Annotated in this window: 42 protein-coding genes (1 of these 42 running past the window's edge); 35 read left to right on the top strand and 7 right to left on the bottom strand. The window is 69.5% G+C overall.

Translation table 11 applies throughout. From position 1 onward, the window contains the following. From ABB33_RS06415 to hglS, 9 genes are all read left to right on the top strand, one after another. On the top strand, window positions 1-1,533 hold the 3' portion of the coding sequence (locus ABB33_RS06415; RefSeq protein WP_056931550.1) for a TonB-dependent receptor domain-containing protein. 1,356 nt of this gene lie to the left of the window's left edge; only the last 1,533 of its 2,889 coding nucleotides appear in the window; its start codon lies off the left edge, out of view; the stop codon is at window positions 1,531-1,533. A gap of 143 nt (window positions 1,534-1,676) precedes the next feature. Beyond that, window positions 1,677-2,435, top strand: coding sequence for an N-acetylmuramoyl-L-alanine amidase (locus ABB33_RS06410; protein ID WP_082595013.1), 759 nt, complete (start codon window positions 1,677-1,679; stop codon window positions 2,433-2,435). A gap of 58 nt (window positions 2,436-2,493) precedes the next feature. Next, window positions 2,494-4,533 carry an N-acetylmuramic acid 6-phosphate etherase family protein gene (locus ABB33_RS06405; protein WP_056931549.1) on the top strand — a complete coding sequence of 680 codons (2,040 nt, stop codon included), beginning with the start codon at window positions 2,494-2,496 and terminating at the stop codon, window positions 4,531-4,533. Between the two features lie 21 nt (window positions 4,534-4,554). Then, the gene (locus ABB33_RS06400; RefSeq protein WP_056931548.1) at window positions 4,555-5,259 is read left to right on the top strand and encodes a M15 family metallopeptidase; all 705 of its coding nucleotides are present in this window, start codon (window positions 4,555-4,557) and stop codon (window positions 5,257-5,259) included. Between the two features lie 123 nt (window positions 5,260-5,382). Beyond that, window positions 5,383-5,763 carry a hypothetical protein gene (locus ABB33_RS06395; protein ID WP_056931547.1) on the top strand — a complete coding sequence of 127 codons (381 nt, stop codon included), beginning with the start codon at window positions 5,383-5,385 and terminating at the stop codon, window positions 5,761-5,763. Window positions 5,764-5,986: 223 nt separating this feature from the next. Beyond that, a complete protein-coding gene (locus tag ABB33_RS06390; protein WP_056931546.1) occupies window positions 5,987-6,325 on the top strand; it encodes a hypothetical protein in 339 nt (112 codons plus the stop codon). Window positions 6,326-6,410: 85 nt separating this feature from the next. After that, window positions 6,411-7,160, top strand: coding sequence for an HAD family hydrolase (locus tag ABB33_RS06385; protein ID WP_056931545.1), 750 nt, complete (start codon window positions 6,411-6,413; stop codon window positions 7,158-7,160). After that, window positions 7,157-7,750, top strand: a complete 594-nt coding sequence (locus tag ABB33_RS06380) for a hypothetical protein (RefSeq protein ID WP_225546671.1) — start codon at window positions 7,157-7,159, stop codon at window positions 7,748-7,750. Before ABB33_RS06385 ends, ABB33_RS06380 begins: the two co-directional genes overlap by 4 nt. Before the next feature lie 124 nt (window positions 7,751-7,874). After that, window positions 7,875-9,239, top strand: coding sequence for a 2-oxoadipate dioxygenase/decarboxylase HglS (gene hglS / locus ABB33_RS06375; protein WP_056931544.1), 1,365 nt, complete (start codon window positions 7,875-7,877; stop codon window positions 9,237-9,239). 248 nt (window positions 9,240-9,487) lie between these two features. Here hglS and ABB33_RS06370 read toward each other — a convergent pair whose 3' ends face one another. The 3 genes from ABB33_RS06370 to ABB33_RS06360 all read right to left on the bottom strand — a co-directional run bounded on the left by ABB33_RS06370 (window position 9,488) and on the right by ABB33_RS06360 (window position 17,252). Next, window positions 9,488-12,607: an efflux RND transporter permease subunit gene (locus tag ABB33_RS06370; RefSeq protein WP_056931572.1), complete on the bottom strand. Its 3,120-nt coding sequence runs from the start codon at window positions 12,605-12,607 to the stop codon at window positions 9,488-9,490. Continuing rightward, window positions 12,604-15,840 (bottom strand): efflux RND transporter permease subunit, encoded by a 3,237-nt coding sequence (locus ABB33_RS06365; RefSeq protein WP_056931543.1) that lies wholly within the window; start codon window positions 15,838-15,840, stop codon window positions 12,604-12,606. Before ABB33_RS06365 ends, ABB33_RS06370 begins: the two co-directional genes overlap by 4 nt. Before the next feature lie 164 nt (window positions 15,841-16,004). Beyond that, the gene (locus tag ABB33_RS06360; RefSeq protein ID WP_056931542.1) at window positions 16,005-17,252 is read right to left on the bottom strand and encodes an efflux RND transporter periplasmic adaptor subunit; all 1,248 of its coding nucleotides are present in this window, start codon (window positions 17,250-17,252) and stop codon (window positions 16,005-16,007) included. Between the two features lie 212 nt (window positions 17,253-17,464). On the opposite strand from ABB33_RS06360, the gene ABB33_RS06355 reads away from it, so the two are divergent. The 7 genes from ABB33_RS06355 (at window position 17,465) to ABB33_RS06325 (ending at window position 26,086) form a co-directional block, all read left to right on the top strand. After that, a complete protein-coding gene (locus tag ABB33_RS06355) occupies window positions 17,465-18,778 on the top strand; it encodes an amidohydrolase (protein WP_152984986.1) in 1,314 nt (437 codons plus the stop codon). A gap of 209 nt (window positions 18,779-18,987) precedes the next feature. Next, on the top strand, window positions 18,988-19,800 hold the full coding sequence (queF, locus tag ABB33_RS06350; protein WP_056931540.1) for an NADPH-dependent 7-cyano-7-deazaguanine reductase QueF: 813 nt from the start codon (window positions 18,988-18,990) through the stop codon (window positions 19,798-19,800). A gap of 104 nt (window positions 19,801-19,904) precedes the next feature. Further along, window positions 19,905-20,204 (top strand): LysM peptidoglycan-binding domain-containing protein, encoded by a 300-nt coding sequence (locus ABB33_RS06345; RefSeq protein WP_054661482.1) that lies wholly within the window; start codon window positions 19,905-19,907, stop codon window positions 20,202-20,204. 43 nt (window positions 20,205-20,247) lie between these two features. Next, complete coding sequence (locus ABB33_RS06340) at window positions 20,248-20,736, top strand: hypothetical protein (RefSeq protein ID WP_054661485.1); 489 nt, start codon at window positions 20,248-20,250, stop codon at window positions 20,734-20,736. Window positions 20,737-21,062: 326 nt separating this feature from the next. Beyond that, window positions 21,063-23,288 carry an NADP-dependent isocitrate dehydrogenase gene (locus ABB33_RS06335; RefSeq protein WP_056931539.1) on the top strand — a complete coding sequence of 742 codons (2,226 nt, stop codon included), beginning with the start codon at window positions 21,063-21,065 and terminating at the stop codon, window positions 23,286-23,288. A gap of 150 nt (window positions 23,289-23,438) precedes the next feature. Next, on the top strand, window positions 23,439-25,157 hold the full coding sequence (gene aceK, locus ABB33_RS06330; protein WP_054661491.1) for a bifunctional isocitrate dehydrogenase kinase/phosphatase: 1,719 nt from the start codon (window positions 23,439-23,441) through the stop codon (window positions 25,155-25,157). 59 nt (window positions 25,158-25,216) lie between these two features. Further along, complete coding sequence (locus ABB33_RS06325) at window positions 25,217-26,086, top strand: energy transducer TonB (RefSeq protein WP_056931538.1); 870 nt, start codon at window positions 25,217-25,219, stop codon at window positions 26,084-26,086. 75 nt (window positions 26,087-26,161) lie between these two features. Here ABB33_RS06325 and rho read toward each other — a convergent pair whose 3' ends face one another. Further along, the gene (gene rho / locus ABB33_RS06320; RefSeq protein ID WP_056931537.1) at window positions 26,162-27,886 is read right to left on the bottom strand and encodes a transcription termination factor Rho; all 1,725 of its coding nucleotides are present in this window, start codon (window positions 27,884-27,886) and stop codon (window positions 26,162-26,164) included. A gap of 221 nt (window positions 27,887-28,107) precedes the next feature. After that, a complete protein-coding gene (trxA, locus tag ABB33_RS06315; protein ID WP_054661500.1) occupies window positions 28,108-28,437 on the bottom strand; it encodes a thioredoxin TrxA in 330 nt (109 codons plus the stop codon). A gap of 197 nt (window positions 28,438-28,634) precedes the next feature. On the opposite strand from trxA, the gene rhlB reads away from it, so the two are divergent. The 7 genes from rhlB to ABB33_RS06280 all read left to right on the top strand — a co-directional run bounded on the left by rhlB (window position 28,635) and on the right by ABB33_RS06280 (window position 35,299). Further along, on the top strand, window positions 28,635-30,320 hold the full coding sequence (gene rhlB / locus ABB33_RS06310) for an ATP-dependent RNA helicase RhlB (RefSeq protein ID WP_056931536.1): 1,686 nt from the start codon (window positions 28,635-28,637) through the stop codon (window positions 30,318-30,320). 100 nt (window positions 30,321-30,420) lie between these two features. Further along, complete coding sequence (locus ABB33_RS06305; RefSeq protein ID WP_054661506.1) at window positions 30,421-31,107, top strand: cell division ATP-binding protein FtsE; 687 nt, start codon at window positions 30,421-30,423, stop codon at window positions 31,105-31,107. After that, a complete protein-coding gene (gene ftsX, locus ABB33_RS06300; protein WP_056931535.1) occupies window positions 31,104-32,081 on the top strand; it encodes a permease-like cell division protein FtsX in 978 nt (325 codons plus the stop codon). Before ABB33_RS06305 ends, ftsX begins: the two co-directional genes overlap by 4 nt. 7 nt (window positions 32,082-32,088) lie before the next feature. Beyond that, window positions 32,089-32,931 carry a response regulator gene (locus ABB33_RS06295; protein WP_054661512.1) on the top strand — a complete coding sequence of 281 codons (843 nt, stop codon included), beginning with the start codon at window positions 32,089-32,091 and terminating at the stop codon, window positions 32,929-32,931. Continuing rightward, entirely contained in the window at window positions 32,928-33,662 is a 735-nt protein-coding gene (gene ung / locus ABB33_RS06290) for a uracil-DNA glycosylase (protein WP_054661515.1), read from the top strand. Before ABB33_RS06295 ends, ung begins: the two co-directional genes overlap by 4 nt. A gap of 181 nt (window positions 33,663-33,843) precedes the next feature. Continuing rightward, window positions 33,844-34,719, top strand: a complete 876-nt coding sequence (gene rpoH / locus ABB33_RS06285) for an RNA polymerase sigma factor RpoH (RefSeq protein ID WP_054661518.1) — start codon at window positions 33,844-33,846, stop codon at window positions 34,717-34,719. Window positions 34,720-34,897: 178 nt separating this feature from the next. Beyond that, window positions 34,898-35,299 (top strand): GFA family protein, encoded by a 402-nt coding sequence (locus tag ABB33_RS06280; RefSeq protein WP_056931534.1) that lies wholly within the window; start codon window positions 34,898-34,900, stop codon window positions 35,297-35,299. 12 nt (window positions 35,300-35,311) lie between these two features. On the opposite strand, the gene ABB33_RS06275 is transcribed toward ABB33_RS06280, so the two are convergent. Further along, window positions 35,312-36,607, bottom strand: a complete 1,296-nt coding sequence (locus ABB33_RS06275; protein WP_054661524.1) for an NAD(P)/FAD-dependent oxidoreductase — start codon at window positions 36,605-36,607, stop codon at window positions 35,312-35,314. Window positions 36,608-36,728: 121 nt separating this feature from the next. Here ABB33_RS06275 and ABB33_RS06270 point away from each other — a divergent pair, with 121 nt between their 5' ends. Both ABB33_RS06270 and ABB33_RS06265 read left to right on the top strand, forming a co-directional pair. Further along, window positions 36,729-37,505: an NYN domain-containing protein gene (locus ABB33_RS06270; protein ID WP_056931533.1), complete on the top strand. Its 777-nt coding sequence runs from the start codon at window positions 36,729-36,731 to the stop codon at window positions 37,503-37,505. 79 nt (window positions 37,506-37,584) lie between these two features. After that, window positions 37,585-38,205: a glutathione S-transferase family protein gene (locus tag ABB33_RS06265; RefSeq protein ID WP_056931532.1), complete on the top strand. Its 621-nt coding sequence runs from the start codon at window positions 37,585-37,587 to the stop codon at window positions 38,203-38,205. 193 nt (window positions 38,206-38,398) lie between these two features. On the opposite strand, the gene ABB33_RS06260 is transcribed toward ABB33_RS06265, so the two are convergent. Beyond that, complete coding sequence (locus ABB33_RS06260; protein WP_056931531.1) at window positions 38,399-41,533, bottom strand: TonB-dependent receptor; 3,135 nt, start codon at window positions 41,531-41,533, stop codon at window positions 38,399-38,401. A 756-nt stretch (window positions 41,534-42,289) separates the two neighbouring features. Here ABB33_RS06260 and ABB33_RS06255 point away from each other — a divergent pair. The 10 genes from ABB33_RS06255 to ABB33_RS06210 all read left to right on the top strand — a co-directional run bounded on the left by ABB33_RS06255 (window position 42,290) and on the right by ABB33_RS06210 (window position 57,614). Next, entirely contained in the window at window positions 42,290-44,740 is a 2,451-nt protein-coding gene (locus ABB33_RS06255) for a GH92 family glycosyl hydrolase (RefSeq protein ID WP_056931530.1), read from the top strand. A gap of 127 nt (window positions 44,741-44,867) precedes the next feature. Then, window positions 44,868-45,929: a LacI family DNA-binding transcriptional regulator gene (locus ABB33_RS06250; RefSeq protein ID WP_054661539.1), complete on the top strand. Its 1,062-nt coding sequence runs from the start codon at window positions 44,868-44,870 to the stop codon at window positions 45,927-45,929. Window positions 45,930-45,960: 31 nt separating this feature from the next. Then, on the top strand, window positions 45,961-47,268 hold the full coding sequence (gene fucP / locus ABB33_RS06245; RefSeq protein WP_056931529.1) for an L-fucose:H+ symporter permease: 1,308 nt from the start codon (window positions 45,961-45,963) through the stop codon (window positions 47,266-47,268). A gap of 6 nt (window positions 47,269-47,274) precedes the next feature. Next, window positions 47,275-48,270, top strand: coding sequence for a carbohydrate kinase family protein (locus tag ABB33_RS06240; RefSeq protein ID WP_056931528.1), 996 nt, complete (start codon window positions 47,275-47,277; stop codon window positions 48,268-48,270). Further along, a complete protein-coding gene (locus tag ABB33_RS06235) occupies window positions 48,267-49,544 on the top strand; it encodes an AGE family epimerase/isomerase (protein WP_056931527.1) in 1,278 nt (425 codons plus the stop codon). Before ABB33_RS06240 ends, ABB33_RS06235 begins: the two co-directional genes overlap by 4 nt. A gap of 68 nt (window positions 49,545-49,612) precedes the next feature. Then, window positions 49,613-52,297 (top strand): beta-mannosidase, encoded by a 2,685-nt coding sequence (locus ABB33_RS06230; protein ID WP_056931526.1) that lies wholly within the window; start codon window positions 49,613-49,615, stop codon window positions 52,295-52,297. Continuing rightward, window positions 52,297-53,733, top strand: a complete 1,437-nt coding sequence (locus tag ABB33_RS06225) for a glycoside hydrolase family 47 protein (protein WP_056931525.1) — start codon at window positions 52,297-52,299, stop codon at window positions 53,731-53,733. The genes ABB33_RS06230 and ABB33_RS06225 overlap by 1 nt, the downstream gene beginning before the upstream one ends. Before the next feature lie 142 nt (window positions 53,734-53,875). Beyond that, the gene (locus ABB33_RS06220; protein WP_056931524.1) at window positions 53,876-55,057 is read left to right on the top strand and encodes a serine hydrolase domain-containing protein; all 1,182 of its coding nucleotides are present in this window, start codon (window positions 53,876-53,878) and stop codon (window positions 55,055-55,057) included. Between the two features lie 62 nt (window positions 55,058-55,119). Next, window positions 55,120-55,773: a response regulator gene (locus ABB33_RS06215; protein ID WP_056931523.1), complete on the top strand. Its 654-nt coding sequence runs from the start codon at window positions 55,120-55,122 to the stop codon at window positions 55,771-55,773. A gap of 65 nt (window positions 55,774-55,838) precedes the next feature. Next, the gene (locus ABB33_RS06210) at window positions 55,839-57,614 is read left to right on the top strand and encodes a sensor histidine kinase (RefSeq protein WP_161809410.1); all 1,776 of its coding nucleotides are present in this window, start codon (window positions 55,839-55,841) and stop codon (window positions 57,612-57,614) included. Window positions 57,615-57,671 lie beyond the last annotated feature (57 nt).

Genomic DNA, 57,671 nt, shown 5'->3' with positions numbered 1-57,671 from the left:
GGCATGACCGGCAGCCTCGGCAGCTGGGATTACAACATCGGCCTGTCGCGCGCGCAGAGCAAGGCCGAGTCGATGACCGCCGGTGGCTACTACTACACCCCGCAGCTGAAGGCGGCATTGAAGAACGGCGTGCTCAACCCGTTCCTGATGCCGGGCCAGAGCCAGTCGCAGGCGGCCTACGACGCGCTGGCCGCGGCCGACGCAAGCGGCCTGCAGATCTACGAAGGCACCTCGACCATGACCACCTTCGACGCCAGCTTCAGCGGCAGCCTCGGCTTCCGCCTGTGGAGCGACAACGACGTGCAGGCGGCGGCGGGCGTGGACGTGCGCCGCGAGGAATACGAGTTCGGCGGCCCGGCCGAATGGGTGGCGGGCAACGCCTACGTGTTCGGTGTTCCCGGCGATGCCTCCAACTACATGTCGCCCAAGCAGCGCAACGTCAAGGCGGTGTTCGCCGAGGTCAACCTGCCGGTGGTCGACAGCCTGGAGGTCAACCTGGCCGTGCGCCACGACCGTTACGACGGCTTCGGCGGCACCACCAATCCGAAGTACTCGTTCAAGTGGCAGCCGATGGACTGGCTGGTGTTCCGCGGCTCCTACAGCACCGGCTTCAAGGTGCCTGATTTCGCCAAGCTGTTCCGCGGCGTCACCGAGACCCAGTACACCGGCCTGGACCTGGCCGACCCGGCGACCTGCCCGAAGGGCCAGTACAACCCGGACGTGGCCAACTGCAGCGAGCAGATCCGCCCGGACATCATCACCGGCGGCAATCCGAACCTGAAGCCGGAAGAGGCCGAACAGCGCAGCATCGGCTTCGTGATCGCGCCCAACGGCAACTTCAACGTCAGCGTCGACTGGTGGGAGATCGAGCGTACCAACACGATCCGCAGCGGCTTCAACCTGTCGACGATGACGGCCAACTACCCGCTGTACGCCTCCAACTTCATCCGCGACTCGGGCGGCAAGATCATTGCCATCGACCAGCGCTACATCAACACCGGCGGCACCCTGACCCGTGGCATCGAGCTGGACTCCAACGTGCGCGGCGACCTGGCCGGCGGTACCTGGAACATCCACCTCAACGGCAATTACCTGGACACGTTCAGGACCAAGACCTTCGACAGCCTGCCCTACAGCGACAACCTGGTCGGCGAGTACGAGCGCTACTACAACCTGCCGATCAGGTGGAAGCACACCGTCAGCGCCGGCTGGGCCAGGGGCGACTGGGCGCACACGCTGACCCAGGTGTACCGTGGCGGCTACAAGGACTGGAAGCCGGGCGGCGTCGTCAACGGCTACAACCCGCCGGCGTGGGACGGCAACGTCGATGCCTACATCACCTACAACTACAGCCTGACCTGGACCGGCATGGAGAACCTGAAGGCGACGTTCGGCATCCGCAACCTGCTCAACACCGATCCGCCGTTCACCGTCCGCTACCTGGACGACGGCGACGGCGCGGGCTGGGAAGCGCGCGTGGCCGACCCGCGCGGCCGTTCCTTCAACCTGCTGCTGGAGTACCGCTTCCAGTGACGCAACCGCGGGCCCGGTCTCCGGGCCCCTTTCGCCGCCGCCCGGCAACCGGCGGCGGCGAAGGCGCTTTCTTCGTGTTGTCGGCAGGCCGCACGCCGGCCCTGCCTTGATTCACGCACCACCGTCGTGCAAGCGAGGCGTTGATGAAGATGTCCACCAAGCTGTTGCTCCCGGCCGCGTTGCTGGCCCTGCTCACCGCCTGCGGCCACGCGCCGCCGCGCAACCCGCTGGCAGGCTGGGTGCCTTCGCCGAACCAGGACGTGCGCCGGCCCAACCTGATCGTCATCCACTTCACCGAGCAGGAATCGGTGCAGCAGAGCCTGGATACGCTGCGCGGCCGCAACAGTGGCGGCCCGGTCAGCGCGCATTACCTGATCGGCGCCGACGGCACGCGCTACCAGCTGGTCAGCGACGAGCGCCGCGCCTGGCATGCGGGTGCCGGCAGCTGGGGCCCGTTCACCGACCTCAACTCCGCCTCCATCGGCATCGAGCTGGACAACGACGGCAAGTCGCCGTTCGCCGAGGCGCAGGTGCAGAGCCTGCTGCTGCTGCTGGACGACCTGTGCACGCGCCTGCGCATCCCGCGCAGCCAGATCATCGGCCACCAGGACCTGGCGCCGACGCGCAAGCCCGACCCGGGCCCGCTGTTCCCGTGGAAGCGCCTGGCCGACGCCGGCTTCGGTCGTTGGCCGGCCGCCGATGCGCCGCCGGCACCGGACGGGTTCGACCCGTGGACCGCGCTGCGCCTGATCGGCTACCCGCTGGACGACCGCGCCGCCACCGTGCGCGCGTTCCGCAACCATTTCCGTGGCCAGGGCGGTACCGAGCTGGACGCCGAGGACCTGCGCATCCTGCATGCGCTGGCCACGCCCGCACCGGCCGCACCGGCCACCCACCGCTGAGGCCGGCCGCATGACTCGACCCAACCGTGCATCTTCCCCCCGTACCGGACGCATCGCCATGACGTTCGCCCTGAGCCTGGCCGCGATCAGCCCGGCTGCCCTCGCCGCCGATGGCACCGGTCGGCTGGGCCTGTCGCCGGCGCCGGCCTCCACCGAATTCGTGCAGCAGCGCACCCAGTTCCAGCTGCACACGCTGCTGACCGAACAGCGCCATCCCCGCACCTGGAACCTGAGCGAAGTGGCCGCGCACGATCCGGCGCAGGCACTGTCGCAGCTGTTCTCGGTCGACGAGGACGTGGCCCGCGCCTTCGCCGCGCTGGCCGATGATCCGCAGCGCATGGCCCGCCTGCATGCGGCCTCGGCGGCGGTGCAGCGCGCGCTGCGCGACGGCCACCGCATCTACTTCTATGGCACCGGCTCCACCGGGCGCCTGGCCGAAACGCTGGAGAGCGGCGTGTGGCGGCCGTTCTGGAAGCGCCTGCAGGCCGACCCGGCGTGGCCGCGCGTCGCCGCTGCGTTGCCGGCCGGCCTGGGCGAGCGCGTGCGCGGCGAGATCACCGGCGGCGACCGCGCGCTGATCAGCTCGCTGGAGGGCTTCGAGGACCTCCAGCTGATCGGTGCGCTGCAGATGCGCGATGACGGCATCAGCGCCGACGACGTGGTGTTCGCGGTGACCGAGGGAGGCGAGACCTCGGCGGTGATCGGCACCGCGCTGGCCGCCGCCGATGAGCGTGGCGCGGGTACCGACCGGGTCTGGTTCGTCTACAACAACCCGGACGAGGTGCTGCGCCCGTTCGAGCGCAGCCGTCGCGTGCTCGACGATGCGCGCATCCACAAGATCGCGCTGCCCACCGGCCCGCAGGCCATCACCGGGTCCACCCGCATGCAGGCCACCACCACCAGCCTGTACGCGCTGGGGCTGGTGCTGGAAGACGCGCTGCGCGCGCTGCTGCTGCCGCAGCTGGACGCGGCCGACGCACGGCGCCTGGGGCTGGATTCCAAGGACACCCTGGAGAGCCGCCTGCGCGGCTTCGCCGGCCTGCAGCGCAGCGTTGCGGCCAGCGCCCCGCAACTGGCGCAGTGGACCGTGCGCGAGGCCCAGGCCTATGCCGGTGGCCACCACGCCACCTACCTGGCCGGGCAGGCGCTGATGCCGGTGTTCGTGGACGTGACCGAACGCGCGCCGACGTTCCGGCTGGCGCCGCTGGACCGCACCGATACGACGCCGCCTGCGTCGTGGATCCGCGTCTGGGCGCCGGTGGCGACGCCGCAGGCGGCCTGGGACGCACTGCTGCACCGCCCGTTCCACGGGCTGGATGCCGCGCAGTACCGCCCGCAGTTCGAGCAGAAGGTGGACGACCCGGCGCTGCGTGCCACCGCGCTGCGCAGCCTGGAACGCGCCGGCGCCGAGCAGCAGGCCCTGTACGACCTGTCCTGGTCGCCGGCCAACCGCGAGCGGCTGCCGCCGCAGGCGGGCGACCTGGGCGTGCTGCTGCGCTATGCCGGCGAGCCGATGGATGCGCTGGCCCGGCAATGGTGGCAGGCGTTCGGCGACGCCGGCGCCGGCCGGCTGACCGTCACCGTGGGGCACGGCGCGGCCTCCGGCGATGCCGGCAAGGCGCTGGACGGCATGCCCCGCGACATCGCGCTGGAACTGCCGCAGGGCAACGATCCGCTCGGCCTGGACCGCACGCTGGCGCTGAAGATGCTGCTCAATGCGCATTCGACCGCGGTGATGGCGCGGCTCGGGCGCACCGTGGGCAACACCATGACCGCGGTGCAGCCGGGCAATCTCAAGCTGATCGGCCGTGCCACCTACCTGATCCAGTCGCACGTCAACGCCGTGCTCGATGGCAAGCGCTGGCGCGCGCAGCACGGTGCCACCGACCTGCTGGGCTATGCCGAGGCCAATGCCGTGCTGTACGAAGCGATCGACCAGCGCGCACGCCTGCCGGAGGCGGCGCAGCTGCCCGAGGTGGAACTGGCGATCGTCGCCGTGCTCGAACGCCTGGACAGCGGCAGGCCGCTGGACTGGGCCGGCGCCGCGCAGCTGCTGCGTGCCAAGGGCCTGAACGGCTATCTGCACGAGCGCACCTGAGCCATGCGCAGAGCCATTGCCATGAATCTCCGGTGTTGGATCGCGTTGCCTGCGCTGGCCGCCTGCGCCGCGGCGCAGGCGGCGGTGCCGGCGGTGTCCCCGGCCGCCACGCCGGCGCAGGCCGGCATGCTGGATGTCGCCACCCTGGCGCCCGGGTTCTCGCTGGACATGCGCTATGCCGGCAGCGACAACTTCACCGGCCGGCCGGTGCCCGGTTACGACGCGCCGCGCTGCTACCTGCTCGCGCCGGTCGCGCAGGCGCTGGCGCGCGTGCAGCGCACGCTGCAGGCGCAGGGCCACGCGCTGCGCCTGTACGACTGCTACCGCCCGGTACGCTCGGTGCAGTCGTTCGTCGCCTGGGCGCACGACCCGGCCGACCAGCAGGCCAAGGCCCGCTACTACCCGAACATCGACAAGAGCCGGTTGCTGGACGGCTACATCGCCGAGCATTCCGGCCACAGCCGCGGCGCCACCGTGGACCTGGGCCTGCTCGACTGCCGCCAGGGCGACTGCGTGGAACTGGACATGGGCACCGGCTTCGACCGGTTCGATCCGCTGGCGCATACCGACAGCCCGGACATCACTGCCCGGCAGCGCGACAATCGCCGGCTGCTGCTCGACGCGATGGGCGCCGAAGGCTTCGCCAACTACCCCATGGAATGGTGGCACTACACGTTCCGGCCCGAGCCGGCCCCCGATACCGCCTACGACTTCCCGGTGCGCTAGCGCGACCAGCGCCGCACCACGCGGCGCTGGTGTCGCCACGAAAGCCGCGTCGCGGCCGCCGCGCCTGCGGGCAGGATGCGGCCGGCTACACTGCGGTCTCCCCGTTGCCATGACCGGAAAACGATGAACCTGGAACTCCACTACGGCCTGCTGGGCTCGCTGGAAGCAGCCCTGATCGCGCTGGCGGTCGGTTTCGTGGTGTTCTTCCTGTGGTGGCAGGTGTGCCGTCGCACCGGCCTGTCGGCGGGCCATGCCATCGCCTGGCCGTGCCTGGCCGCGGTTGCCATCGGTGCCGGCGTGGACGGCTGGAACCTGTTCTACCTGGGCATGGTGCAGCTGGAGTCGCCGCTGTATGCGCGGCTGGCGCTGGCCGGTATCCACGATCCCGACCAGTTGGGGACGCGGGTGGTGCTGGAAGTCGCCGGTGCGCTGGTCGGCGTGGGGCTCGGATGGCGGGCGTTCAGCCCGCGCGTCGCCGCGGAAGGCGACACCCGCGGCGACTGACGCCGCCCGATCCACGCGGGCGTGCCGTGGATGGAACGCCCGAATGCATGGCTTACCTGCGGCTCACGCATCGCTAACCAGGGCGGTAGCGGCTTGCGCGCGTGCGTTGGTTAACACCGTGTCTGTGGCCGTTCCGCGGGGCGTGCGCGATTCAGGACGGGCCTGCGAGGGTGGCGGCGTGCGGAATCACCGCGCTTTCCAGAACCGCAGGAGGAACCCCCTGATGACCATTCGCAACCGCAACCCGCTGTTCGCCCTCGTCGCCGTCGCCGGTGCCGTGCTGGCCATGCCGGCCATGGCCCAGGACCCCAAGGCCGAGCAGGAACACCAGGCCCACGGGCAGGCGGCACAGACCGGGCAGGCCACCGCCGCCGACGCGGCGGCCGGCGGCACTGGCCAGTCGTGGGCCAGCCTGGACACCGACGGCGACGGCAGCATCAGCCGCGCCGAATCGCAGGCCCATGCCGGGCTGGCGCAGGTGTTCGACGCCGCCGATGCCGACAAGGACGGCAAGCTGACCCCGGACGAATACCGCACCTACAGCGCCTCGCAGCAGAAGTAACGCAGCGGCGGCGGTAACGCCATGTCCCCGGAGGAGCGGCCGCAGGCCGCTCCTTCCGCATGGGCCGGTTGCTATCCTGTGCGGCATGACATCCGCATCCCACGCTTCGGCACATTCCCCCGGCATCGGCCTGGTCGGCTTCGACGGTGACGACACGCTCTGGAAGAGCGAGGACTTCTACCGCCAGGCCGAACAGGAATTCGAGTCCATCCTCGGCCACTACGTCGACCTGCACGATGCCGGTACCGCGCAGCACCTGCTCAAGGTGGAGCGGCGCAACCTGGCGGTGTTCGGCTACGGCGCCAAGGGCATGACCCTGTCGATGATCGAAGCGGCCATCGAATTGACCGACGAGCGCATTTCCGCCGCGCACCTGCGCCAGATCGTCGAGATCGGCCGCCGCACCCTGCAGCACCCGGTGGAGGTGATCGACGGCGTGCGCGAGGCGGTGTCCGCCATCGCCGCACGCTGGCCGGTGGTACTCATCACCAAGGGCGACCTGTTCCACCAGGAACAGAAGATCGAACGTTCCGGGTTGCGCGACCTGTTCCCGCGCATCGAGATCGTCTCGGAAAAGGACCCGTCCACCTATGCCCGGGTGCTGGCCGAGTTCAACCTGCCGGCCGAGCGCTTCGTGATGGTCGGCAATTCGCTGCGCTCGGACATCGAGCCGGTGCTGGCGCTCGGCGGCTGGGGCGTGCACACCCCGTATGCGGTGACCTGGGCGCACGAGGCCGAGCACGGCGTGTCCAGCGACGAACCGCGCCTGCGCCTGGCCGATACCGCCTGGCAGTGGCCGCAGGCGGTGGCCGCGATCGAAGCGGCCGGGCGATGAACCGCAACGCGCGGCGCGCGCAGGCCGGGCCGCGGGTGGCGTGGCTGCGTGGTTGCCTGCCCGCGTTGCTCGCGTGTGTTTCCGCGGTGTCCGCCTTTCCCGGGGTGGCTGTGGCGCAGGAAGCCGCGGCGGCCCCGGCAGCGACCGCGCCTGCCTACGACCCGGGTACCGGCGACGCCTGGCTCGACCGCCAGCTGGCCGACGTCAACCGCTACGCCGAGCGCTACCCCGACGCCTTCATCGACGAGCTGGTGCGCTATGGCGGCGCGCGCCGCGGCTACGTCCAGGCGCTGATGCAGCAGCATGGCTGGGCGGCCGGCGACATCTGGTTCGCCTGCTTCTGGGGCCAGGCCATCGGTGCCAGCTGCCGCGAGCCGGTGCAGGCGCGCACCCGGCTCCCGGGCGAAGGCTGGAGAGCCGTGGTGGAAAGCCTGGCGGTGGCACCGGAGAACCTGCACTGGCGCGCGGTGCGCCACGCCCTGGTCGCCAGCTACGACCATTGGGACCGTCCGGTCCGGCTGGATGCGCTGCTGCAGCGCCAGCTCGGCGACCGCGCGCGGCGCGACGCGGCCGCCCGCGCACCGGACTGAGCGGCCGGGGCACCTCACGGCGGATGCGGCGACGGCACCGCGAAAGTAACCGATGCAATGGATGACCCCGCGGCCCCATCCGGGCGAAAATGGCGGTTTCCCCTGCCGCGCCGCGCGCCCCGCCATGACCGCCGACCGTTTCGTCTCGACCGACCACATCCGCAGCCTGTTCTCGCAGGCGATGTCGCACATGTACCGCACCGAGGTGCCGCTGTACGGCACCCTCGTGGAACTGGTCGGCGAGGTCAATGCCGGCGTGCTGGACGCGCAGCCGGAGCTGGCCGCGCAGATGCAGCGCAGCGGCGAGCGCGAGCGCCTGGACGTGGAGCGCCACGGCGCGATCCGGGTCGGTACCGCGCAGGAGCTGTCCACGCTGCGCCGCCTGTTCGCGGTGATGGGCATGCAGCCGGTGGGTTACTACGATCTGTCGGTGGCCGGCGTGCCGGTGCACTCCACCGCGTTCCGCCCGGTCGATGGCGAATCGCTCAACCGCAATCCGTTCCGCGTGTTCACCTCGCTGCTGCGGCTGGAGCTGATCGAGGACGAGGCACTGCGCGCGCAGGCGGCCGGGATCCTGTCGCGGCGCACGATCTTCACCCCGGGCGTGCTGCAGCTCATCGAGCAGTGCGAGCGCGATGGCGGCCTGTCCGGCGAGGACGCCTGGCGCTTCGTGGTCGAGGCGCTGGAAACCTTCCGCTGGCACAACGAGGCCACCGTGTCGCTGCAGACCTACCACGCCCTGCATGCCGCGCACCGGCTGGTGGCCGACGTGGTCAGCTTCCGCGGACCGCACATCAACCACCTGACCCCGCGCACCCTCGACATCGATGCCGCGCAGGCGGCGATGCAGGCGCGTGGCCTTGCCGCCAAGGCGGTCATCGAAGGCCCGCCGCGCCGCGCGTGCCCGATCCTGCTGCGCCAGACCAGCTTCAAGGCGCTGGAGGAACTGGTGCACTTCCCGTCGGGCGAGGACAACGCCGCCGGCACCCATACCGCGCGCTTCGGCGAGATCGAACAGCGCGGCCTGGCACTGACCCCCAAGGGCCGCGCGCTGTACGACGCGCTGCTGGCCCAGGCGCGCGACAACGGCGGCGCCGGCAGCACCGGTGGCGACTACATGCAGCGCCTGCAGGCGGCATTCGCCGGCTTCCCCGACGACCACGCCACCCTGCGCCGCGAGGGCCTGGGCTACTACCGCTACGTGCTGACCGATGCCGGCCGCGCGCTGCCGGCGGCCGAGCGCGGGCTGCCGGCCGAGGTACTGATCGAGCGTGGCCTGGCGGTCGCCGAACCCATCGTCTACGAGGACTTCCTGCCGGTCAGCGCCGCGGGCATCTTCCAGTCCAACCTGGGCGGCGAGGAGCAGCGCGCCTATGCGGCGCGCGCCAACCGCGAGGCGTTCGAGCAGGCGCTGGGGGCGACGGTAGCCGACGAGTTCGCGATCTACGAGCGCCTGCAGGCGGAATCGCTGGCGCAGTTGGTGGCCTGATCCATGGCGACGGGGCCGGCGCTGGACACGCCGGCTGCCGGCGCGGCTGTCCTTGCCCCTTCCGCTTGCGGCCTCCGTCCGCCGGCCACGTCGCTGCGGACGGGAACCCGCGCGTACAAACCGCACGCAGCCGTTGGCCGGGGTGACGGCTGCGCCGCAGCGATGGAGATTCCCGTCGTGCCGTGCAATGCCCGGCAGAGACCTTCCCGGCTACGCTCCAGCAGAACGTAGCCGCGTGCGGGAGACGATCAGGCCCGCGCGATCCGCCGCTGGCTTCTGCGCTCGCGGCGGCGCGCGCGCCAGCTGCGCCAGTGCTGCTGCAGGCAGGAGAAGATCACGTACAGCGCCGGTGTGCTGAGCAGGGTCAGGCTCTGCGAGATCAGCAGGCCGCCGATCATCGCGATGCCCAGCGGGCGGCGCAGTTCCGAGCCTTCGCCCAGGCCGATCGCCAGCGGCAGCGCCGCCAGGATCGCCACCATCGTGGTCATCATGATCGGGCGGAAGCGCACGATGCTGGCTTCGCGCACCGCTTCGGCCGGCGACATGCCGTGTTCGCGCTGCGCCACCAGGGCGAAGTCGATCATCATGATCGCGTTCTTCTTGACGATGCCGATCAGCAGCACCAGGGCGATGGTCGAGATCACCGACAGGTCGGTGCTGGTCACCCACAGCGCCAGCAGCGCGCCCATGCCGGCAGCCGGCAGGGTGGACAGGATCGTCACCGGGTGCACCAGGTTCTCGTACAGCATGCCCAGCACGATGTAGACCGTGGCGATGGCGGCGATGATCAGCATCAGCATCGCGGCCGGGTCCAGCGCCTGGCGGAAGCCACCGGGTTCGGCCTGGCGGATGTCTCCGGGCATGCGCAGGCCGTCGATGGCGGCCTTGACGATGGCATCGCCTTCGCCGCTGCTGACGCCGGGCGCCAGGTTGTAGCTCAGGTCCATCACCGTGTACTGGTTCTGGTGGGTCACCTGCGACGGCGCCAGCCCGGGTTCCTGGTGGGCGAAGGCGGTGAGCGGGATCATCTGGCCACTGCTGGAGGCCACGTACACGTCGTCGATCGCCGCCGGACTGCCGGTCTGTTCCGGCAGCGCGTTCACCACCACGCCGTACTGGTTGAGATCGGCATAGATGGTGGAGATCTGGCGTTGGCCGAAGGCGCCGTACAGCGCACCGTCGATGGCGCCGATGCTCACCCCCAGGCGCGAGGCCTTCTCGCGGTCGATGACGATCTTCTGCATCAGCCCGCCCTTGTCCACGTCCGAGCCGACGTCGCGCAGCTTCGGGTTCTGCTTCAGCACCTCGACCAGCTTCGGCAGCCATTCGGCCAGCTGCGCGGCATCGTTGCCCTGCAGGGTGACCCGGTTCTGCGCGCCCTGGCCACCCCCGCCGCCGCCGTCGGAAGGCAGGTCCTGGATGGCGCGCAGGCGCACGTCCAGGTCCGGGAACTGCGCCGCCTTGGCGCTGAGCCGGGCCACGACCAGGCTGGTCGGCTCGCGCCGCCCCTCGGCCATCGTCCTGAGCTCGATGTTGAACTGCGCGCTGCTGCCCTGGCGGCTGGAACCCAGCCGCGAGCCGACCATCTTCACCGCCGGGTCGGCCAGGAACATGTCGCTCAGGCGCCGCTGGCGCTGGCTCATCTCGTTGAAGGACACCGTGGCGCTGGAGCTGGCGCGGCCCCAGATCAGGCCGGTGTCCTGCTCGGGGAAGTTGCCCTTGCCGACCGCGCCGGCCAGGTAGAACGTGGCCACGATCAGCAGCAGCGGGGTGAGCGCCAGCAGCAGCGCATGGCGCAGCGAGAAATCCAGCGCCACCGTGTACACCTTCAGCATGCCGCCGTGCACGCGGTCGAGCAGGCGGTGGGTGCGCGACTCGCGCACGTGCGCCTCGTGCGGCTGCAGGAAGCGCGCGCACAGCGCCGGGGTCAGGGTCAGCGACACCAGTGCCGACACCATGATCGCCGCCACCAGGGTCAGGGTGAACTCGCGGAAGAACGCGCCGAGCATGCCCTGGGCGAAGATGATCGGCAGGAACACCGCCACCAGCGAGGCGGTGATGGAGACGATGGTGAAGCCGATCTCGCGCGCGCCGGCCATCGCCGCCTGCATGCGCGGTATGCCGGCGTCCAGGTGGCGCATGATGTTCTCGATCACCACGATGGCGTCGTCGACGACGAAGCCGATGGCGATGACCAGCGCCAGCAGGGTCAGGTTGTTGAGGGTGAAGCCCAGCGTCATCATCACCACCGCCGCGCCGGCCAGCGACAGCGGCACGGTGACCGCGGCGATCAGCGTCGGCGCCAGCCGGCGCAGGAACAGCGCCATGGTCAGCACCACCATCGCCAGGCTGATCATCAGGGTGATCTGCACCTCGGCCAGCGACGCGCGGATGGTCGGGGTGCGGTCGAAGTAGGGGGTGAGCGTGGTGCCGGCATCGAGATGGCTGGACAGTGCCGGCATCTCCGCCTTGACCCGGTCCACGGTCGCCACCAGGTTGGCGCCGCTGCGCAGGTACACGTACATCAGCACGCCGCGCCTGCCGTTGAACCAGGCCGCCTGGAACGCGTCCTGCTGGCCGTCGTAGACGGTGGCGATGTCCTTCAGCCGCACCACCGCGCCGTCGTGGCTGGCGATGGCGATGTTGGCGAAATCGGCCGCCTTGCGCACCTGGTCGTTGAGGACGATGGCGGTCTGGCTGCGGCCGTCGTCGAGGAAGCCCAGCGGCGAGGCCACGTTGGCCGCGCGCATGGCGTTGCGCAGGTCGTCCGGGCTCAGCCCCAGCGCGTTCATCGCGCGCAGGTTGAGGTCCACCCGCACCGCCGGGGTCGAGGCGCCGGCGATGTCCACCTGCGATACCCCGGGCAGCTGCCGCAGGCGTTGGGCCAGCAGCGAGTCGGCTAGGTTGTAGAGCTGCGCGACCGACTGCGTGTCCGAGGTCAGCGACAGCGCGATCACCGGGTCGTCGTTGGGGTTGGCCTTCTGGTAGGTGGGCGTGTTGATGCCGGCCGGCAGGTCGGCCATGGCGGCATTGATCGCCGCCTGCACGTCCTGCGCCGCCGCGTCGATGTCGCGGCTGGTGTCGAACATCAGGAACACCATGCTGCGGCCGTCGCTGCTGCTCGAGCGCATGGTGCTGATGCCGGGCACCTGGCCGAGGTGGCGCTCCAGCGGCGCGGTGACGGTGGCGGCCATGGTGTCGGCGTCGGCGCCGATGTTGCTGGCCTGCACGAAGATCACCGGGATCGACAGGTTCGGCAGCGCCGCAACGCCCAGCCGCAGGTAGCACAGCAGCCCGGCGAAGAACAGGCCGATGGCCAGCAGGCTGATGCCGATCGGGCGCTTGATGAAGGGCGCGGAGATGTTCATGCCGTGCGCTTGCCGGCCGCCTGCAGGCGTGCGGCGGCGCGACGCTCGCGGCGCCGCGCGGCCCACTCGGAGAACCGCTCGAAGTACAGGTAGATCACCGGCGTGGTGTACAGCGTGACCAGCTGCGAGAGCAGCAGGCCGCCGACGATGGCCACGCCCAGCGGGCGCCGCAGTTCCGAGCCGATGCCGGTACCCAGCGCCAGCGGCAGCGCGCCGAGCATGGCCGCGGCGGTGGTCATCATGATCGGGCGGAAGCGCAGCAGGCAGGCGCGGCGGATCGCGTCGAACGCGTTCATGCCGGCACGCTGCGCGTCCAGCGCGAAGTCGATCATCATGATCGCGTTCTTCTTGACAATGCCGATCAGCAGCACGATGCCGACGATGCCGTCCACCGACAGGCTCATCCCGCACAGGTACAACGCCAGCAGCGCGCCGACGCCGGCCGGGGGCAGGGTGGAGATGATGGTCAACGGGTGGATCCAGCTCTCGTAGAGCACGCCCAGCACGATGTAGATCACCGCGATGGCGGCCAGCAGCAGCAACACCACGTCGGTCTGGCTGCTGGAGAACTCGGCGGCGGTACCGACGAACTGCGCCTGCGTCTGCGATGGCAGCTGCAGCGCTGCCACGGCCTTGTTGATCGCCGCCACGCCTTCGGACAGCGAGTAGCCCGGGGCCAGGTTGAACGAGATCGTCGCCGACGGCAGCTGCTGCTGGTGGCTGACGATCAGCGGCGCGGTCCCCGGGGTGGCGGTGGCGATGGCCGACAGCGGGATGCTGCCGCCGGCGCCCAGCGCGATGCCGGTGTTGCTGTTGCCGATGCCGGTGGCGGTGGAGGAGTTGCTGGAGCTGACCTGGCCCAGGGTGGTGGCGTTGCTGCCGGTCAGCGCGCCGCTGCCGTTGCTGCCGATCGCCAGCTGGTTCATCAGCGCGTCGGCGGTGCGGAACTCCGGCGCCACCTCCAGCACCACGCGGTACTGGTTGAGCTGGGTGAAGATGGTGGAGATCTGGCGCTGGCCGTAGGCGTCGTACAGGGTGTCGTCGATGGTCTGCATCGGCACGCCGTAGCGGCTGGCCTTGTCGCGGTCCACCTCCACGTGCAGGGCGCGGCCGTGGTCGGCCAGGTTGTTGTCGACGTCGGCCAGCTCCGGCAGGCGGCGCAGCGCGTCGGTGACGCGCGCGGCCTGCTCGGCCAGCTCCCGGCTGTCCATGTCCGACAGCGAGAACTGGTAGGCGGTGGCAGCCACGCGTGTGTCCAGGGTCACGTCCTGCACCGGCTTGAGGTACAGCGCGACGCCGGGGATGTGCGCGGCGGCGGCCTGCAGCCGCGGCAGGATCGTGTCCAGGCTGCCGCGCTCGCCGCGATCCTTGAGCACGATGTTCAGCTGGCCCTGGTTGAGCGTGGGGTTCATCGAGCCGGCGCCGATGTAGGCGGCCACGCCGGTGACCGCCTCGTCCTGGCGCAACGCCTCGGCCACGGCCCGGGTGCGCTGCTGCATCTGCTCGAAGGCCACGTTCTGGTCGGCGATCACCACGCCGGTGACCATGCCGGTGTCCTGGTCGGGCAGCAGGCCCTTGGGAATGGCGATGTACAGCAGCACGGTCAGCACCACCGAGCCCAGGGCGATGCCCAGGGTCATGCGCTGGTGGCGCAGCACCCAGTCCAGGCTGGATTCGTACAGGTGCACCAGCCGCGACCACGCCGTCACCTTGCCCTGCGCGGCGGCGCGCTCGTGGGCATCGTCGCCCTCGGGCAGCGCGTCGGGCTTGAGCAGGTAGGCGCACATCATCGGGGTGAGAGTCAGCGAGATGAGCATCGAGATCGCCACCGCGATCGACAGCACCCAGGCGAACTCGTGGAACAGGCGGCCGGTGACGCCCGGCATCAGGATCAGCGGCAGGAACACCGCGATCAGCGACACCGTCAGCGACAGCACGGTGAAGCCGATCTCCTTCGCGCCGGTCTCGGCGGCATCCTGGCCGTCCTTGCCCTGCTCGATGTAGCGCACGATGTTCTCGATCATCACGATCGCGTCGTCGACCACGAAGCCGGTGGCCACGGTCAGCGCCATCAGCGACAGGTTGTCCAGCGACATGCCGGCGAAGGCCATCACCCCGAAGGTGCCCAGCAGCGACAGCGGCACCGCCACCGACGGGATCACCGTGGCCCACAGCCGGCGCAGGAACACGAAGATCACCGCCACCACCAGGCAGATGGTGAGCACCAGGGTGAACTGCACGTCGTGCACCGAGGCGCGGATGGTCACGGTGCGGTCGGAGAACACGTCCAGCTTCACGTCCGCCGGCAGCATGCCCTGCAGGCCGGGGAGGATCTGGCGGATGTTCTGTACGGTCTTGACGATGTTGGCGCCGGGCTGGCGCCGCACTTCCAGCAGCACCGCCGGCTTGCCGTCGGCCCAGGCCGCGATCTGGTCGTTCTCCACCCCGTCGACCACGCTGGCCACGTCGCGCAGACGCACCGGCGCGCCGTTGCGGTAGCGCACGATGATGTCGTTGTAGTCGGCCGCGTCGCTGAGCTGGTCGTTGGTGGACAGTGTGTAGCTCTGGGTCTTGCCGTTGAGCGAGCCCTTGGGTGCGTTGACGTTGGCCTGGGTCAGCGCGCTGCGCAGGTCTTCCAGGGTCATGCCCATGTTGGCCAGCTGCGCCGGGTTGGCCTGGATGCGCACGGCCGGGCGCACGTTGCCGGCGATCGACACCAGGCCGACGCCGTCCACCTGCGACAGGCGCTGGGCCAGCACCGAATCGGCCAGGTCGTTGACCTCGCGCAGCGGGCGCGTGTCCGAGGCCAGTTTCAGGGTCAGGATCGGCGCATCGGCCGGGTTCACCCGGTTGTAGACCGGCTGGTACGGCAGCGAGCCGGGCAGGGTGGCCTGGCGGATCGCCGCCTGCACGTCCTGCGCGGCGGTGTCGATGTCGCGCTCCATCGAGAACTGCAGCACGATGCTGGACAGGCCGGCCGAGGAGTCGGAGGTCATCAGGTCCAGGCCGGAAATCTGGCCCAGCTGCCGCTCCAGCGGCGTGGTCACCAGCGAGGCCATGGTCTGCGCACTGGCGCCGGGGTACTGCGTGGTGACCACCAGGCTGGGTGCCTCGATCTCGGGCAGGGCCGAAACCGGCAGGCGCTGGTAGCCGAGGATGCCGAGCAGCATCAGCCCGACCATCAGCAGCGAGGTGGCGATGGGGCGGCGGATGAAGAGAGTCGAGAAGCCCACGGTCGATTCCTGTGGTGAGAGTGTGCGCGGTGCGGGGCGGTCAGGACCTGCCCACGCTCCCGCCGCGCGCGTCGCGTGGCCCGTGCGGGGTGCTCACGCATGCGTACATGCCCGGTGCCTGCACCGTGGTATCGCGCGCCAGCGGCCGTGGCGCGCGCGCGGCCTCAGCGCGGGCCACGACCACCCCGGCCGCCGCCGCGCTTCTCGCTGGCGGCCTTCAACTGCGCCTCGGTCGGCTCCGGCGGTGCCTGGCCCGGTTGCAGCGGAATGACCTTGACGCCTTCCTTGAGCCGGAACTGGCCCTCGGTGACCACCTTGTCGCCCGGCTGCAGGCCCTTGCTGATGACCACGTAGCTGTCGTCGACCTGGCCGCCCTGCACCACGTCGCGCAGGGTGACGGTGTTGTCGGGCTTGACCAGGTAGACGAAATCGCCGGTGCTGCTGCGCTGCACGGCCTCGGCCGGCACCACCACCGCGCCGGGCAGCTCGTCGAGCTTCATGCGCACGTTGACGAACTGGCCCGGCCACAGCGCCTTGTCGGCGTTGGGGAACTCGGCGCGCAGGCGGAAGGTGCCGCTGGTGGCGCTGATCTGGTTGTCCACCACCTGCAGCTTGCCGTCGGCGTTGACCACGCTGCCGCCGGCGCGGTCCAGCGTCGCCGCTTCCAGTGGCCCCTTGCCCTGCGCCGCGCGCACCGCGTCCAACTGCTGTTCGGGCAGGTTGAACAACACGTAGATCGGCTGCAGCTGGGTGAGGGTGACGATCGCCGTGCCGGCGCCGACGACGTTGCCCGGGTCGACCGCGCGGATGCCGGCCACGCCGTCGATGGGCGAGACGATGCGGGTGTAGCCCAGCTGCACCCTGCTCTGGTTGGCCGTGGCCTGGGCCGCGGCCACCGCCGCCTGGTACTGGGCCACCTGGTTGCGCAGGGTGGTCAGATCGGTCTGCGCCACGTACTGGCGGTAGGCCTCGGAATTGGAACGTTCGTAGTTGGACTGGGCGGTGGCCAGCAGGGCCTGGTTCTGGCGCTGGCTGGCGAGGGCCTGGTCGTACTGGGCCTGGAAGGTACGCGGGTCGATCCGGGCGAGCAGGTCGCCCTTCTTCACCGACTGCCCTTCCTTGAAATCGACGCTCAACAGCTCGCCACCGACCTGCGGGCTGACCGTGACCGTGTTGTAGGCGGCCACCGTGCCCTGCGCGGTGACATACACCGGCACGTTCCTGCGCTCGGCCGCCACCGCGGTGACCGGCACCGGGTCGCGCGCCCTGTCGCCGCCGCCCCGGCCGCCGCCCGCGCCCTCGGCCTGTGCCGCGCCCCCGGCCTGTTTGCCGCCTCCCATCATCCGGTAGCCGATTCCCGCCACCAGCAGGATGGCGATGACGAGCAGCACGATCTTCCAGAAACGCGACATGCAAAAACTCCCGATGAACCGATGGGCGAAGGGGCGGGCACAACGGCGCAGAGCATAACGCCGGGCCATGACAGCGGCTGCATGACCGATGGGCCACGCGCTCTGACCGGCATGGGGGGTGAACGGTTCCGCGCGGCATCGGTTGACACTCGTCGCCCTGGTTCGTTTGCCCTACATTCACCTCTCGATTGCCGACGAGGAATGCCTGGATGATCCGCAAGACCGTTCTGTTGACCGCGCTGTCGTGCGCCCTGGCCCCCGCGGCCGCGCTGGCCGCCGACGCCCAGCGCCCGGAGGTCGAGGCCGCCGCCGCGCGCCTGCAGCACCAGGTGGTGGAGTGGCGCCGCGACTTCCACCAGCATCCGGAGCTGTCCAACCGCGAGGCGCGCACCGCCGCCAAGGTCGCCGAGCGCCTGCGCGCGATGGGCCTGCAGCCGAAGACCGGGGTGGCCGTGCACGGCGTGGTGGCGGTCATCAAGGGCGGCCTGCCGGGCCCGAAGATCGCCCTGCGCGCGGACATGGACGCGTTGCCGGTGACCGAGCAGACCGGGCTGCCGTTCGCCTCCACCGCCACCGCCGAGTACCGCGGCGAGAAGGTCGGGGTGATGCATGCCTGCGGCCACGACGCCCACACCGCCACCCTGCTCGGCGTGGCCGATGCGCTGATGGCGATGCGCGACAAGCTGCCGGGCGAGGTGATGCTGATCTTCCAGCCGGCCGAGGAGGGCGCGCCGCCGCCGGAGCAGGGCGGCGCCGAGCTGATGCTCAAGGAAGGGCTGTTCAAGGACTTCAAGCCGGAGGCGGTGTTCGGCCTGCATGTGTTCTCCAGCGTCCAGGCCGGGCAGATCGCCGTGCGCGGCGGCCCGCTGATGGCCGCCTCCGACCGCTTCTCCATCACCGTCAACGGCCGCCAGACCCATGGTTCGGCGCCATGGAACGGCATCGACCCGATCGTCGCCGCCTCCGACCTGATCGGGACCGCGCAGACCATCGTCAGCCGCCGCGCCAACCTGTCCAGGCAGCCGGCGGTTCTGACCTTCGGCGCGATCAAGGGCGGCATCCGCTACAACATCATCCCCGACGCGGTGGAGATGGTCGGCACCATCCGCACCTTCGACCCGGACATGCGCCGGCAGATCTTCGCCGACCTGCGCAACGTCGCCGAGCACACCGCCGCCGCGCACGGCGCCACCGCCACCACCGACATCTACGAGAAGGACGGCAACCCGGCCACGGTCAACGACCCGGCGCTGACCGCGCGCATGCTGCCCAGCCTGCAGGCGGTGGTCGGCAAGGACAACGTCTACGAGCCGCCGCTGCAGATGGGCTCGGAGGACTTCTCGCTGTATGCGCAGCAGGTGCCGGCGATGTTCTTCTTCGTCGGCTCCACCGGCGCCGGCATCGACCCGGCCACCGCGCCCAGCAACCACTCGCCGAAGTTCCTGCTCGACGAGAAGGCGCTGGACGTGGGGCTGCGCGCGCTGCTGCAGGTGTCGCTGGACTACCTGCACGGCGGCGCCGGCTGAGCCCCGGCCGGCCTTGCCCGGGCTATTCGACGGCGCGCGCGGCCGGCTCGCCGCGCCGCCGTCCTGGCGGGCGGTCACTGACGGCGGCCCGCGGCCGCCACTCCAGGTTCCGGTGGGCGGCATGGCCCGCCGACGCCGACGCCGGCGTGTGAGGGGGCGGCGGCAGGCGGTGCAGCCACGGCTCACCTGACAACTCCTACAATCCGCGCATGAATAACCCCCACGATTCCAGCCTCGGCCGCGAGGTCGCCTACCCCTCGCAGTACGACCCGGGGCTGCTGTTCCCGATCCCGCGGGCCACCGCGCGCGCCGAGATCGGCCTCGCCGCCGCGCTGCCGTTCGTCGGCCAGGACCGCTGGCATGTCTATGAGCTGGGCTGGCTGGACATGCGCGGCAAGCCGTGCGTGGCCACCGCGACGCTGTGGGTGCCTGCGGCCTCGCCCAACCTGGTCGAATCCAAGTCGCTCAAGCTCTACCTGAACTCACTCAACGCGGCGCGTTTCGCCAGCGCCGCCGACGTGCGCGCACGCATCGCCGCCGACCTGTCCGCCTGCGCCGGGGCCGGGGTCACGGTCGAGTTCGGCCTGCCGCCGGTGGCCGACGCCGAAGGCGAGAGCATCGACGGCCTGGAGCTGGACATCGACCACTATGGCCCGCCGCAGGCCGGCTTCCTGCACGCCGATGGCGGCGAGGCGGTCGCCGAGACGCTGGTCTCGGCCCTGCTCAAGTCCAATTGCCCGGTCACCGGCCAGCCCGACTGGGCCAGCGTGAGCATCCGCTACGCGGGCCCGCGCATCGATCGCGGCGGCCTGCTGCGCTACCTGGCCAGCTACCGCGACCACGCCGAGTTCCACGAACAGTGCGTGGAGCGCATCTTCCTCGACCTGGTACGCCACTGCGGTTGCCATTCGCTGGACGTGGAGGCGCGCTACACGCGCCGCGGCGGGCTGGACATCAACCCGCGCCGGTCGACCGCCGACTTCGCCGCCGGGCACCGTCCGTTCCGCGACCCACGCCAGTAATCCGGCCCGGGTACCCGGTGGGTATACGCCGGCTTTACGCCGGCGCGATGGTTCCTTAACGCGGCCGGTGCAATGGTGACAGCCAGCCGAGGAGGAACGACCCGATGAGCAATGACAAAAAGGCCGATTTTTCGGATGTGACGTCCACCGTGGACAGCACCGCCGCCGTCGCGCCGAAGGCCGATTTTTCCGATGTGACCGCGCGGGTGGATTCCACCGCGCAGATCGCGGGCGAACAACAGTACACGGTGCAGAAGGGCGACAGTCTTTCCCGGATCGCCAAGCACCTGTTGGGCGACGCCAATGCCTGGAAGCAGATCTTCGAGGCCAACCGCGATGTCCTTTCCGACCCCGACAAGATCTTTCCCGGGCAGACCCTGAAGATTCCCCCGCGCCAGGGTTGAGGCCACCAGGCCCAGCGCCTTTTCCCACATTCCGGAGCATCCCATGAAGAAGACTTCGTTCAGCAGTGTTTTGATGATCACCCTGGCCGGCACCCTGGCCGTGGCCGGTTGCAAGAAGAATGAAGAGGCCGCGCCGCCGCCGATGGAAAGCACCCCGGCGCCGGCACCGATGAGCGAGCCGGCACCGCCGCCGCCGGCCGCGCCGGCGGTCAGCGTCACCTCGATCACCGTCGGCACCACCGCCGCTGCCGACAAATCGGTAACCCCGGTGGCCATGATCGGCGGCAAGGACAAGATCATCGTGTCGGTGAAGACCGACGGCGCCGCGACCAACGCCACCCTGGCTGCCAAGCTCACCTACCAGGACGGGCAGGTGGCCGGCGAGCAGAGCGCCGCGCTCACCACCAGCGGTGCGGAGACCACCAATATCGAGTTCAGCAAGGCAAGCGCATGGCCCGCCGGCAAGTACCGCGTGGACGTGACCCTGGATGGCCAGCCGGCCGGCACCACCCAGGAGTTCGAAGTGAAGTAGCAAGCGGCAGCCACCTGTCGCCCTCTCTCCCGACAGGTGCAGGCCATGGGCGCAGTCGCAGGACTGCGCCCTTTTTTGTTGCCGCGTCAGCGCCGCTGGTGCGTGTGGATGGCGATGCCCGGGTTGACGACGGCGCCAGCGCCTTGGCCTGCCGCTGCGCGCCCGCGCTGCGCACCCCGGCTGATGCATGCCACATGAGCAGATGCAATGAGCCGGCGTGGCGGCGCGTTGCCGCGACCGTACCGGCCCGTTTTGCCGGAACCGTCACGACGCGCGACAATGCGGTGCTGAGTCCCTGCCTTTACTTCCGACGGAAACCATCCCCCATGTCCGATACGCCGAAGATCATCTACACGCTCACCGACGAAGCCCCGTTCCTGGCGACGCAGTCGCTGCTGCCGATCATCGATGCGTATGCCACCACCGCCGGCATCGCGGTGGAGACCCGCGACATCTCGCTCTCCGGCCGCATCCTGTCGCAGTTCCCGGACTACCTGCAGGACGGGCAGAAGATCAGCGACGATCTGGCCGAGCTCGGCGAGCTGGCGACCCGTCCGGAAGCCAACATCATCAAGCTGCCCAACATCAGCGCCTCGGTGCCGCAGCTCAAGGCCGCGATCAAGGAACTGCAGGACCAGGGCTACGCGCTGCCGAACTACCCGGATGCACCGGCCGACGACGTCGCGCGCGACATCAAGGCGCGCTACGACAAGGTCAAGGGCAGCGCCGTCAACCCGGTGCTGCGCGAGGGCAACTCCGATCGCCGCGCGCCGCTGTCGGTCAAGAACTACGCCCGCAAGCACCCGCACCGCATGGGCGCGTGGAGCAGCGACTCGAAGTCGCACGTCGCGCACATGGATGACGGTGATTTCTACGGCAGCGAGAAGTCGGCCACGCTGGCCGGCGCCGGCAGCCTGAAGATCGAGCTGGTGCAGGACGATGGCCGGACCGTGGTGCTCAAGGACAAGACCGCGGTCAAGGCCGGCGAGATCGTCGACGCCTCGGTGATGTCGCGCCGCGCGCTGGCCGCGTTCGTCGCCGCGCAGATCGCCGATGCCCGCGCCCAGGGCGTGCTGTTCTCGCTGCACCTGAAGGCGACCATGATGAAGGTCTCCGACCCGATCATGTTCGGCGTGGTGGTCGAGGAGTTCTACAAGGACGTGCTGGGCAAGTATGCCGCCGAGCTCAAGCAGGCCGGCTTCGACCCGAACAACGGCATCGGCGACCTGTACGCGCGCCTGCCGTCGCTGCCTGAGGCCACCCAGGAAGCGATCAAGGCCGACATCGCCGCCGAGTACGCCAAGCGCCCGGCGGTGGCGATGGTCAACTCCGACAAGGGCATCACCAACCTGCACGTGCCCAGCGACGTGATCGTCGACGCCTCGATGCCGGCGATGATCCGCGACTCCGGCCGCATGTGGAATGCCGAAGGCAAGCTGCAGGACACCAAGGCGCTGATCCCCGACCGCTGCTACGCCGGCGTCTACCAGGCGGTGATCGAGGACTGCAAGGCGCATGGCGCGTTCGACCCGGCGACCATGGGCAGCGTGCCCAACGTCGGCCTGATGGCGCAGAAGGCCGAGGAATACGGCAGCCACGACAAGACCTTCCAGATCCCGGCCGACGGCACCGTGCGCGTCAGCGACGAGGCCGGCAACGTGGTGTTCGAGCACAAGGTCGAGGCCGGCGACATCTGGCGCATGTGCCAGGCCAAGGACGCGCCGATCCAGGACTGGGTCAAGCTGGCGGTCAGCCGCGCGCGCCTGAGCAACACCCCGGCCGTGTTCTGGCTGGACGCCAACCGCGCGCATGACGCGCAGATGATCGCCAAGGTCGAGAAGTACCTGAAGGACCACGATACCCAGGGCCTGGACATCCGCATCCTGTCGCCGGTGGAGGCCACGAAGTTCTCGCTGGAGCGCATCCGCAAGGGCCAGGACACCATCTCGGTGACCGGCAACGTGCTGCGCGACTACCTCACCGACCTGTTCCCGATCCTGGAGCTGGGCACCAGCGCCAAGATGCTGTCGATCGTGCCGCTGATGGCCGGTGGCGGCCTGTTCGAGACCGGCGCCGGCGGTTCGGCGCCGAAGCACGTGCAGCAGTTCGTCGAGGAGGATTACCTGCGCTGGGATTCGCTGGGCGAGTTCCTGGCCCTGGCCGCCTCGCTGGAACACCTTGCCCAGCGCTACGACAACAAGGCCGCCGCGGTACTCGCCAAGGCACTGGACCAGGCCAACGGCACCTTCCTCGACAACGACCGCTCGCCGGGCCGCAAGCTGGGCACCATCGACAACCGCGGCAGCCACTTCTACCTGGCCATGTACTGGGCGCAGGCGCTGGCCGCGCAGGACGAGGACGCCGCATTGAAGGCGAAGTTCGCGCCGCTGGCCAAGGCGCTGGCCGACAACGAGCAGAAGATCGTCGAGGAACTGGTCGCGGTGCAGGGCAAGGCCGTGGACATCGGCGGCTACTACCGCCCGGACCTCGGCAAGACCAGCCGGGCGATGCGCCCGAGCGCGACCCTCAACGCCGCGCTGGCCGCGCTCTGATCGCACCCGCCGCGGTGGTTTGACCCCGGACCCGCATCGCCCTGGCGATGCGGGTTTTTTGCGTCCCGCGCCCGCGCGTCCACGCCGCCAGGGCGCGTGCCAGTCCGGTGCGGTAGGGTGGGGGCCGGCGCCCCGACTCCTCCACTGCCGATGCCTGCCACCGAATCCGCCCACGCCATCGCCGCCTGCATCCACGACGGCTTCGAGGACTACCACGCCCGGTTTGCCGCCATCACCCGGCGCGCACGCGGGCGTTTCGAGCAGCGCGACTGGGTGGCGGCACGCCAGGATGCGGTCGAGCGCATCGCGCTCTACGACCTGTGCATCGGCGAGTGCATGGCGCGCCTGCAGGGCATCGCCGGCGGACGGCCCGGCCGCGAGGCCTGGGTGCAGGTGCGCGCGGCCTTCGCCACGCGGGTCGCCGGGCTGATCGACGGCGAACTGTACAAGACCTTCTACAACACCCTGACCCGGCGCCTGTTCGCCACCCGCGGGGTGGATGATGCCATCGAATTCATGGCGCTCGAGATCGAGCCGTCGGACGCCATCACCCACCCGGTGGCGCGGCACGTCTATACCGTTTCCGAGGCGCGCCCGGCCGAGGCTTTCGAGCGCATGCTGGCCGACTACCGCTTCGACGTGCCCTACCGGCACCGGCTGCGCTGCGCCGCGGCCATCGCCGTGCGCCTGCACGATGACCTCGCCCACTGGGGCCCGAACCCGGTGCGTGCCATCGAACTGCTGGACACCGTGTTCTACCGCGAACGCCGCGCCTACCTGGTCGGGCGCGTGTTCGGCGAGCATCGCTTCTCACCCTGCGTGATCGCGCTGGTCAACGACGGCGACGATGGCCTGCGCGCCGAGGCAGTGCTCAGCGGGCGCCGCGACGTTGCGCACCTGTTCGGCGTGTCGCGCAGCTATTTCCAGGCCGACCTGCCCACCGTCGCCGACGCGGTGGTGTTCCTGCGCAGCCTGCTGCCGGGCAAGCCGGTGGACGAGATCTACACCGTGCTCGGCCGCGCCAAGCAGGGCAAGACCGAGCGCTACCGCACCTTCTTCCGCCATTTCCAGCAGCACCCGGACGAGCGGCTGGTGCAGGCCGAAGGCACCCCGGGCATGGTGATGGCGGTGTTCACCCTGCCCAGTTACCCGCTGGTGTTCAAGCTGATCCGCGACCGCTTCGCCTGGCCCAAGACGGTCAGCCGCCAGGACGTGGAGGACCGTTACGCGCTGGTGTTCAACCTGGATCGCATCGGCCGGCTGCTGGACGCGCAACCCTACCGCCACCTGCGCTTTCCGCTGGCCCGCTTCGCCCCCGAGCTGCGCCAGGAGCTGCTGGACAGCTGCGCGCGCAGCGTGCGGGTCGAAGGCGATGACCTGGTGATATCGCTGTGTTACGTGCAGCGGCGGTTCCGCCCGCTCAACCTGTACCTGCGCGAACAGACCCCCCAGGCCGCGCGCGCGGCGGCGCTGGACTACGCGCAGGCCATCACCGACATGGCGCGCAACGACATCTTCCCCGGCGACATGCTGCTGAAGAACTTCGGTGTCTCGCGCCATGGCCGCGTGGTGTTCTACGACTACGACGAACTGTGCCGGGTCGGCGACTGCACGTTCCGCGACTGGCCGCAGCCGCGCGATGCCGCCGAAGCCCTGGCCGCGGAGCCGTGGTTCCATGTCGCGCCCAACGACGTGTTCCCCGAGCGCTTCCCGTTGTTCATGGGCCTGCCGCGTCCGCTGATGGAGGCGGTGCGCGAGGCGCACGGCGACCTGTTCGACCCCCGCTGGTGGCGCGGCCTGCAGGCCGCCTTCGCCCGCGGCGAATTCCCCGATACCCCGCCCTACCCACGCGCACTGCGGCTGGCGTGAACATCGCCGCCGGAGGCGCTACAGTCGCGTCCTGGACATGGAGTGGCAAGGAGAGCGTCATGCTGAATTCGTTGCGTCGCGGGGCCGTGCTGGCTGCGTTGCTGTTGGTGACTGTTGCCGCGTCGGCCGCCGGGCCGGGGGCGGTGCGCAAGCAGGCCGAGATGGGCATGCAGCTGTCCGGGCAGATCGATATCGCGCCCGATGGCAGCGTGGAGGCGGTGCGGCTGGACCAGCAGGACCGGCTGAGCGCGGAGCTGGCCCGTTTCGTGCGCAGCTCGGTGATGGGCTGGGCCTTCGTTCCGGTGGTCCGCGACGGCAAGCCGGTCGCCGCGCGTTCGCCGTTGATGCTGCGCCTGGTCGGCAGGAAGCTGGAAGACGGCAGCATCCAGGTGGCCATCCGCAGTGCCACCTTCGAGGCCTACGATCCGGAAAGCCGGAGCGCGGTCACCGCCTTGAAGATGACGCCGCCAAGCTACCCGCGCTCGATGTACGAGGTGGGGGCGCAGGGCAATGTCTACCTGGTCCTCAAGGTCGGGCGCGATGGCCGCGTCGCGGACGCGTACGTGGAACAGGTCAACATGACCGTGGTGGCCAGCGAGGGCCAGATGCGCCGGTTCCGCCAGGTGCTGGGTGGCAATGCACTGGCCGCGGCGCGCAAGTGGGAGTTCCGTGTACCGGTCGAAGGCGAGGACGCGGACGCGCAGCACTGGAACGTGCGCATGCCGGTGCGCTATGCGATGGTCGACCAGGGCCGATCATTGCCGGACGAGTACGGCACGTGGCAGGCCTACATCCCCGGACCGCGCGAACGCGCGCCATGGATCAGCGACGAGGACTGGGAGAACGGTTCGGACGCGCTGGCCGACGGTGGCGTCTACATGGCCGGCCGCGGCGGCGGGCCCAAGCTGCTGACGCCGCTGGAGGGCTGAGCGCGCCGGTTGCGCCAGCCACGAAAAAGCCCCGCGTTCGCGGGGCTTTTTCGTTACAGCGGTTCCGGCGGGAAATCAGCGCTTCATCGAACCGAAGAACTCGTCGTTGGACTTGGTGTTCTTCATCTTGTCGAGCAGGAATTCCATCGCCGCGATTTCGTCCATCGGGTGCAGCAGCTTGCGCAGGATCCAGATCTTCTGCAGCAGCTCCGGCTCGATCAGCAGGTCTTCGCGGCGGGTGCCGGAACGGTTGATGTCGATGGCCGGGTACACGCGCTTCTCGGTGATGCGGCGGTTCAGGTGCACTTCGCTGTTGCCGGTGCCCTTGAACTCTTCGTAGATCACCTCGTCCATCTTCGAGCCGGTCTCGACCAGCGCGGTGGCGATGATGGTCAGCGAGCCGCCTTCCTCGACGTTGCGCGCGGCGCCGAAGAAGCGCTTCGGGCGGTGCAGGGCATTGGCGTCCACGCCACCGGTCAGCACCTTGCCGGAGCTGGGCACGACATTGTTGTAGGCACGCGCCAGGCGGGTGATCGAATCCAGCAGGATCACCACGTCCTTCTTGTGCTCGACCAGGCGCTTGGCGCGCTCGATCACCATTTCGGCCACCTGCACGTGGCGTGCGGCCGGCTCGTCGAAGGTCGAGGAGACCACTTCGCCGCGCACGGTGCGCTGCATCTCGGTCACTTCTTCCGGGCGCTCGTCCACCAGCAGCACGATCAGGTGCACTTCCGGGTGGTTGGTGGTGATGGCCGTGGCGATCTGCTGCATCATCATCGTCTTGCCCGCCTTGGGCGGGGAGACGATCAGCGCGCGCTGGCCCTTGCCCTGCGGTGCCATCAGGTCGAGGATGCGGCCGGTGATGTCTTCCGAGGAGCCGTTGCCGCGTTCCAGGGTGAAGCGCTTGCGCGGGAACAGCGGGGTCAGGTTCTCGAACAGCACCTTGTTCTTCGACGCTTCGATCGGCTCGCCGTTGATGGTGTCGACGATGTTCAGCGCGAAGTAGCGCTCGCCGTCCTTCGGGAAGCGGATGCGGCCGGCGATGTGGTCGCCGGTGCGCAGGTTGAAGCGGCGGATCTGGCTGGGCGAGATGTAGGTGTCGTCGGGACCGGCCAGGTAGCTGGCCTCGGCCGCACGCAGGAAGCCGAAGCCGTCGGGCAGGATTTCCAGCACGCCGTCGGCGGCCACGCCCTCGCCATGGCGGGTCAGCACCTTGAGCAGGGCGAAGATCACGTCCTGCTTGCGGGCGCGGGCCACGCCGTCGGTGATCTGCAGCTGCTCGGCGATCTCCAGCAGCTTGTGCGCCGGCATCTTCTTCAGATCGCTCAGCGAATAGACCGGAAAACCCTCCGGCACCGACGGGTGCGGGCGCGGCACGAAGGTCTCGTTGCCGTTGTCGCCGGGCAGGCCGTCGTCGCGGAAGCGGTCGCGGTTGCGCTCACGGCGGTTGCGGAAGCGGTCGCGGCGATTGCCCTGACCCTGGCCCTGACCTTGCTGATTCTGCGGGTTCTGCTGGCCATGGCGCTGGGCGTTGTTGTTGCCGTCGCGCGGCTCGCCGCCTTCCTGGCCACCGTGCGGGTTGCCGGCCGGCGCGGACGCCTGGCCTTCGTTGCCCGGGGCCGGAGCGGCCGGGGCGGGGGAAGCGTCGCCGGCCGGCAGCGGCAGGGCGGACTGGGCCGGGGCGGAAGCGGGGCTGCTGCTGTCGGCGGCCTCGGCGGCCTTGGCGACACGCGGCTTGCGCACGCGCTTCTCGACGGGCGCGTCGGCGCTCCCGGTTTCGGAAGGAGTGTTCTCGGACAAGTGCTTGATTCCTCTCGCTGACGTGCGAGCGCCTGACAGGGCGGCGAACTGGTTGGGAATGATCCGGACGAGAACCCGGCCGGAGGGTGCGGCAGGCCAAAGCTGCCGGATGCGGCGACACTAACACCGCCGCGCACGGCGGTGCAAGGTGGCGGGAAACGCCCGTTGGGCCGCGGTAAGGCTGGCCCGGAGCCGGCGGCCACGGCCGCCGGCGGGAGGGATCAGGCCAGCGCCTTGTCGATCATCTGGCTCAGCTGGCCCTTGCCGACGGCGCCGATCTGGGTGGCCTGGATCTGGCCATCCTTGAACAGCAGCAGCATCGGGATCGAGCGCACGTGGTACTTGACCGCGGTCGCGCGGTTGTCGTCGACGTTGAGCTTGGCGATCTTCAGCTTGCCGTCGTAGGCGTCGGCCAGTTCGTCCAGCACCGGCGAGATCATCTTGCAGGGGCCGCACCATTCGGCCCAGAAGTCCACCAGCACCGGGGTGTCGGACTGCAGCACGGCGGCGTCGAAATCGGCATCGCCGACGTGTAGAACCTTATCGCTCACTTGAGGAGTCTCCTGGGGCAATGCGACGGCCCATGCCGGGTTGGCTGCCGCATTGCGCTAAACTGGGGCATTGCGCGGACCTAAAGGCTTGGCCTTGCGTCGCGCGACCCGGCGCAGGGGCCGCAGTGTGCGACGGTGCCCGATACGATGCAAGCCGCCCGGCCAACCTGGCCGGCTGGCACTACCAAGACCAAATAATGAGCGACAAACCGCTGACTGATGTGACCTTTTCCTCCTTCGAGCTGCACCCGGCGCTGTTGGCCGGGTTGGAAGGAGCCGGATTCACCCGCTGTACCCCGATCCAGGCATTGACCCTGCCGGTGGCCCTGCCTGGCGGCGACGTCGCCGGCCAGGCGCAGACCGGCACCGGCAAGACGCTCGCGTTCCTGGTGGCGGTCATCAACCGGCTGCTGATCCGGCCGGCGCTGGCCGACCGCAAGCCGGAGGATCCGCGCGCGCTGATCCTGGCGCCGACCCGCGAGCTGGCCATCCAGATCCACAAGGACGCGATGAAGTTCGCCTCCGACTCGGGCCTGCGTTTCGCCCTGGTCTACGGTGGCGTCGACTACGACAAGCAGCGCGAGCTGCTGCAGAAGGGCGTGGACGTGATCATCGCCACCCCGGGCCGCCTGATCGATTACGTCAAGCAGCACAAGGTGGTCTCGCTGCATGCCTGCGAGATCTGCGTGCTGGACGAAGCCGACCGCATGTTCGACCTGGGCTTCATCAAGGACATCCGCTTCCTGCTGCGGCGCATGCCCGAGCGCACCACCCGCCAGACCCTGCTGTTCTCGGCCACCCTCAGCCATCGCGTGCTGGAGCTGGCCTACGAGCACATGAACGAGCCGCAGAAGCTGGTGGTGGAGACCGAGACCGTCACCGCCGAACGCGTGCGCCAGCGCATCTACTTCCCGGCCGACGAGGAGAAGCTGCCGCTGCTGCTGGGCCTGCTCTCGCGCAGCGAAGGCGCCCGCACCATGGTGTTCGTCAACACCAAGATGTTCGTCGAGCGCGTGGCGCGTTCGCTGGAGAAGGCCGGCTACCGCGTCGGCGTGCTGTCCGGCGACGTGCCGCAGAAGAAGCGCGAGAGCCTGCTCAACCGCTTCCAGAAGGGCCAGCTGGAAATCCTCGTGGCCACCGACGTGGCCGCGCGCGGCCTGCACATCGACGGGGTCAAGTACGTCTACAACTACGACCTGCCGTTCGACGCCGAGGATTACGTGCACCGCATCGGCCGCACCGCGCGGCTGGGCGAGGAAGGCGACGCGATCAGCTTCGCCTGCGAGCGCTACGCGATGGGCCTGCCGGACATCGAGGCCTATATCCAGCAGAAGATCCCGGTCGAGCCGGTCACCACCGAGCTGATGACCGCGCTGCCGCGTCCGGAACGCGCGGCGCCGGCCGAAGGCGAGGCCGACGAGAACGAAAGCGTCGGTGCGATCTTCCGCGAGGCGCGCGAAGCCCGTGCCGCGGAGGAAGAGCGCCGCGGTGGCGGCCGCAGCGGTGGTCGCTCCGGCGCTGGCCGTGGCGAACGCCGCGACGGCCAGCGCAAGCCGCGTGGCCCGCGCAAGCCGCGTGTCGAGGGCGAGCAGGTGGTTGCCGCCGCCGAACCGGCCGCGGCCCCGCGTCCGCCGCGTCCGCCACGCGCCGAAGGCGCACCGGAGGCCGCGGTGGAAGGCGAGCGCGCGCCGCGCAAGCGCCGCCGTCGTCGCCATGGGCGTCCGGTCGAAGGTGCTGAAGCCGCCGTCGCCGCGCCCGCGGCTGCATCCGGCAACGGGCCGGTGCAGGTACCGGCCACGCCGATGCGCGCGTCCGGCAATGACAGCGATTCGTTCCTGACCCGCCTGGGCCGCAAGATCCGGCGGATGCTGTCGGGCGATTGATCGATGCGCCGGCCCATGGCCGGCGCTGTCGTCGGCCCGCATCGTTCGCGGCCCTGGCATCGCGATGCACGCCGCGCTTCGGCTCCGGCATAATCGGGGCATGAGCGTCCTGCGTTTCGACAATGTCAGCAAACACTATGCGGGCGGCCACCAGGCGCTGGTGGACGTCAGCTTCGAGGTGGCGGCCGGCGAGATGCTGTTCGTCACCGGCCACTCCGGTGCCGGCAAGAGCACCCTGCTGAAACTGATCCACCTCAGCGAGCGCCCGACCCGTGGCGCCGTGCTGTTCGGCGAGCGCAACCTGCTCAAGGTGCGCGGCGGCAAGGTGGCGCTGCACCGCCGCGAGGTCGGTGCGGTCCACCAGGACCACCGCCTGCTGATCGACCGCAGCGTCGGCGAGAACGTGGCGTTGCCGCTGATCCTGCGTGGCGACCGGCGCGCCGACACCGGCAAGCGGGTGCGCTCGGTGCTCGAACGGATGGGCCTGGGCCATCGCGAGAAGGCGCTGCCCACGCAGTTGTCGGCCGGCGAGCAGCAGCGCGTGGGCATCGCCCGCGCGATCGTCGCCGAACCCCGGTTGCTGGTGGCCGACGAACCGACCGGCAACCTCGACCCGACCCTCGCCGCGGAGATCATGGCCCTGTTCGCCGAACTGCCCGGCCGCGGCACCAGCGTGCTGGTGGTCAGCCACGACCTGCCGCTGCTCAAGCGCATGCGCAAGCGCGTGCTGATCCTCGACCACGGCCGCCTGGTGGACGACATCTCGCCGCAGGACCTGGCCGAATGAGCAGGGACGCGAACAAGGCCGAGGCCGCGAACAAGCTCGCCGCCCATGCCACGCCCGCGCCGTCGCGGCTGCGCGTGTGGTTCGCCCACCACCTGCACAGCGTGGTCTTCAGCCTTGGCCGCGCGCTGCGCAAGCCATGGGCGACGGTGCTGACCGTGGCGGTGATGGCGCTGGCCCTGGCGCTGCCGCTGGGCCTGTCGATCGCGCTGGACAACCTCAAGCTGTTCGCCGGCAGCGTGCAGCAGTCGCGCGACATCAATCTGTTCCTCAAGCCCGAAGTCGACGGCGCCGCCGCGCAGGACGTGGCCGCGAGCCTGCGGTCGCGCGCCGACGTGGCCGGCGTGGTGCTGCGCACGCCCGACGAAGGCCTGGCCGAACTGCGCCAGAGCGCCGGGCTGGGCGAGGCGATCGACGCGCTCGGTGAGAACCCGCTGCCGACGCTGCTGATCGTCACCCCGGCAGGAAACCAGGACATGGCCCTGGCCGAGTCGCTGCAGGCCCTGCCGCAGGCCGACCTGGTCCAGCACGATGCCCTGTGGCGCCAGCGCCTGGACGCCTGGCTCGGGTTCGGCGCGCGCCTGGTGCAGGTGCTGTCGCTGCTGCTGGGGCTGGGGGCGGTGCTGGTGGTCGGCAATACCGTGCGGCTGGACATCCAGGCGCGGCGCGAGGAAATCGGCGTGCTGCAGCTGCTGGGCGCCAGCGACGGCTTCATCCGCCGTCCTTTCGTCTACCTGGGCGCCTGGTACGGCCTGGCTGCGGGTGCGCTGGCATTGGCGCTGATCGGCGCCTGCGGCCTGGCCCTGCGCCCGCCGCTGGCGGCGTTGACCGGCAGTTACGGCAGCGCGTTCACCCTGCATGGGCTCGATGCGCTGCATTCGGGGCTGGTGGTGCTGGGCACGGTGATCCTGGGCTGGCTGGGCGCGTGGCTGGTGACCGGGCACTTCCTCAGGCAGACTCGCCCGACCGATACCTGACACGCGCATGTCCACCCACGAGCTCAAGCATCTGATCAGCGACGCCCCCCGGGTGATGGTGGTCGATGGTTCAAAACTGGTGCGCAAGCTGATCTCCGACGTGTTGCAGCGCGAGCTGCCGGACGTGGAGGTGGTGGGCTGTGCCGGCATCGAGGAAGCGCGCACGGCGCTGGCGACCGGCCCGGTGCACCTGGTCACCACTTCGCTGGCCCTGCCCGACGGCGATGGCCTGGCGCTGGCGCGCAGCGTGCGCGAGGCGGCCGGGCAGGCCTACGTGCCGGTGATCGTGGTGTCCGGCGATGCCCAGCGCCACCTGGAGCAGCGCCGCTTCAACGAATTCGTCACCGATTATTTCGACAAGGCGCTGGGCCACGAGGCGCTGGCGACCTTCATCCGTGGCTACGTGCAGCCCGAGCCGGTGCCCGGCGCGACCGTGCTGTATGTCGAGGACAGCCGGGTGGTGGCCGAGGCCACCAAGCGCATGCTCGAGCGCCACGACCTGCACGTGGTGCACGTGCTCACCGCCGAGGACGCGTTCTCGCTGCTGACCGCCGAATCGCTGGGACGCACCACGCGCCGCATCGACCTGGTGCTCACCGACGTCACCCTCAAGGGCGAGCTCAATGGCCGCGACGTGGTCGAGCGCGTGCGCATCGACTTCGGCTACGGCAAGCGCCGCCTGCCGGTGCTGGTGATGACCGGCGACAGCAACCCGCACAACCAGTCCGCGTTGCTGCAGGCCGGTGCCAACGACCTGGTGCAGAAGCCGATCGAGGAGCGCCTGCTGGTGACCAAGGTGCTGTTCCAGCTGCGCCTGACCCGGCTGGCACAGCCGGCCGCGGCGCTGTGAGCGCGGCACCGAACATCCAGCTCGAACCGGGCTGGAAGGCACGCATCGGCGACTGGCTGCTGCGCCCGGACATGCGCGAGCTGTCGGCCTTCCTGCGCCAGCGCAAGGCCGCCGGTGCGCGGGTGTTCCCGCCGGGGCCGCAGATATTCGCCGCATTCGACGCGACCCCGTTCGAGCAGGTGAAGGTGGTGGTGCTCGGCCAGGATCCGTACCACGGCCTCGGCCAGGCCCATGGCCTGTGCTTTTCGGTGATGCCGGGGGTGCCGGTGCCGCCGTCGCTGCTGAACATCTACAAGGAGCTGGAAGGCGACGGCAACGTCGCGCCGCCGTTCCAGCGCCCGGACCACGGCTGCCTGCTGCCCTGGACGCGGCAGGGGGTGTTGCTGCTCAACGCCGTGCTGACGGTCGAGGAAGGCCGCGCCGGTGCCCACCAGGGCAAGGGCTGGGAGGGTTTCACCGACCATGTGGTCGATGTCCTCAACCGCGAGCGCGAAGGCCTGGTGTTCCTGCTCTGGGGCAGCTACGCGCAGGCCAAGGGCAAGGTCATCGACACCCGCCGCCACCGCGTGCTGAAGGCGCCGCATCCCTCGCCGCTTTCGGCCCACCGCGGCTTCCTCGGCTGCCGCCATTTCTCCCAGGCCAACGAGTACCTGGTGCGTCGTGGCCAGGCGCCGATCGACTGGCGCCTGCCGCCCCGGGCGGCGCTGGACGCCCAGCTCGCCGGCGGCTGAACGGTCGCGGGGTCCTGTCATGCGGCGGAGACCGGCTTCCTGTTAGGCTGGGTTGATGTCCCCGCTGATCCATCCGGGGAGTTTCAGGGGTGCTTCCAGGGTTGTTTTTCAACAAAAATGGAACGCTGGAACTTTTTCTGTACCGGGCAGTCCAATAGTTCGACTGCTAAGATGAGGTCCTATGAGCCAGAACACCTCCACTGCCCTTGTGGCGAACAATCTTCCGATTCCCAGTGCGCTGGGTTCGCTGGATGCCTACATCGGTGCCGTGCACCAGATCCCGGTGCTCTCGGTCGATGAGGAACAGGAACTGGCGCGCCGCTTCCGCGACGAGCAGGACCTGGATGCCGCGCGCGAGCTGGTGCATTCGCACCTGCGTTTCGTGGTGCACGTGGCCCGCGGCTACAACGGCTACGGCCTGCAGCTGGGCGACCTGATCCAGGAAGGCAACATCGGCCTGATGAAGGCGGTCAAGCGCTTCGACCCGGACATGGGCGTGCGCCTGGTCTCCTTCGCTGTGCACTGGATCCGTGCCGAGATGCACGAGTTCATCCTCAAGAACTGGCGCATCGTCAAGGTCGCCACGACCAAGGCGCAGCGCAAGCTGTTCTTCAACCTGCGCAAGTCCAAGACCCGCCTGGGCTGGATGAACGCCGCCGAGGTCAGCGCGGTGGCCCGGGACCTGAACGTCTCCGAGCGCGAAGTGATGGAGATGGAGTCGCGCCTGTCCGGTCGCGACGTCGGTTTCGATGCGCCGTCCGACGAGGACGACGACCATGCACCGCCGTCGCCGGCGGCGTACCTGGTCGCGCGCGACGAAGACCCGTCGCAGGCCTACGAGCGCGAGGACAGCGAGGAAAACCAGCTGCAGTTGCTGCGCGAGGGCCTGGCCAACCTGGACCAGCGTTCGCGCGACATCATCGCCCGCCGCTGGCTCGATGCCGACAGCAAGGTGACGCTGCAGGAGCTGGCCGACGAGTACGGCGTGTCGGCCGAGCGCATCCGCCAGATCGAGGCCAACGCGCTGAAGAAGATGAAGGCGCTGTTCACCGCCTGATCGCCACGCCGCCAGGCTGGCACGCGAAGAGCCCGGGGAAACCCGGGCTTTTTCGTTGCCGCTCGCCGGTACCGGCGCGGACATGCCGGCACCGCCTTGCGGAACCGCGACCGCGGGTGGCTTCGGTGGCGTCGCCGCGGTGTAGATTGCGTGGATGCATCCACGAATGGAGACGACGATGAAGGGAACCTGCCTGTGCGGCGCGGTTGAAGTGGTGGCCGGCGATGCGACGCAGATCGGCCTGTGTCATTGCAGCATGTGCCGGCGCTGGACCGGCGGGCCGTTCTTCGCCGTGCATTGTGACGACAATGTGCAGTTCAGCGGTGCTGCGCTGAAGACCTTCCGCTCCTCGGAGTGGGCCGAGCGCGCGTTCTGCGGTACCTGCGGCAGCACGCTTTACTACCGGCTGGTGCCCGATGGCGAGTACTACGTCTCGGCCGGGCTGTTCCAGGACCAGGCCTTCGAACTGGCCAGCCAGATCTTCATCGACGAGAAGCCGCCGTTCTATGCGCTGGCCAACCAGACGCCGACGCTGACCGGCCAGCAGGTGTTCGAGCAGTTCGCCGGCGGCAACGGCTAGGCCCGTTGCCGGTCAGTCTGCCGGCGGCCGCGTGGGCGGATCGGCCTCGGCATCGGCGTCGCCGAAGATGATGCGCGCGCCGCGCTGGTAGCTCCAGTACGCCACCGCCCAGTTGAGCAGCACCACCAGCCGGTTGCGGAAGCCGATCAGGAAGAACACGTGCGCTGCCAGCCAGAACCACCAGGCGAGCAGGCCGGACAGCTTGAGCCGGCCCATGTGCACGATGGCGGCCATGCGCCCGATGGTGGCTAGGTTGCCCTGGTCGCGATAGCGGAACGGCGGCGGCGCGGCGCGCTGCTGCAGCCGCGCATGGATGGCGGCGGCAACGTACTTGCCCATCTGCTTCGCGGCCGGGGCCACGCCCGGCACCGGCCGGCCATCGGCCTGGGCCAGCGCGGCCAGGTCGCCGGCGACGAAGATCTCCGGGTGGCCGGGGACGGTGAGATCGGGTTGCACCTGCACCCGGCCGGCCCGGTCCAGCGGCGTGTCCAGCGTCCGCGCCAGCGGCGAAGCGGCGACACCGGCGGCCCAGACCACGGTGCGGGCGGCGATGAAGTCCCCGCCCAGGCGGAAGCCCTGCGCATCGATGGCGGTCACCGGGGTGCCGGTATGCACCTCCACCCCGAGCCGCTCCAGTTGCCGGCGTGCCTTCAGCGACAGCACTTCCGGAAAGCTGGACAACACCCGCGGCCCGGCCTCGACCAGGCGCACTTTCGCCGACGCCGGATCGATATGGCGGAATTCGTTGCGCAGGGTGTGGCGCGCGATCTCGGCCAGGGTGCCGGCCAGCTCGACGCCGGTGGGGCCGCCGCCGACGATGGCGAAACTCAGCCATGCCGCCTTCCTGGCCGGGTCCGCTTCGGCCTCGGCCTTCTCGAAGGCCAGCAGCAGCCGCCGCCGCAGCGCCAGCGCATCGTCCAGCGTCTTCAGCCCGGGCGCGTCAGCCGCCCATTGGTCGTTGCCGAAATAGGCGTGGGTGGCGCCGCTGGCCACCAGCAGCAGGTCGTAGTCCAGGGTGCCGCCATCACGCAGCCGCACCTGGCGGTGCTGCTTGTCGATCGCCTCCACTTCGCCCAGCCGGACTTCGACGTTGCGCTGGCGGCCGAGGATGTGGCGCAGCGGCGCGGCGATGTCCGGGGCCGACAGGCCGGCGGTCGCCACCTGGTACAGCAGCGGCTGGAACAGGTGGTGGTTGCGGCGGTCGATCAGGGTGATGCGCAGGTTCGCGCCGGCGAGGGCGCGGGTGGCCCAGAGGCCGGCGAAGCCGCCGCCGATGATCAACAGGCGGGGAGGGCGGTCATGGGGCATGCGGTACTCCGGGGGAAGGCCGTGCAGGGCGTGACAACCGGCCACCATTTTCGCACGGGGTGCGCAGGCGCATGTCGATGATCGATACTGGGACCCAGCCGACCGCCATGGAGAGACCGCCGTGTCCGATTCCGAGAAGCGCATCGCCCTGCTGATCGACGCCGACAACGCGCCCGCGGCGAAGATCGACGAAGTGCTGTCCGAGGTGGCGCGCTTCGGCGTGGCCAACGTGCGCCGCGCCTACGGCAACTGGAAGAGCCCGCGCCTGAAGGGCTGGGAGTCGGTGCTGCACGAGTACGCGATCCGGCCGATCCAGCAGTTCGCCTATTCCAAGGGCAAGAACGCGTCGGACATGGCGATGGTGATCGATGCGATGGACCTGCTCTACGCCCGCAACCTGGATGGCTTTGCCATCGTCTCCAGCGATGCCGACTTCACCCCGCTGGTGATGCGCCTGCTGACTGACGGGGTGAAGGTGTACGGCTTCGGCGAGAAGAAGACGCCCGATCCCTTCGTCAACGCCTGCTCGCAGTTCACCTACCTGGAAGTGCTGGGGCAGTCGCACCCGGGCACGCCGGAAGTCGGCCCGGACGTGGGCGAGGAGGCGCGTCCGCGCAAGAGCGGCGCCGAACTGCGTGGCGACACGCGGCTGGTGAAGATGCTGCGTCGCGCGGTGAGTGCGGCCGAGGGCGAGGACGGCTGGGCGCACCTGGGGCCGGTGGGCAGCCAGATCGGCAACCAGGCCTCGTTCGACCCGCGCAACTACGGGTACGGCAAGCTATCCGACCTGCTCGCCGCGATCGGCCTGTTCGAGCTGAAGAAGGACGGCAAGTCGTCCTACGTGCGCGCGCTGCCGCGCAAGGCCGCGCCCAAGGCCGGCAAGCCGGGCGCGGCGTGACGGCGCACCGCTGCGGACGCCGTCATGACGTGGGCCGGCGTATCGTGCGCGGCTGGCATCGCCCACCACGGGAACCGCAATGTTGAAGATCTGGGGACGTCGCAATTCCAGCAACGTGCGCAAGGTGTTGTGGTGCGCCGAGGAGATCGGCCTGCCCTACGAATCGATCGAGGTCGGCGGCGCGTTCGGCGGTACGCAGACGCCCGAGTACCGGCAGATGAATCCCAACGGGCTGGTGCCGGTGATCGAGGATCATGGCCTGCCGGTTTGGGAGTCCAACGCCATCGTCCGTTACCTGTCGGCGCGCTATGCGCTGGGCACGCTGTATCCGGAAGATCCGGCGTTGCGCGCGCAGAGCGAGAAGTGGATGGACTGGACCATCTCCAGCTTCGCTGTGGCCTTCCGCGACCTGTTCTGGGGCGTGGTGCGCACCGCGCCGGCCGACCGCGACGCGGCGCGCATCGACGCTGCGCTGGTGCGTTGTGGCGAGCTGCTGGCACTGGCCGACGCCGAGCTGGCGCGGCAGTCGTGGTTGTCCGGGGACACGTTCGCGATGGGCGACATCCCGCTCGGCGCGTTCGCCTATGCCTGGTTCGAGATGCCGGTCCAGCGCCCGGAGCTGCCGCACCTGGCCGGCTGGTATGCACGGCTGCAACAGCGCCCGGCGTACCGCAGCGCGGTGATGACGCCGCTGACCTGAGAATTGCCGGATTACCGTAGACGCGCGGCAGGCCCCGCATCCACGCAGGTAGTCCGTAGGTACGTGGCTTGCCCCGCACGGGGCGTTTGCGGTGAAGCCCATGCGGGGCGAGCCGCGCATCTGCAAACGCTACAAACGACGACAGCCGCCTGTACCAGCGCGGCTGTTGTCGTGGGTGTCCGGAAGGCAGGGATCAGAACTTCCAGGTCAGGCCCAGATACAGCTGGCGACCGCTGTAGCCATTGGAGTAGAAGCGGGCCTTGGTGTCATTGCCCAGGTGCGCGCGCTGCTCGGACTTGGTGGCGTTCAGTACGGAGGCGGTCAGCGTCAGATCCTCGCGGATGTTGAAAGCCGTGTTGAGGTCCAACTGATCGTACGGCTCGGTATAGATATTGAAGCCGTTGCTCAGGTCGCCGACCACCTCGCCACGACGGTTGTACGAGGCGCGTGCCAGGAAGCGGGCATTCTCGTAGAACACGGTGAAGTTGGCCTGGTTCCTGGCGCTGCCGACCAGCGGCGAGGCGCCGATGCTCTCGCCGTTGATCTCGACCGAGGCCATGTTGGTGTCGTTGTAGGTGTAGTTGGCCTGGAAGCCCAGGCCGAAGTCGAAGGTGTACTGGCCATACAGCTCCACACCCTGCGACACCGCGTCACGACCATTGGCATCGGTCTTGTAGTTCTGCACCGTGACCATCTGCCCGCCGACGTTCATCTGCATGTCGCGTTCGACGCCGATGGTGAAGTTCTTCACGTCCTTGCGGAACAGGCCGATGCCGGCCACCGCGCCGGGCTTGAAGTACCACTCCAGGCTCAGGTCGTACTGGGTGGCCTCGAACGGATCCAGGCCCTTGTTGCTGCCGGAACCGTACCAGCCGGGATTGACCGCGCCGCCGGCAACGACACGGTCGTTGCTGTATTCCTGGCTGTAGTAGCTCAGACCACCCGGATAGGCGATGCTGGTGTAACGCGGGCGAGCGATGACCTTGGATGCCGCTCCACGCAACACCAGACTCTCGGTGATGTCCCAGGCGATGTTGAAGCTCGGCAGGATGTCGGTATAGGTCTTGTCCAGCGCCGCAAGCTCGTAGGTCTTTTCGCGGGCCATGGCGTCGGGCAGGCGCACGAAGCCGCTTTCGCAGCCATAGCCGGTGTTCGAGCCGAGCAGCGCCGCGGCGGCGGGATCCGTACAGGCCATGGGATTGCCGGCGGCGTTGTCGGCGAAGTAGTCGATGAAGCGCTCGACCGAATCGCTCGATTCCGCATGCTGCCTGGTGCGTGCCACGCGCACGCCGATGTTGCCGCGCAGGCGCTCGGTGCGGAAGTTGGCCTGGAAATAACCGGAGTAGACCTTCTCGCCGACGTTGTAGACGAAATCGTCTTCACGGCGGTTCTGTGCCGGGCCGTAGGTGTTGTTGAGGTAGTCGATATAGGCCGGGTAGTTGATACCCGGGAACAGGTTGGCGTTGAAGCCACCGGCGATGTTACCCAGTGGTTGCGACAGGAAGAAGCCCGGCTGCGCGATGCCCGCGGTGGAATCACAGCCTGCCTGGTAGCGCTTGCTGTAATCGCCAGGGTCCGCACCCTGGCACACCCAGTAGGTATTGCCGGTGTTGCGGTGCACGTCGGTGTCGTTGTACTTGGCGCCGAACTGTATCGAGTCCAGGACGCCGGCTTCGAACAGCTTGGTGAAATCGGCCTGGAAGTGGTTCTGCTCGATGCTGGTCTGCATCCACGACGAGTCGGTCGAGCCTGTGTCGATCTCGGCGACACCGGACATCAGCTTCTGCTGCAGATCGGGCGAGAAGGTCGCGGTCGGCGTTCCGGTGAGATCCCACGCGCTGTACAGATTGCCGGCTTCCCAACTGTTGCCGACTTTGCGGCGCGGCTTGGCTGACATGCGGAAGCTCATCGACGGGCCGCCCTCGGACCAGGTGCGGCCGCCGGCGAAGCTGGCCTTCCACAGCGGGCTGATATCCCAGTCCACGCTCAGGTCGGCAGTCTGCGACAAGGCCTTCTCGCGGCTGTAGGTGCCGGTCAGCTGCGGGGTGGGGATGGTGCAGTCATCCGGTCCCCAGCCACCGCCTGGCAGGCCCGCGGCGGCGGCGGCGTCCTCGCTGCAGATGTAGGTCTTGCCGGCGAGCTTTTCGTACTCGGCGCCAGTGACGATGGTGCCGCTCGGGTCCATGGTGAAACCGTTGAGCAGGCGGCCGCCTTCCCAGTTGCCGTCACCGGCCACGCGCGCCAGGTTCCACTCCGGAATCTTGAGCATGTTCTGGGTGTAGTTGCCCTGCAGCTCGAAGCGGAAGTAGTTCGCGGTCATGGTGACGTTGTCGACCGGCTTGAACTGGAAGGTCAGCTGGCCACCGGTGCGTTCGCGCTTCTCGTCCTTCACCGCGAAGTTGACCGAGGTCGGCATCGAGAAACCGGAGTAGTGGCGGCCGTTCTGGTCATAGATGCCGGAGCGGCCCCAGAACTGCGACACATCCTTCATCGGGTTGCCATGCGCGTCGACAGGCGGGTTGCGGGTAGTGCCTGCCTCGTTCCAGACATAGTCATGGCTGATGTTGCCGTTGGCATCGAGGCGATCGCTGTACCACTGCCAGTCCTCGGTGGTGACATCCATGCCGCGGTTGGTGCGGTTCTGCCTGGTGGCACCGACCAGCAACCCGAAGCGCTCGTCCTTGCTGTGCCAGGAGTACAGCGCCGAGGCCTGCGGGTCGACACCGCTGCTGGTGTCCGAAGAGGTGCCTTCGATGCTGGCGAAGCCGGTGTTGGATTCCATGTCCAGCGGGCGACGGGTACGCAGGATCACCGTGCCGCCGATGCCGCCTTCGTCCAGGCGTGCCTCCGGCGTTTTGTACAGCTCGGCGGCCGACAGCATGTTGGACGGCAGAAGGGTGTAGTTGAAGGAGCGCGAGGCTTCGTTGTTGGTTTCCGAGCTGGCGACGTAGTTGCCGTTCAGTTGCGTCAGGGTCAGGTCGGCGGCCAGGCCGCGCACGCTGACGTTCTTACCTTCGCCGCCGCTGCGGGTGATGATCACGCCCGGCACGCGCTGCAGCGCGTCGGCCACGTTCTTGTCGGGGAACTTGCCGACGTCCTCGGCGGTGATGACTTCGACCACCGCGTTGGCATCGCGCTTCTGCTGCAGGCTCTTCTCGATGGCGTAGCGGTAACCGGTGACGGTGACCGCATCCAGCGTGGTGGCATCGGGCGTTGGCGTGGCCGCCTGTTGGGCGATGGCGCTGACCGGCAGCACGGCGGTGGCCAGTGCGACGGCGATGGCCCCGGACAGCGAGCTCCGGGCGTGCATGCGTGACTTCTGTTTCATTCCACTCTCTCCCTCTCCTGGATTTGAATTCGCTACGGGTACGAAAGGACTTGAATCGATCTAAGTTCTGAAGCCGGACATCCCCGGGAGTCCGGGGGCGTTTCGTGCATGGATCGAGCGACGGACCCGGTCCGTTTTCCCCTTGTCGCAGGCAATCGCCAGTCGATCTCTATTTGGATCGATCTAAACAAATGACGCGGTTTTTTTAGCACAGCGCCACCCGTGGTGCATGTTGCTGCGCAATAAGTCGCGCTCCGGCCCGAGCCGGCCTGGCACGGCCCCGGCCTTGAAAGTAGGGGTGTCCTGCCTGGGAAATCTGCTGCCCATGGCACGGGTGTGGACACGCCGGCGGCCGTGGCGCATCGGAGGCGCGCGCCCCGGCCGGGCTGTCTGCGGGTGCGCCGATGGTGCGCCGCAGAATGCAGTCCGGCGAATGACCGTGGTTTACTTGAATCGATCTAAATTCAACGTATGTTCCGTTTGGAACGATGGAAGGTCTCGTGATCGCCGGCTGCGGGCAGTCTCCGCAGGCGCCGGGCAGCGGGATCGAAGAGGAGGACGCCATGACCGAATCGAATCGCCCGTTTGTCCCGGCCTGGCCGTCATCCCCGGCGCGCTGGACCGCGCCTCGTCCTGCCGCTTTCTGATCCCGGCCCTCTCCCCCCCATCCCGCATGGGATGGGCCGGGTATCACCGGTCCGGCTTCGGCCGGACCCCCTTTCCCACGCACCGACATCGACCCTGAGGAACCACTGCATGCGCCGATCGCCGTCCCCCGCCGCCCGTCCGGGTTCCGCCGCCGGGCTTGCCTGCCTGCTGGCGCTGGCCTTCGTCCCGTCGTTGCCGGCCGCGCCGCTCGCGCTGGAGCGCGAGGTCAACACCTTCATCGGCAGCAAGGACGACGGCAATACCTTCCCGGGCGCGTCGGCACCGTTCGGCCTGATCCAGGTCAGCCCGATCGGCAGCCATTACGCCGGTTGGCGCTACGACGACGAGAAGATCCGCGGGTTCGGCCATTCGTTCCTCTCCGGCGCCGGTTGCTGGGAGCAGGGCGGCCAGGTATCGGTGCTGCCGGTGACCGGCCGCATCGGCCCGGGAGGGGATTTCGACACCGCCGACGCCAAGGCGTTCGACCACACGCGCTACGCCTCGGCCTACAGCCATGACGGCGAGGTGGGGCAGGCCGGTTACTACCGGGTGCGGCTGACCGGCTACGGCGGCATCGACGTGGAAGCCACCGCGCGCACCCGCGCCGCGAGCGAACGCTATACCTTCACCACCGGCGCCGAGGGCCACGTACTGGTCAACGTGGGCCAGGCCAACGAACGGCATTCGGTGATCGGCAGCGTCATCGACGTGGTCGGCGACCGCGCCGTGGAAGGCAAGCTGGTGACCCGGAGTTTCTGCGGCGGGCACCAGTACACCACCTGGTTCCGCATCGAGTTCGACCGCCCGTTCAAGGCACACGGCACCTGGGGCGAACAGGGCGGCCTGCCCGGCGCGCGCCACAGCATGGAGGGCGAGCTCAAACCCAATGGTGCGTGGCTGAGCTTCGACCTGGCCGACGGCCGTGCCGTCACCGCGACCAGCGCGATCTCGCACGTCGATGCCGAGGGCGCGCGCACCAACCTGCGCGCCGATGGCATGCAGGACGGTCGCCTGCTCGGCTTCGACCGCATGCGCGCGCTGTCGCAGCAGGGCTGGCGTGAACAACTGGACGCGGTGCGCGTGCAGGGCGGCAGCCGCGATGACCGCACGGTGCTCTACACCGCGCTGTACCACGCGCTGCTGCAGCCGATGACCGGCAGCGACGCCGATGGCCGCTACCGCGGCTACGACGACGCGATCCACCGTGCCGACGGCTGGACCTACTACGAGTACTTCTCGTTGTGGGATACCTACCGCGCGCAGAACCAGTGGCTGGCGTTGACCCGGCCCGAGGTCGCGCGCGACATCGGCCGCAGCCTGCTGGCGATCGACGCGCAGGGCGGCTGGTTGCCGCGCTGGGGTTACGCCAGCTTCGAGACCAACATCATGACCGGCGACCCGGTCACGCCGTTCATGGTGGACCTGTGGCGCTTCGGCGCGCTGGCGGGCCGCGAGGCCGAAGCCTGGGCCGCGCTGCGCCGCAATGCGTTCGGCATGCCGCCGCTGAACTCACGCGCGGCCGGCCGCTCCGGCAACGCCAGCTACCTGCGCGACGGCTATGTCGCCTATGACCGCGCGTTCCCGTCCAAGGGCATGGACGTGGACCCGCACCACGGCGGTTCGGCCACGCTGGAATACGCCCTGGCCGACTGCGCGTTGTCGCAGATGGCCGACGGCCTGGGCCATGCCGACGACGCGGCGGCGCTGCGCGAGCGCGGCCGCAACTGGCACAAGGTGTGGGACCCGCAGGTGCGCGACGCCGAGACCGGCTTCAGCGGCTTCCCGCGTCCGCGCGACGAGAACGGCGCGTGGTACACGCCGGCCGATGGCCACTACAGCCCGCGTTCGCAGCATGGCTTCCACGAAGGCACCGCCTGGCAGTACCAGTGGCTGGTGCAGCAGGACGTGCCGGGACTGGTGGCGGCGATGCATGGCCGCGAGCAGGCCGGGCGCCGCCTGGATGCGTTCTTCGCCTACGACGCGCTGGTGCAGGCGCCGCTGACCGCCGCGCGCAAGGAATGGGTGGTCGGCCCGTACAGCTACTACAACCAGTACCGCTACAACCCGAACAACGAGCCGGACCTGCATTCGCCGTGGATGTACACGCTGATCGGCCAGCCGTGGAAGACCGCCACCGTGGTGCGCGCCGCGCAGCAGCTGTTCACCAACGCCCCCAACGGCGTCACCGGCAACGACGACCTGGGCACGATGTCGGCGTGGTACCTGTTCAGCGCGCTGGGCCTGTACCCGGCGGTGCCGGGCAGCGGCCAGTTCCTGCTGCACGCGCCGCGTTTTTCCAGCGCCGAGATCGCGCTGGGCAACGGCCGCACCCTGCGTCTTCAGGCACCGGGTGCCGACGGACGCCGGCTGCAGTACATCCAGGGCGTGCAGATCGACGGCGCGCCGCAGCATGCGGTGTGGCTGGACTGGGCGCGGCTGCGCGCGGGCGGCACGATCCGCTACACGCTGGCCGCGCAGGCGCCCGAGCAGGGCTGGGGCACGGACGTGGCGGACCTGCCGGTGTCCTGGTGCGCCACCCCGGGCAGCGCGATGCAATGAACCGGCGCCTTGCGGACGATGCAGCGACGGCCTGGGCGATGCGCCGCGCCACGGGGGCTGATCCCGGTTCCCACTTCGTCATTGGCCGCTTTTAAGCTGTGACGTTCATGCCCACCTGCGAGCGACGATGAGCAACGACACCTCCACCGCCGGAAAATCCACGCGCCGGACCGGCAAGCGCGCGGTCACCGTGACCGACATTGCCCAGGCCGTGGGCGTGTCGCGCGCGACCGTGTCGCTGGTGCTGCGCGGCAGCCCGCTGGTCAACGTCGATACCCGCGCCCGGGTCGAGGCCGAGCTGCGCCGCCAGCGCTACGTGTACAACCGCACCGCCGCCAACCTGCGGCGACGCACCTCGTCGTCGATCGCGCTGGTGATCAACGACCTGTCCAACCCGTTCTTCGCCGAGTTCGCATCCGGCGTGGACGAGGCGCTGGGCGGCAAGGGCTACGTGACCCTGCTCGGCAGCACCGGCGAGTCGCCGGAGCGGCAGCAGGCGGTGCTGAGCACGCTGATGGAGCACACCCCGACCGGCTTCATCCTGTCGCCGGCCGAAGGCAGCGACGCCGCGCAGCTGCGCCAGGTGCTCGGCACGCACGCCAACGTGCTGCTGTTCAACCGCGAACTGCCCGGCGCCGACTGGGACTTCCTGACCATGGACAACCAGCAGGGCGCCTACCTGGCCACCCGCCACCTGATCGAACGCGGCCATCGCGACATCGCCTTCTTCGGCGGCCACGCCGCGTCCAGCTCGTGCCACCAGCGCCGCGCCGGTTACCAGCAGGCGCTGGCCGAAGCGGGCCTGCAGGCGCGCCCGCAGTGGATGATCGAGTCGGCGCCCAACCGCCTGGAGGCGGCCGCGCGCACCGGCGAACTGTTCGCCGACGGCCAGCGTCCCAGCGCCGCGGTCTGCTACAACGACACCGTCGCGCTGGGCCTGATGCTGGGCCTGACCTCGCGTGGCATCCGCCCTGGCGGCGATTTCGCCGTTACCGGCTTCGATGACATTTCCGAGGCCGCGGTGGCGGTGCCGCCACTGACCACGCTGATCGCCGACCCGCGCGAGCGCGGACGCCAGGCCGCCGCGCTGCTGCTGCAGCGGCTGGACGATCCCGACGCGCCGCCGATGCGCACGGTCGCGCCGGTGCAGCTGCGCATCCGCGAAAGCAGCGCCGCGCGCCCCACCTGATTCCTTCCGACACCGCACCCCGAGGCGCGCCATGCCGATCCCGTCCACGCCCCTGTCAACGCCCGCGACCTCCAGCACGGTGGTCACGCCCCGGGTCGCGCTGGCGGTCGCCACCACGCTGTTCTTCATGTGGGGCTTCCTGACCAGCCTCAACGACGTGCTGATCCCGCACCTGAAGGCGGTGTTCGAGCTGAACTACACGCGGGCGATGCTGGTGCAGTTCACCTTCTTCGGCGCGTACTTCCTGATGTCGCTGCCGGCCGGCCGGCTGGTCGCGCACCTGGGTTACAAGAAGGGCATCATCGCCGGGCTGCTGATCGCCGCCGTCGGCGCGCTGGGCTTCTGGCCGTCGGCGGCACTGCGCACCTATGAGGCATTCCTGGCCTCGCTGTTCGTGCTGGCCACCGGCATCACCGTGCTGCAGGTCGCGGCCAACCCGTACGTGGCCCTGCTGGGACCGGAACAGACCGCGTCCAGCCGGCTGACCCTGGCGCAGGCGCTGAACTCGCTGGGTACCACCCTGGCACCCTTGTTCGGCGGGTTCCTTATCCTCAGCACCACGGTCATGAGCGGCGAGCAGATCCAGGCGCTGCCGGTGGCCGAGCAGGTCGCCTACCGCGCGGCCGAAGCGCAGTCGGTGCAGGGGCCGTACCTGGGCCTGGCGATCGCACTGGCGTTGCTGGCGGTGTTCGTGTGCCTGTTCCGCCTGCCGAGCCTGGCCGAGGCCACCGAAAAGGCCGACAGCGCCCAGCACACCCTGCTGGACGCACTGAAGCACCCGCACGTGCTGTTCGGGGTGCTGGCAATCTTCTTCTATGTCGGCGCCGAGGTGTCCATCGGCAGCCTGATGGTGAATTACCTGGCGCTGCCGGAAACCGGCGGCATGAGCGAACAGCGCGCCACGCAGTACGTGTCCGCGTACTGGGGCTGCGCGATGGTCGGGCGCTTCGCCGGCTCCTGGCTGCTGGCGCAGTACCCGCCGCGGCGCCTGCTGGCCGGCTTCGCACTGGCCAACGTGGTGCTGCTGGGGGTGATCCTGGCCGCCAGCGGCGAGGTCGCGGTATACGGCATCGTCGCAACGGGGCTGTTCAACTCGATCATGTTCCCGACCATCTTCTCGCTGGCCATCGAGCGCCTGGGCCCGCTGACCAACAAGGCGTCGAGCCTGCTGATCATGGCCATCGTCGGCGGCGCGGTGATCCCGCTGCTGCAGGGCATGCTGGCCGACCGCATCGGCCTGCACCTGAGCTTCGTGCTGCCGGTGGCGTGCTACCTCTACATCATTTTCTACGGCCTGGTCGGTTCGCGACCGCAGGCCGCCAGCGGCCAGGGAGGCTGAGGCCAGATGGGCAAGATCGTTTGTTTCGGTGAAATTTTGATCGATCTACTGGCGCAGCCGCCGGCCACGCCGGAAACCCCGCGTGCCTTCCTGCAGTACGCCGGCGGGGCGCCGGCCAACGTCGCGGTGGCGGCGGCGCGGCTGGGCGCACGCAGTTATTTTGCCGGCATGCTCGGCCGCGACATGTTCGGCGACTTCCTTGCCGAGAGCCTGGCCGAGGCCGGCGTGCTCACCGACTGCATCGTGCGCACCGATGCGGCCAAGACCGCGCTGGCCTTCGTCGCGCTGGATGCGGACGGCGAACGCAGCTTCAGCTTCTACCGCCCACCGGCCGCAGACCTGCTGTTCCGCGCCGGGCATTTCCATCCGGCCTGCTTCGACGGCACCGGCTGCTTCCACGTCTGTTCCAACAGCCTGACCGAAGCAGACATCGCCGCGGCCACCTTCGCCGGCATGGACCGCGCGCGGGCCGCGGGCGCGGTGGTCAGCCTCGACCTCAACCTGCGTCCGGCGCTGTGGCCGGCCGAGGTCGATCCGACCCCGTGGCTGTGGCAGGCGCTGGAGCGCGCGGACCTGGTCAAGCTCTCGCGCGAGGAACTGGACTACCTGGCGGCCCCGTTCGGCGAGGACGGCGAGGCGCGTGTGCTGCGCCGGCTGCTCGGCGCGCAGGCGCGTTGGGTGATCGTCACCGACGGCGCCGCGCCGCTGCGCTGGTTGACCCGCGAGGCCCAGGGCCAGGTGTCCAGCTTCCGCGTGCCCGTCGTGGACACCACCGCGGCCGGCGACGCCTTCGTCGGCGGCGTGCTGTACGGCCTGGCCGAGCGCGGCGGCACCGGCGCCGCGTTCGACGCGTTCTGCCGCGACCACGACGCGATCACCGCCACCCTGCGTTTCGCCGCCGCGGTCGGCGCGCTGGCGGTCACCCGCAAAGGCGCCTTCGCCGCCATGCCCGAACTCGAAGAAGTGCAGCAGCTGCTGCAGCAACAGGACGCCATCGCATGAATACTCCCGCCCCCGATTTCCGCTCCCCGGCCTTCCTGCGCGCGCACATCGCCGACACCATGGCCTTCTACCACCCGCGCTGCATCGATCCGGCGGGCGGCTTCTTCCATTACTTCAAGGACGACGGCACGGTCTACGACGCCAGCCACCGCCACCTGGTGAGCAGTACCCGCTTCGTCTTCAACTACGCCATGGCCTACCGCGAGTTCGGCAATCCCGACTACCTGGCCGCGGTCGAGCACGGCGTCCGCTATCTGCGCGAGGTCCACCGCAACCCGGTCACCGGCGGCTACGCCTGGACCCTGCGCGATGGCACGGTCGAGGACGACATGAACCACTGCTACGGCGTGGCCTTCGTGCTGTTGGCCTACAGCTGCGCGCTCAAGGCCGGCATCGAGCAGGGCCGCGCGTGGATGGACGAAACCTGGCAGCTGCTGGAAAAGCACTTCTGGGAGCCGCGCCACGGCCTGTACCGCGACGAGGCCGACGCGCACTGGAACTTCACCGGCTACCGTGGCCAGAACGCCAACATGCACATGTGCGAGGCGATGCTGGCCGCGTTCGAGGCCAGTGGCGAGCGCCGCTACCTGGAACGCGCGCTGCAGCTGGCCGATGCCATGACCCGCCGCCAGGCGGCCAAGGCCGGCGGACTGGTGTGGGAGCACTACGACGTCGACTGGAACGTCGACTGGACCTACCACCTCGACAACCCCAGGCACCTGTTCCGGCCGTGGGGCTTCCAGCCCGGGCACCAGACCGAGTGGGCCAAGCTGCTGCTGATCCTGGACCGGCACGTCGACGCCGACTGGCTGCTGCCGACCGCACGCCATCTGTTCGACAGCGCCGTCACCCGTTCGTGGGACGCCACGCGTGGCGGCCTGTACTACGGCTTCGCACCGGCAGGGCTGCAGCAGGCGCTGAACGAAGCGAAAGCACCGAGCAGTCCGGCCCTGGATGGCCGGGCTTTTGCGGAGGAAACCGCGGATATCTGCGACGACGACAAGTACTTCTGGGTGCAGGCCGAATCGCTGGCGGCCGCGGCGCTGCTGGCCGGGCGCACCGGCGACGATGCCTACTGGCAGTGGTACGAGCGGCTGTGGGCATACGCCTGGCAGCACATGGTCGATCACCGCTACGGCGCCTGGTTCCGCATTCTCGATGCCGACAACCGCAGGTACGACGACGAGAAGAGCCCGGCGGGCAAGACCGATTACCACACCATGGGCGCCTGCCACGAAGTGCTGAACGTGGTGCGGGCAGGTCAGCCGGGCTGAGGCCCGGCGACAGCGGCGACGACAGCGGGAGAGCAATCATGCGGCAGGCGATAGCCTATTTTGGATCGATGCAAATCCGTGTGGCGGGCCACTGTCGCGCGTTGCTGCTGTATGCGCTGTGCGCGCTCGCCGGCACTGCCGCGGCGGCGCCGCTGCAGGCGCAGTGGAGCTTTCGGCTGCTGCCGGGTGATCCGCAGCTGCAGGCGCACCCCGGCCTCGACACCTGGCGCCCGGCACGGGTGCCGGGCAGCGTGCATGACGACCTGTACGCCGCCGGCGTGATCGGCGACCCCTACGTCGGTGCGGCCGAGGCCGGCCTGCAATGGATCGGGCTGGCCACCTGGGAGTACCGGGCGCGCTTCGACGTGGATGCGGCCACGCTGTCGCGCCGCCATGCCGAACTGCGTTTCGACGGCCTGGACACGTTTGCCGAGGTCAGCCTCAACGGCCAGCCGTTGCTGAAGGCCGACAACGCGCACCGCACATGGCGCGCGCGCGTCGACGGCCGCCTGCGTGCGGACGGCAACGAGCTGCGGGTCGTGTTCCGCTCGCCGATCCGCACCCTGTTGCCGCAGGTGCAGGCGATGCCGCACAGGATCGCCGGCAACTACCCTTCGCCCTACGGCGACGAACCGGCCGACGCGATGGTCGGTAATTTCGTGCGCAAGCCGGCCTACCACTTCGGCTGGGACTGGGGCCCGCGCTACGTCACCGCCGGCGTCTGGCGCCAGGTGCATCTGGATGGCTGGGACCTGCAGCGCATCACCGACCTGGCGGTGCGCATCGACGCGCTGGACGCGCAGCGCGCACGCCTGGGCGTGCTGCTGCAGGTGCAGCGCGGTGAAACCGCAGGCATGGCAGCGGTCGCGGTCGACGTGCTCGATCCGGAAGGGCGCAGGGTTGCCCGGCTCGAACGCGATGTGCGCCTGCAGCCCGGTGACAATGCGCTGCAGCTGCCGCTGGAGATCGCGCAGCCGCGGCGCTGGTGGCCGGTGGGCCATGGCGCGCAGGACCGCTACACCGTGCGGGCGCGCCTGGATGGCGGCGGCGACCCGGCGCGCGAGACGACGCTGCGCACCGGCCTGCGCACGGTCGAGCTGCGCCGCGAGCAGGACGCCGATGGCGGCCAGGGCTTCGCCTTCGTCATCAACGGCGTACCGGTGTTCGCCAAGGGCGCCAACGTCATCCCGTTCGAATCGTTCCCGGCGCGGGTGACGCGCGAACGCCTGCGCCGCGACCTGCAGGCCGCGCGCGATGCCAACATGAACATGCTGCGCAACTGGGGCGGCGGCTATTACGAGAGCGACGACTTCTTCGACATCGCCGACGAACTGGGCCTGCTGGTGTGGCAGGACTTCATGTTCGGCGGTGGCATGCAGCCCGGCTACGACCCGGCGTTCCGCGCCAGCGTGGTGGCCGAGGCCCGCGACAACATCCGCCGCCTGCGCCACCACCCCAGCATCGTGCTGTGGTGCGGCAACAACGAGGAAGAAACCGCGTGGAAGGACTGGGGACATGGCAGGCAGTTGAAGGACGCCGACCCCGCGTTCGCCGCCCGGGTGTGGCAGGGCTACGTGGACCTTTTCGGAACCGACCTGCGCGCGGTGGTGGCCGAGGAAGGCCTGGGCGTGCCGTACTGGTCCAGCTCGCCGAGCAACGACCTCGATGCCCGGGCCAATGACTCCACCCGCGGCGACAAGCACTACTGGCAGGTGTGGGGCAATCCGGCGCTGCCGGTCACCGCCTACCTGGGCGAGACCCCGCGCTTCATGTCCGAGTACGGCCTGCAGGCGTGGCCGCAGTTGTCCACGGTGGATGCGTTCGCCACGCGCGACGAGCAGCGCATCGACGGGCCGGTGATCCGCGCCCACCAGAAATTCATGGCCGGCAACGGCAACGCGCGTCTGCTGCACTACATCGAGCGCGAGTACGGCACGCCGGCCACGTTCGCCGATTTCGTCTACCTGAGCCAGGTGATGCAGGCCGAGGGCATCGCACTGGCCGCGCTGCACCACCGCGCCTCGCGCCCCTACACGATGGGTTCGCTGTACTGGCAGCTCAACGACGTGTGGCCGGGCGCATCGTGGTCGAGCCTGGACTACTACGGCCACTGGAAGGCGCTGCACTACCACGCGCGGCGCTTCTTCGCCGACGTCGCGGTGGCGGCGCTGCGCGACGACGACGGGGTCACCCGCTTCAGCCTGCTCAACGATGGCGCACGACCACTCACCGCGCAGTGGCGTGTGCGGGTCATGGACGTGGACGGCCACGAATTCGCCCGCCAGCAGGAAACCATCACCCTGGCGCCGATGGCCGCGACCGCCGTGGCACGGCTGGTCGATGCCGACCTGCTCAAGGGTCACGACCCGGCGCGCAGCGTGGCGGTGTTCGAACTGCTGCGCGACGGCCAGGTGGTCGCGCGCCGGCTGGTGCATTTCGTGCCGGCCCGGGAACAGGCGCTCGGCGCCGGTCAGCTGCATGCCGAACTGCGCGCCGAGGGCGACGGCTACCGCCTGCGGCTGCACGCCGACGGCCTTGTGCGCGCGGTGTGGGTCGATTTCGGCGACACCGGCGCCCGCGTGGAGGACAACGCCTTCGACCTGCTGCCCGGCGAAACCCGCGAGCTGCGCGTGGACGCCAACGCCCGTCTCGATGCGCTGCGTGCCGCGCTGCGCATGCGCACCCTGGGCGACACCCTGCACCCCGCTTCCGCTCCCCCGCACGACCCCGCTTCCACCCCGAGGACCCGATGATGAACCGAGCCCTGCGCAATGCCCCCCTGGCCGCGGCCCTGCTGCTGGCGCTGTCCGCCTGCACGCCGTCGCCGCCCGCTTCCACCGCCGCACCCGGCGACGCCGCCCCTGCCGCAGGCCCGGCCGCGGCCGCCGATGTGCCGGCGGTCGACGACGCCGAGGCCGCGCGCATGGCCGAGCAGGTGCGCGAGGCCACCCGCCATGCATGGCAGGGCTACATGCAGTACGCCAGGGGCCACGATGACCTGAAGCCGATCAGTGGCCAGCCGCGCGACTGGTACCCGGTGCCGCTGCTGATGTCGCCGGTCGACGCGCTGGACACGCTGCTGCTGCTGGGCCTGGACAAGGAGGCCAACGAAGCGCGCGAGCTGATCGTCGGCCAGCTCTCGTTCGACCAGGACATCGAAGTGCAGAACTTCGAAGTCACCATCCGCCTGCTTGGTGGCCTGCTGTCGGCCTACCAGATGACCGACGACCCGCGCCTGCTCGCGCTGGCCGACGACCTTGGCACGCGCCTGTCGCCGGTCTTCGACAGCCCCACCGGCCTGCCGTATACCCATGTCAACCTGCGCACCGGCAAGACCCGCGGCACGATCAGCAACCCGGCCGAGACCGGCACCCTGCTGCTGGAGTTCGGCACCCTGGCCAGGCTCACCGGCAAGCAGGCGTACTACGACAAGGCCAAGCGCGCGCTGGTGGAGACCTACAAGCGCCGTTCGAAGATCGGCCTGGTCGGCCTGAACATCAACGTCGAGACCGGCGAGTGGACCAACAAGGATGCCTCCATCGCCGGTGGCATCGATTCGTACTACGAGTACCTGCTCAAGTGCTGGAAGCTGTTCGGCGACGAGGACTGCCGGCGCATGTGGGAGGACAGCATCGGCCCGCTCAACCAGTACCTGGCCGACGACGTGCGCGGAGGCGAACTGTGGTACGGCCATGCCGACATGGACAGCGGTGCGCGCACGTCCACCACCTATGGCGCGCTGGATGCGTTCATGCCCGGGCTGCTGGCGCTGGGTGGCGACCTGGAGCGCGCCAGGCGCCTGCAGGAGTCCAACCTGAAGATGTGGCGGCTGCATGGCATCGAGCCGGAATCGCTGGACTACGCGGCGATGCAGGTGCGCTCGCCCGGGTATGCGCTGCGCCCGGAAATCGTCGAATCGGCCTACTACCTGCACCATTACACCGGCGATGCGCGCTACCGTGGCATGGGCAAGGAGTTCTTCGACGACTTCGTGAAATACACCCGCACCGAACACGGCTTCTCGGCGCTGAAGGACGTGCGCAGCAAGGAGAAGGACGACTCGATGGAGAGCTTCCTGTTCGCCGAGACCTTCAAGTACTACTACCTGCTGTTCGCGCCGGCCACCGCGCTGGACTTCGATGGCGTGGTGTTCAACACCGAAGCGCATCCGCTGCGCCGCACCTGGTGAACGCGCCGGCCCCTCTCCCGTCGCGGGGAGGGGCCCGGTGCGGTCGCGTCGATTTAAACCCTGCGGCTCCTGCCCGGCATCCAACCTCCAGTCGCGCGCCCATGGGCGCGCATCCGCGCTACCCGACCCTGGAGAACATTCGATGCCGACCCCGATCCGCCGGCTGTTGCTGCTGGCGTTGCTTGCCCTGCTGGCCGGCGTGCCGGCCACCGCCGCTTCCCTGACCGATGCCAATGCCGCCGCCCGCGACTTCGTCCGTGCGACGATGAAGGCGCGGGGCATACCGGGCCTGCAGGTCGCGGTGGTCCGCGATGGTCGCGTGGTGCTTTCGGAAAGCCACGGCCTGGCCAATGTCGAGAACCGCGTGCCGGTCGAACCGACGACCCTGTTCCCGATCAACTCCGCGACCAAGGCCTTCACCGGCGTGGCGGTGATGCAGCTGGTGCAGGCCGGGCGCGTCGACCTGGAGGCGCCGATCTCGACCTACCTGGCGGACCTGCCGCCGGCATGGCGTGCCATCCGCGTGCGCCAGCTGCTCGCGCATACCTCCGGTCTTCCGGACATCGTCGATGCGCAGGGGCTGGTCGGCGCGGGCCCGGAACCGGCCGCATGGCAGGCGGTGGCGGCGATGCCGCTGCAGGCCGCGGCGGGCGAGCGCTTCGCCTACAACCAGACCAACTACGGGCTGCTGGCGCGGATCGTCGAAGCGCAGGGCGCGATGCCATACGCGGCGTTCGTCGCCGAACACCAGTTCGCGCCGCTGCGGATGCGCCGTTCGCGCTTCGGCGACAGCTACGACCTGGTCGCTGGCGCGGCTACCGTGTACAGCTTCCTGCCGCGCCGGAGCGATGCGCCGGGCATGCCCGCGCGGCTGTCGCACTGGTTCTATGACGTGCCGCACGGGCTGTGGGCGGGCGGCGGGATCCAGACCACCGCCGACGAACTGGCGCAGTGGCTGGTCGCGCTGATGCAGGGGCGGCTGCTCGATGCGGACGTACGCGAACGTATGTGGGTGCCGGAGCGATTGAACGATGGCAGCGTGGGCGAATGGGCTGCGGGCTGGCCCGTGGCCGGCACCGCCCCGCATCGCGAAGTGACCAGCATGGGTGGCGCCCGCGCGGCCTTCCGCATCTATCCCGACGACGGCCTGGCGGTGGTCGTGCTGACCAACCTGGTCGGTGCCGACCCGCAGGACTTCATTGCCGGGATCGCCGGGTTCTATCGCCCGGCGCCGGCCGGTGGGCCCGCACCGAACGGCGATGACCCGCGCGTCGCCATCCGGTGCGCGGCATCGGCCTGCCATGCGCCAGCGGTGAGGAAGTGAGAGAGTCCCGGGGCAGGCGCTAGACTGCAGCTGCCTAGAGGAACACTGAGGAGCAGGTGCCGATGCAGTTGTCTTCCATCCTGATCGTTGACGACATGCAGGCCTCGCTCGCGAGGCTGGAGCGGCTGCTGCGCGAAGTGGTGCCGGGCCCGCAGGCGCACGTCTGCGCCGCGGCCGACCTGGCCGGCGCGCGCGACCTGCTGCTGGCCGGTCCATTCGACCTGGCGCTGGTGGACATGCAGCTGCCCGACGGCACCGGTATCGAGCTGATCCACTGGATGCGCGCGCACGTGCCTGCGGTGCAGGCGGTGGTCGTGTCAGCGTTCGCCGAGGAGGAAGCGATCTTCTCGGCGTTGCGTGCCGGCGCGGTCGGCTACCTGCTCAAGGACCGCGATGATGTCGAGCTGGTCGTCGCCCTGCGCAGCCTGCAACGCGGCGGTGCCCCGATCGACCCGATGATCGCCCGGCGCATCCTTGCCCTGCTGCCGGAGGAAGCGACGCCGGTGCCGGCGCCGCCGGAGGTCAACCTCTCCGAGCGCGAGCGCGGCATCCTCGGCATGGTGGCGCAGGGCTACGGCAACCGCGAGATCGCCGAGCTGCTCGGGCTCTCCCGGCTCACCGTGGAAGCGCACACGCGCAACATCTACCGCAAGCTGGCCGTGGGTTCGCGCACGGCGGCGGTGTTCGAGGCACGCGTACTCGGGTTGTTGCCGTGAGGCGCTGGCACTGGGTGCTCCTGCTGCTCTGCATGGTGGCGGGTGCGGCCCGGGCGGAACCGGTCATGCGCATCGTCCACGCCGAGGCCGTGCGCGCCGGCTGGGATTCGGTGCGGCCGCCCGAACAGGGCTGGGTACCGGTGACGCTGGCGGACCAGTGGCAGACCCGCTGGGCCGGGCACGATGGCGTGGTCTGGTACCGGCTGCGCTGGCAGCAGGCCGATGCCGGAGAACCGACCGGCCTGCTGCTCGACTACACCTGCATGGCGGCCGCGGTCTACCTCAACGGCAGCCTGATCGACCGCGATCCGTCGCTGGTCGAGCCGCTGTCGCGCAGCTGGCACATACCGCGCTACTTCCTGCTGCAGGCACCGCTGCTCGAGCCGGGCGAGAACGAACTGCTGGTGCGCGTGTCGGGCCTGGCCGCCTACCAGCCGTCATTCGGGGTGGTGGACGTGGGCGACCCGCAGGTGCTGCAGGCACGGTATCGCCAGGAGGTGCTGGTCCGCCACGACCTGCAGGTGCTCGACAGCGCCATCGGCTTCGTGCTGGCGGCGATGATCGGTCTGTTCTGGCTGCTGCGCCGGCAGGAGACGATGTATGGCTGGTACGCGCTGAGCGCGGTGTTCGGGCGCCTGTACGACACCAATTTCTTCGCCGCCAGCCCGTGGCCGTTCCCCAGCACCGATGGCTGGCAGGCCTTCATCGGCGGTTGCTACGTGATGGCGGCCGCGGCGCACACGGTGTTCCTGCTGCGCTTCAGCCAACGGCGCTGGCCGCGCTTCGAGCGCCTGCTGCTGGGCATTGCGGTGGCGCTGATGGCGGCGGCGCTGCTGTGGCCGCAGTGGATGGGACCGTACCGCAACGTCTATCTGGTGCCGGTCATCGCGTTCCTGTACCTGGTGTCGTTCGTGTTCATGGGCTACGCCCTGCGCAGCGACCGCCGCGACTGCCAGGTGCTGGCCCTGTGCATCATCCTGCCCGTGGCGGTTTCGCTGCACGACCTGGGTGTGTACATGGGCTGGTACGGCGGCGTCAGTTACCTCGGCTCGTTCACTTCGCCGCTGATGCTGCTGGGCATGGGCTTCGTGCTGGCCTACCGCTTCGCCAACACCATGAAGCGGGTGGAAGGCTTCAACGCCGAGCTGAGCCGCGAGGTGCGGCAGGCCACCGGCCAGTTGGCCGAGACCCTGCGGCAGCAGCATGCGCTGGAACTGGCGCACAGCCGCGCCGGTGAACGGCTGCAGCTGGTGCGCGACCTGCACGACGGTTTCGGCGGCACCCTGGTCGGCGCGATCGCGCGGGTCGAGCAGGCGCCGGACGACATGCCGCGGCGGGAGATCGCCGGACTGCTGAAGGAAATGCGCGACGACCTGCGCCTGGTGATCGACAGCACGGCGCGCGAGCATGCGGACCTGGCCGAACTGCTCGTGCCGCTGCGGCACCGCTCCAGCCAGCTGCTCGATGCCGCCGGCATCGACGCCCATTGGCACCTGGAGGGCGTGGGCGGCGTCGAACTGGGCGCGGCCCGCAGCCTGGACCTGCTGCGCCTGCTGCAGGAAGCGCTGACCAACGTGTTCAAGCACAGCCGCGCGCAGCGCGTGGACATCCATGTACGCCGGCATGGCGACCGTCTGCGCCTGCAGGTGGACGACGACGGCGTGGGCCCGCCTGCCGCGGGTACCGCATCGACCGGGGGCGGTGGTGCCGGCTTCGCCAGCATGCGCATGCGCGCGCAGCGGCTGGGGGGCGAACTGAGCGTGTCCGCACGCAGCGACCCGCAAGGTACCCGGTGGACCGGCCAGAGTTCCGTAGACACTCAGTCGCCGCTCTGCGCGTAGCGCCTCTCAAACTCTACCGGTGACAGTCCGCCAGCGGAACCATGTCGGCGGATGGGG

Origin of the sequence: Stenotrophomonas acidaminiphila (assembly GCF_001431595.1) — a bacterium.
Taxonomy (GTDB): Bacteria; Pseudomonadota; Gammaproteobacteria; order Xanthomonadales; family Xanthomonadaceae; genus Stenotrophomonas; species Stenotrophomonas acidaminiphila.
Note: the sequence above shows the minus strand (reverse complement) of the source record. Positions and strands in the feature narration are given on the sequence as shown.

Coding starts and splice junctions, on each gene's coding strand:
- ABB33_RS06410 (WP_082595013.1), top strand. CDS start 1,677: ATGAAGATGTCCACCAAGCTGTTGCTCCCGGCCGCGTTGCTGGCCCTG.
- ABB33_RS06405 (WP_056931549.1), top strand. CDS start 2,494: ATGACGTTCGCCCTGAGCCTGGCCGCGATCAGCCCGGCTGCCCTCGCC.
- ABB33_RS06400 (WP_056931548.1), top strand. CDS start 4,555: ATGAATCTCCGGTGTTGGATCGCGTTGCCTGCGCTGGCCGCCTGCGCC.
- ABB33_RS06395 (WP_056931547.1), top strand. CDS start 5,383: ATGAACCTGGAACTCCACTACGGCCTGCTGGGCTCGCTGGAAGCAGCC.
- ABB33_RS06390 (WP_056931546.1), top strand. CDS start 5,987: ATGACCATTCGCAACCGCAACCCGCTGTTCGCCCTCGTCGCCGTCGCC.
- ABB33_RS06385 (WP_056931545.1), top strand. CDS start 6,411: ATGACATCCGCATCCCACGCTTCGGCACATTCCCCCGGCATCGGCCTG.
- ABB33_RS06380 (WP_225546671.1), top strand. CDS start 7,157: ATGAACCGCAACGCGCGGCGCGCGCAGGCCGGGCCGCGGGTGGCGTGG.
- hglS (WP_056931544.1), top strand. CDS start 7,875: ATGACCGCCGACCGTTTCGTCTCGACCGACCACATCCGCAGCCTGTTC.
- ABB33_RS06370 (WP_056931572.1), bottom strand. CDS start 12,607: ATGAACATCTCCGCGCCCTTCATCAAGCGCCCGATCGGCATCAGCCTG.
- ABB33_RS06360 (WP_056931542.1), bottom strand. CDS start 17,252: ATGTCGCGTTTCTGGAAGATCGTGCTGCTCGTCATCGCCATCCTGCTG.
- queF (WP_056931540.1), top strand. CDS start 18,988: ATGAATAACCCCCACGATTCCAGCCTCGGCCGCGAGGTCGCCTACCCC.
- ABB33_RS06345 (WP_054661482.1), top strand. CDS start 19,905: ATGAGCAATGACAAAAAGGCCGATTTTTCGGATGTGACGTCCACCGTG.
- ABB33_RS06340 (WP_054661485.1), top strand. CDS start 20,248: ATGAAGAAGACTTCGTTCAGCAGTGTTTTGATGATCACCCTGGCCGGC.
- ABB33_RS06335 (WP_056931539.1), top strand. CDS start 21,063: ATGTCCGATACGCCGAAGATCATCTACACGCTCACCGACGAAGCCCCG.
- aceK (WP_054661491.1), top strand. CDS start 23,439: ATGCCTGCCACCGAATCCGCCCACGCCATCGCCGCCTGCATCCACGAC.
- ABB33_RS06325 (WP_056931538.1), top strand. CDS start 25,217: ATGCTGAATTCGTTGCGTCGCGGGGCCGTGCTGGCTGCGTTGCTGTTG.
- rhlB (WP_056931536.1), top strand. CDS start 28,635: ATGAGCGACAAACCGCTGACTGATGTGACCTTTTCCTCCTTCGAGCTG.
- ABB33_RS06305 (WP_054661506.1), top strand. CDS start 30,421: ATGAGCGTCCTGCGTTTCGACAATGTCAGCAAACACTATGCGGGCGGC.
- ftsX (WP_056931535.1), top strand. CDS start 31,104: ATGAGCAGGGACGCGAACAAGGCCGAGGCCGCGAACAAGCTCGCCGCC.
- ABB33_RS06295 (WP_054661512.1), top strand. CDS start 32,089: ATGTCCACCCACGAGCTCAAGCATCTGATCAGCGACGCCCCCCGGGTG.
- rpoH (WP_054661518.1), top strand. CDS start 33,844: ATGAGCCAGAACACCTCCACTGCCCTTGTGGCGAACAATCTTCCGATT.
- ABB33_RS06280 (WP_056931534.1), top strand. CDS start 34,898: ATGAAGGGAACCTGCCTGTGCGGCGCGGTTGAAGTGGTGGCCGGCGAT.
- ABB33_RS06275 (WP_054661524.1), bottom strand. CDS start 36,607: ATGCCCCATGACCGCCCTCCCCGCCTGTTGATCATCGGCGGCGGCTTC.
- ABB33_RS06265 (WP_056931532.1), top strand. CDS start 37,585: ATGTTGAAGATCTGGGGACGTCGCAATTCCAGCAACGTGCGCAAGGTG.
- ABB33_RS06260 (WP_056931531.1), bottom strand. CDS start 41,533: ATGAAACAGAAGTCACGCATGCACGCCCGGAGCTCGCTGTCCGGGGCC.
- ABB33_RS06255 (WP_056931530.1), top strand. CDS start 42,290: ATGCGCCGATCGCCGTCCCCCGCCGCCCGTCCGGGTTCCGCCGCCGGG.
- ABB33_RS06250 (WP_054661539.1), top strand. CDS start 44,868: ATGAGCAACGACACCTCCACCGCCGGAAAATCCACGCGCCGGACCGGC.
- fucP (WP_056931529.1), top strand. CDS start 45,961: ATGCCGATCCCGTCCACGCCCCTGTCAACGCCCGCGACCTCCAGCACG.
- ABB33_RS06240 (WP_056931528.1), top strand. CDS start 47,275: ATGGGCAAGATCGTTTGTTTCGGTGAAATTTTGATCGATCTACTGGCG.
- ABB33_RS06235 (WP_056931527.1), top strand. CDS start 48,267: ATGAATACTCCCGCCCCCGATTTCCGCTCCCCGGCCTTCCTGCGCGCG.
- ABB33_RS06230 (WP_056931526.1), top strand. CDS start 49,613: ATGCAAATCCGTGTGGCGGGCCACTGTCGCGCGTTGCTGCTGTATGCG.
- ABB33_RS06225 (WP_056931525.1), top strand. CDS start 52,297: ATGAACCGAGCCCTGCGCAATGCCCCCCTGGCCGCGGCCCTGCTGCTG.
- ABB33_RS06220 (WP_056931524.1), top strand. CDS start 53,876: ATGCCGACCCCGATCCGCCGGCTGTTGCTGCTGGCGTTGCTTGCCCTG.
- ABB33_RS06215 (WP_056931523.1), top strand. CDS start 55,120: ATGCAGTTGTCTTCCATCCTGATCGTTGACGACATGCAGGCCTCGCTC.
- ABB33_RS06210 (WP_161809410.1), top strand. CDS start 55,839: ATGCGCATCGTCCACGCCGAGGCCGTGCGCGCCGGCTGGGATTCGGTG.